Below are 57,671 nucleotides of genomic sequence, written 5' to 3' on the forward strand. Positions count from 1 at the left end.
TATAATAACTATATTTCATAGTTTATATGATTAGCTTACCCAAAAAAGCATAATAGATAAGTAAGTTGCAAATATTTTAATTTGTGCTGTAAATATATATGTAAGATCAAATGAAAAAAAGAATTGAGCTATCATATAATGATCTCAATTCTTTTCATAAAAATTTACATTTTTAAAAATCCAAAAAACATTAGTATACCAAATACTATACCAGCGCCAATTCTATAAACTGCAAATACTCTCATTGGTCTTTTCTTTAAATATGCTACGAATTTATCCATTACAATTATTGATACTATAAAAGCCACAATAAATCCTACTATTAAAGAAATCCATAATGTTGCATTCATGATAGAATAATCAAATTCCAAGAGATCCTTTGCTGATGATCCTACCATTGCAGGAATCGCTAAGAAAAATGAAAATTCTGCCGCTATTGGTGTTGAGAATCCTGCGATCCAACCACCCATGATAGTTGATGCACTTCTTGACATTCCAGGCCATACTGCAAGTACTTGAAATACACCTACTTTTAAAGCTTGAATTGGCGTTATATTATCTAAATTTTTTGTAGCATGCTTTTTATTTTTTCTAAACCTGTTTTCAATTATTATTAATAAAATACCACCTACAATGAATCCAACTACTACAGCCTCAGGTGCAAATAAACTTTTTATCTTTTTATAAAACAACAAACCAACTATTAACATTGGAATACATCCTATTATAACATTTATTCCAAAATTAAAACCGGTCCTTCCTTCTTTGCCTTTTGAAAATATATACGTAACAAATTCAATAACACTGTCTTTTATCTTTTTCCAATATAATACTACAACCGCAAGTATTGCTCCAAGTTGAATTACAACCTCAAACATATCCACAAACGGACCTTTAAAATTCATAATGCTTGATGCTAATATCATGTGCCCTGTAGATGAAACTGGAATAAATTCTGTTAATCCTTCAACTATTGCTATAATAATAGCTTTAATTATAAATATAATATCTACTAATCCCACTTAAATATCACTCTCTTTCTATTATTTAATTGCTTAAAATATAAGCAATTTTATATTAACTCTATTAATATATTGTAACCCCTATTTACTCTTTATCATACAGAAATTTCCTTGAACTTCATTATACTTTCGGAAAACATATCTATATAATTTTATTTTCCTAGTTCATAATCTATTTTATTTAAAACTATGCTACAAAAGCAGCTTGTCTATTGTATAATGTTCATTACCAAAATTAAGGAGTAACTGTATAGTCCTCCTTTAATTTTTTACTTTTATTTTTCTATTATATCTAAGAGTTTCTTTTCCTCAGCTTTTACGTTTGGCACATAGCTCTTCAGTAGCGTAAAATCACCTACTAATTCATACTCTCCAAGAGTTGCAGGAATGAAAATACTGTCTCCCATAAGTATTTTCTCTTCGCCACCACTATATTTTATAGCGCCATCACCATCAACGCATGTAAATAGGAAAAATCTTTCCTCATCACTTTTTTCTTTTACAGATGTATTAATTTCATATTTTTGTATTGTGAAATACTCATCTAAACAAAGGTACGTCTTATCATATCCCTCTTTTGGTATTGTAATTCCCTTTGAATTTTCCCCCTTAAGCGAAAAATCAATTACTTCTAATGCTTTCTCTACATGAATTTCTCTTCCTCTATTATAGTCATAAACTCTATATGTAGTATCACTATTTTGTTGAATTTCAGCAATTAATACACCTTCACATATAGCATGAACCAATCCACTTTGAACAAAGAAAAAATCGCCCTTTTTAACAGGAATTTTATTTAAATACTTATCTAAATCTCCATCTTCAATTGCCTTTTTAAATTTCTCTTTATCGCAATCTTTTGTTCCAACTATTAATGAAGCATTTTCTTCTGCATCAACTACATACCATGCTTCTGTTTTTCCTGAATCTTTTTCAACTCTATTAGCATATTCATCATCTGGATGAACTTGAACTGATAATTTATCTTCTGCAGTTATAAGCTTAATTAAAAGAGGAAATTCTTTAATATCAATTTCTGTTCCTAAAAGTTTTTCTCCATACACTTCTATTATTTCGTTAAAAGACTTACCTTTTAATTCTCCATTTTCAACTTTACCAGTACCATTTTTATGACAAGCAATATCCCAGCTTTCACCTATTACACCTTCTGGTATATTATTTCTAAATTTCTCAAGGTGCTTTCCACCCCATATTCTTTCATAATACAAATTTTCGAATTTAATTGGATACATCTAATTACTTCCCCCCTAGCACTATATATTACATTTCATGTAAATCAGATCTTTTTCAACCAAAAGTAATTTTAATTAATAAAATAATTTAAGGTCGGGAACCTTTAATGTTGCCCCATTTCTTTTATTATATGCGTCTGATAGATTTCTTATCCTATTATAATTTTCAGTTATTGTCTCTTTATCTTCTTCACTAGTTTTTTCATTTATTCCATCATATGCTGCTTTCAAATTAACCATACCTCTAGTTAGATCACCATCAACTGCGATATAATAACACCCTGCATTATTTAATGTTAAAATATCATTTTTATCAATAGCATAAGCGCTTCTTATTTCTTTAAGAGATTGTTCATTACTCTCTTTATTTAAATATACAGTTCCAAGAGCTCTATGGTACTTAGGCAATTTATCATTTATTGAAATACTCTTTTTTAGCAATGGTATTGCATCATCTTGTCTTTGGTTATTAATTTGTATTAATGCCATATTATAATATACTTCTGCATCATTTGGATTAATTTTTGAAGCCAGCTCATAGTAACGCATTGCCTTAGCAGTATCTTTGGTCGCATTTCCATAATATTCTGCTGTTTTAATTATAATATTGTAGTTTAAAGGTTCCTTATGTAAAGCAGTTCTAAAATAAGGCTCTATTCCATCAATTTTATCTTGCTTCTCCATTATCTCAGTTATCAAAAATCCATAATTATCTGGATAATCTCTGTTGGCTACTATACTTTTTTCGGAATCCTTAAATGCCTCATCATAATTTTCATTATTATAAGCCTGCCATGCTGACGCATGATAACCTATAAATGAATTTGGATACTTCTTTATCAATTCATCTAAAACCGTCTTAGCTTCTTCTGTTTCACCCAAGTTTTGATACATATTAGCTTTAATAAGCATCAAATTCTCGTTTCCAACATCTTCACTCTCTATTTTTCCAATTAATTCATCCGCTTTTTTTGCTGACTCCTTGCTCATTGAATAAATTTTCGCTGTCCACATTTTATACGCAAGTTCATCAGGGTCTTTTTTCTCTAATTTTGAAATTTTATCCAAAATATCATTTTCATTATAATCTGCAATTTGAGCGATAACGTCAAATACTTTTATTTCATCTTTATCTTTATACCAAGCATCTTTTAATAATGTAAAACCTTCGTCATAATTATCTATTAGCATGTTCATTCTAGCTAAAATAGCTAAATCTACTGCACCTTCATCAGTTCTAGGATAACTAGCTACTATATCTTTTGCTTTATTTTTATCTCCATTTACTAAATAAGCAGTAAACATTGTTTGTAATAGATTTTTATTGTCAGGATAATCATGTAGAAATACTTCCCCATATTCTACAGCTTTTTTATATTCGCCATTCATAACTGTCGTGAATACTATGTAATTTGCTAATTCTATGTCTTTATCTTTAAGCTTATCTTTCTTTTCTTTATTACTGTCTATGAACTTATTCCTTGCTTCATATGCTTTTCGCAAGATTTCATTTGATTTTATAAATTCACCTTTAACAGAATATATATCTGCAATTTTAACATCCCATATTGGCCATTCGTCCTTTTCTTGCAGCTTATTATATTCTGCGATAGCTTCATCATATTTCTTGTTATAAAAGTCTTCCTCTGCAACGTTAGTTGCAATAGATGTTTTATACTTGTTTGCTTCAGTTGTAGATTTTATTGTTACATACATTACTATAGCTACAACTAAACATATACTTACAGTTAAACTCGCAATAAAATACTTGCTTTTTCTGAACATATTCAGCTTTTCTTTGGTTAGAGTTACAACTTGAGCAAAATACTTATTTTCTTTTAAAGTACTTATGTACTCTTTAACTCGTTTTTCCATGAATAAATCACACCTTACTTTTGTAATTAGTCATACTTGTTCTCTATTTTAACAAACTTTAATACAAAAATCTACAATTTGCATTATATTCATTTGATTGTAAGTATTTATTAATAATTTATTCACTGTTTTCATCAGATAAACTTCTTTAACATTACATATTAATTGACTTCTATAATTCACTTTTAAGCATTAATTAATATTAAGAAAACAAAAAGAGTGAAATTTAACTCCCACTCTTCTTGAATATACTAAGATGTACTTTTATACATTAAATCTAAAGTTAACTACATCTCCATCTTCCATTACATATTCTTTTCCTTCAAGTCTGAACTTTCCTTTTTCTTTAGCTGCTGCTTCTGAACCACATTCAACTAAATCATTGTAAGAAACTACCTCAGCCCTAATAAATCCTCTTTCAATATCTGAGTGAATTTTTCCTGCTGCTTGAGGTGCTTTTGTTCCTCTTTTGATTGTCCAAGCTCTAACTTCTTGAACCCCTGCTGTTAAGTAACTCATAAGTCCAAGTAATCTGTAACTAGTTTCCACCATCTTATCTAATCCTGATTCATCTAGACCATATTCTGATAACATTTCAGCTTTCTCTTCATCTTCAAGTCCTGATAATTCTTCTTCAATTTTAGCACTTATTACCATTACTTCAGAATTTTCAGCTGATGCATATTCTTTTACTTTCTTAACATAATCATTATCAAAGTTACCTTCCATAACATCATCTTCTGAAATGTTACATGCATATAAAACTGGTTTTGAAGTAATTAAAAATAAACCTTTTATAAAATCATTCTCTTCTTCAGTAACTTCTAGAGTTCTAACAGGCTTATTTGCTTCTAACTGTTCCTTAACTCTTTCCATAACTCCATATTCAAATTTTGCAGTCTTATCTCCTGATCTTACAAGCTTTAATGATTTTTCCATTCTTCTTTCTAGAACTTCTAAATCTGAAAATATCAACTCTAAATTTATAGTTTCAATATCTCTTATTGGATCAACAGAACCTTCAACGTGAACTACATTTCCATCATCAAAACATCTAACAACATGAACTATTGCTGCAACTTCTCTAATATGTGATAGGAACTTATTTCCTAATCCTTCACCTTTTGAAGCTCCTTTAACTAATCCTGCTATATCATAAAACTCTATTGCTGTATATACTTTTTTCTTTGTGTTATACATTTTCTCTAAAACGTCTAATCTCTTATCTGGAACACTTACAACCCCAACGTTTGGCTCAATTGTACAGAATGGATAATTAGCTGATTCAGCTCCAGCCTTTGTTATCGCATTAAACAACGTACTTTTACCTACATTCGGTAAACCTACCATACCTAATTTCATCTATGTACATTCCTTTCTTATATCGAACTTTTACTTACGGATATTCAAAATATACCCTAACTTTTAATATACCTTTAAAAATTATACTCTAGAACACTTTTTATTTCAACTTTATATTCCTATAGATAAACAACATACCTAAACTTTATGTAATACCTTACCGAAATCAAATTTTTCAGAATTATTAGTAACCATTTTATAAAGTTTGTACTAAAAATTCCTTTAGGTTTAAATGCATATAGAAATTACCATGACTATTCTTTGAGTAAATTCGAATACTATGAATGATTAGACGCTATTATGCAATATATTTTTTTAATTTATTTTAATTTTGGAGGTGAAACTAATGAAAAAAAATATAAAAGTTATTATTGCACTTTCTTTGGTATTAAACTTAGTTGCAATGTCTCCTCCTAGGTGCGTAAAAGCTACGGAAGAAAATGTTGATGCAAATGAGTGCTTTGAAGAGGGTGGAGTTTTTGGAGATATTTCAGATCTTGACAATATAAGGGATATCTTTTCCTCATTTAGTGATGAGGATGAACTTAACTGGTACTATGTTGGTAAAGGAAAGGATCAGGTTGCCGAGGGTCCTAAAGAATCTGCTAGCTTCCTTAAAGAAAGTGGCGGCTATTTCTTAGGTGATACATCGAATAAAGTCTTGTATCTCACCTTTGATGAAGGCTATGAGAATGGTAATACTGGAAAGATTTTAGATATATTAAAAGCATGTAATGTTCCAGCTGCTTTTTTTGTAGTAAAACCTTACATAGCTACAGAACCTGAATTAGTTAAACGTATGGTTGACGAAGGACATTTAGTTTGTAATCATACAGTTCATCATCCATCCATTGCTCAAATACGTGATAAAGAAAAATTTACTGCAGAATTTACCGGAGTAGAAGACGCCTTTAAAGAACTTACTGGCCAAGATATGCCTAAGTTTTTCAGACCTCCAATGGGTAAGTATTCAAAAAAATCTTTAGAAATGACAAAGGATTTAGGTTATAAAACTATATTCTGGAGCTTTGCTTATAAAGATTGGTTAGTAAAGAGCCAGCCATCTGAATCATATGCAGTAGAAAAGATACGTAAAGGAGCTCATCCAGGATCTATAATGCTTCTACACGCAGTTTCAGATACAAACACTAAAGTACTAGAATCCATCATTAAAACCCTTCAAGCAGATGGATATGAATTTAAATCACTGAACGATTTGCCTGAACAATAATCATTTCAGGTATAAATAAATCTACTATAGATTATGTTCTGAATATCAGTAAAATTAATTTGAATGATTTAGAAATAATAGTAACTGAAGAGATAAGTTTTCTAAAAATTAAAGTATTTTAGTGTGTTTTCAAGTAAAACTTAGTTACATGCTAAAATGCTTTAACTTTTAATTTTAAAATTCATACAATTTTATCTAATTGGTTTATCATACTTATTGTTACAATATCATCTGGGTAAATTTGGCATGAGATAAACTTATACTTTAGAAGTATACCTCAACCAGAAATACGAATCATTCTTTTATGGAATGTTTCGTTAGGAATTTTTATGGTCGTGATTCTTAGGGTAGAGGTTGTTCCAAAATGCTAGTTCAAAGCGTAGTCTTTGAGGCTAGCATTTTGGATGCAACTTCTATCCTTAGAATTACCCATAAGAATTCCTTAGAAACTGGAATAAAAGAATGATTCGTATTTCGATGAGTTATTTCTAAAGTATTATTTTATGAATTTCTCTACATTTTCACCTATTTTTACTGTAGAATTTTTTGATGTAATAATATTTTTTATTGTATTAAAATCCTGTGAAGAATATCCCATTGGATTAATTAAGTATGTATCTTCTGCAGAATTTTTATTTTTTTTCTTATCATCTTTATAAAAACTAATTGCAACAAAATCTTTCTTCTTATTTTTAGGCTCATTTCCTTTACCGATAAAAATAGATTTTACATTACTATACTTAACCGATCTTATTAAATCATTGCCTTTATAAAATTCTATTTTATCTTCCTTAATTATTATATCCTGATTATATTCTACTAAAACTGAAAGTGCCGTAACAATTCCTGTAAAAAAGAGCACCCACATAGGAATACTTTTTACTCCTCCTCCTAATGATCCAAAGATTATCCCTACCGCTATCTCAGTTGCTACCACGCCTATCATCATACCGTTTTTCTTCTTTATAACGATAGGAAATTTTGTGTTTTCCAATACTAATTCCTCCTTAGAATTACTCGGTAATTAATCAAAAATATTTTACATACTTTTTATTTTTAAAATATATATCTTATTCTAAGAAATATTATACAGTATACATGCAATCTTTTTCAATACTTGTTAATATTATTACTTGAACCTTTTTTAATCCCTAAATCACCAAAAAATTAGATGTATCAAAACTTCATATAAACACAAAATAATAAAAAAGGAGGTGAAATGTATGCCACTTAAAGAAGGACCACATAAACCTGGATCATGTAATCCACTACAAAAGGGTATAAGAAGACAGAAACTTCATGATGGGCAAAATGATGTTGGGAATCCTAAAAACAAACCTCAATATAAGAATTTTGATGGAGCACCAGTAGAATAATAGCAATCCGAAAGAAATGATATTCTGTTGCTCGGTTGCTAAAGAAAATAGCTATGTATTTCTAACAGCAAAAGTTGTACCCATTCCTGCATGCTCCTAAGCTAAAGCTTATGACAAGCAAGAATGGAACAACTTTTGCTGAAGAAATACTATAGCTATTCTCTATATGCAACACTGCGCAAAAGAATATCATTTCTTTCTGGTGTTGTATAATATTCCAAATGACAAAGTAAAATTATTATTGGTGTATACCTATACTAAAAATAAGTAACATATTGTTTGCAGTGTTTCATTGGAATTTTGATGGTAATGACTCTTGACTAAAAGTTGTTCCACAACGCTTGTTCATCGCCTGTCGTTGAGGCAAGCATTGTGGGTACAACTTCTATTCGTAGAATCATCCATCAAAATTCCTAGAAACCGAAACACAATATGTTACTTATTTCGGTAAGTTATCACATAACTCTAAGTTACGAATTTGTATATATTACGTTATTTACAATTTCAGTTATAGAATTTTTTTCTTCTTGTGATTTTTTCGAGATGCAGTTTAATTCATTGTCGATCTTTTCGAAAAACTCTTCATTTCTAAGTCCATTTAAGTTTACTTTAACATTTACTATTGAGCTTTCTATTGCACTATGTAAAAGAATAGCTGATATAGCTAGGTCTGATAATAACATTTTATTTCCGTACTTAGCCATAATATTTAAATTATCATAAAACTCTAAGCACTCTCTTGCTAATACTAAAGGTACTTCCATGGATTTAATTGTATTTTCCTTTATTGCTAAATTTCTTTTTTCCTTTTCTTCATCATTATCTTTAGATAATTTATAAGAATCCATTAACTTTAAAAAGTTTTCTCTATCTTCTTCCATAAGCTCTAAACTTCTTGCAGTAAATTCTTTAGATTCTTTTTCAAAGTTAGCTATAAGTTCTTTTTCACTACCACTTAGACCCATGTAACTTTTTTTACCTATTGTTAGTGAATATACCATGGAGTTTAATGCAGCAGATACTGCTGCAATAAGTCCCGCTACACTACCGCCTCCTGGTGCAGGTAGATCTGATCCTAACTCTTCTAAAAATTGATTAATACTTTCATCACAAAATTTCATCATTATGCCCCTATCATATTAATTTTTCTTTCTCTTCACCTATAGATAAACAACGTGATAATTGATATTTAATATATTACTCACCGAAATGAGTAGCATACTTTTGTTCCAGTTTCTAAGGAATATTGGTGGGTGATTCTAAGACAAAAGTTGTGCCCAAAATGCTAGCCTCAAAGGCAAACTTTGAACTAGCATATTTGGAACAACTTTTCTCTAAGAATCACATCCACCACAATTCCTAACGAAACATTCCACAAAAGTATGCTACTCATTTCTAGTCAGAATATATATCTAAGTACAAATGTAATTTATAGCAGGTTTATCTATAGATGAGTAAACTATAAATTCATTTATCTCTTGAAATAAATACCACATAAGAAAGTAGAAATAACAATATTTCAACTCTCGGCTAGTTGCTATATATTATAACTCGGATAACTACTCAATGTTTTTGTTATCAAGAATTGAAACTAGATATCCTAAGTATATCCAAAATATCATGGAAATAAAGCTTACTGAGTAAATTAATGCGCTTTCAAATAAGTTAACTGCAAGAATACCTACTATTAATGAAGTTATTGTTGTCATTTGTAACTTCTCTTTCCTGTGTAACTTATCTAAATGTTCAATAATAAATGCTAAAATCATCAATATAAAGGTTAGGAAGAATACTAGTTGTACAAGTCCATTCACTGTCGCTGTCTGAACATACATATTATGCAGACCACCAGTTTCTAATCCTGGTAAATCATCAGTTTCACGAGCACTTTTAACGGCTTCTACAAGATTGCTATTCCCAACTCCAGTGAAAGGATGTTCATCAATTACTATAGATGCAGACGTCCAAAGACTACTTCTTCCACTTGTAAAATCTCTTATGTTACTTTTATCTAGTTCAAAAAATACTCCACATGCAATCACAGGTATTATTAAAAGTATTGCCCTAAAGTATTTATTTTTGTTAGATATAAATATGAAAGCATATATTACAGCTACAACTATTAGGTAAGCACTTCTACCATGAGATCCTACCATAGTTACTGCCTGCATGACTATATTAGCTAACCAAAACATCTTAAGTCTATGAATTTTAGCTATATTATTAAGATATATGCATATAACAATAGCCAATGCAGCTGCGATTGATAGGGCATTTTCATTTTCAAATACACCTTTTGTAGCTCCAAATACAACTTGCCCTACTTCTATGGTCTTTCCCAAAAATCTGAGAATTAATGAAAATATTGATGCTAAAAACATAAAACCAACATAAAAATAGCTAATACAATTTAATTCTTTAATTAATTGTTTTTTATCTCTAAATACATCAACTGAAAACACAACTGTAAATAAGATTAAATTTACAGCCCATAGTGTAAGATTATGTGAACTTCTATAAACAATAATGTTCAAAAATAACGTTACTATAATGAATATTGCAAGAGGAATATCAAATTTATAGACCTTTCTTCTCTTGTATCCATCGATTATCATAAATAGAATCAATAGTGCCCCCCATGCAAACGCTACATAATTTAGGATTGTAATTTTGGGGATACCTTTTAATATTGTAACAACAATTAAACTTACAAATAGATAAAACAGCTTAAAATATAGTTTGTTACCTAAAAAATCATAGATATTTTTAATTATTTCTTTCATATACTTTTTTATACACTCCTTTTAGCCTTTCCACTAATACATTTTCTGAATAGCTAAAAACTGCTTCTTGTCTTATTTTATTCTTGTCATAAAACTCATAATTTTCTTTTATTTTTATCAATGCTCTGGCTAAATCATCAACATCTTTCTTTTTAGCTATAATTCCATTATCTTCTCTTATTATATCTTCTGCTCCTCCGTTATCAGCACCAATAACTGGTTTACCACAGGCAAGTGCTTCAATATACACAACGCCAAAGGTTTCATGTTCAGATGGCAGTGCAAAAGCATCACACGCCCTCATTTCCTTGGATACCTCTTCTCTTGATAGAGCACCTAATAGTTTAATCTGCTTCTCCATTTTCAGCTGTTCAACTAATTTCTCTAATTCAGGCTTAATCGTACCATTTCCGCCTATTCTTAAACTTACCTCTTCATTTCTAAAGGTTTGTGCAAAAGCTTTTATTAAGCATTCCATACCTTTTCCTTCTTCAAGGAAAGCACAAGAAAAAAATTTAAAACCTTTGTCTTTACTTAAATCATTTATCACATTATTATCCACACTAAATAATTTCAAATCAACCATATTGTGGATAACATCCACTGACTTGTTAACATATCCCTGGATTTCCTTTTTTAACCCACTACCAACTGCAATTAAGTAATCTGCCTTCTCATACGCATTAAAAATATGTTTCTTATAATTTTCATTAACATATTTTGCATATTTAAGTGATGAATGTTCGGTAAGAACTAATGGGATATTATATTTTTTACTTATATAAGCAGCTGCTATTCCTCCCCAAAAGGCTGAATGGGCGTGAATTATATCAACCTTGCCTTCATTCCTAACTATTTCTTTATACAATCTATCCATTCTCTTATTGAAACTTTTAAACATTAATGGCGTTTTAGGTAAATAATTATAATCTTTATATCTATAAGTCCTAAGGTTATCTTCTATATTAAAATTTATGCCTCTTTTTTCATGTATCTTACCCAACATTGTTATTGGCCAAATTTCATTATAGGCAACAGTAACTTTCTGACCACTATCTGCAAGAGCTTTAAATTGTTCCTTAAAAAAACTACCATGAACTTTATTCCTAGCTGAAGAATACCAAGATGGAATAACCATTATATGCATTTAATCACTTCCCTCTAATATATTGTTCAGTCTCTCTACTATGGAATTCCACTCATAATTTTCGTCTGGTGCGCAGTGAATCGTATTGTTCTTATACATTTTTATTAGTTCATAAATTTTATTCTTTATTTTTTGAGTACTATTATCCGTCACAACACATTTCTTATTATTTTCCACTACTCTTTTAATAGGATCATTATCATCACCATAGATCACTAATATCCTGCCTTTTGCTCCAAAATAATCATAAATCTTTGCAGGTATCTGTTTGGAATTCTTATTTCCAAACAATAGCAATACATCTCCATTAAGCATATATTTAAGCGCTTCATCAAAAGGTATTCTTGGGGATACGTTAGCCACCTCTAAGCTTTGTAATTTCTTTCTTGCTTCTATATCATCTATATTTCCAAAAAATAAAACATTCAATAAATTATAAGATTCTAAATCTTCATTCATAATTTCTTCGATCGCCTTTATAAATGGATTTATATCTCTAAGCTTTGAAAATATTTCTCCAGTATAAATTATGTTAACCTTATCTTTTCTTATAAGCTTTGGTGCTTCTTCATGAGATAATCTTTCATATAATTTTGCATCAAAACCTCGGTTTAAGATAAAAGTTTTCTTATTATCATTTAATGTCTTATAATCTTTTAAATATTCATTTTTATTTGCTTCTGTAACAAAGATGAACTTATCAGCAAAATTAACAATATTCTTTTCCATATTCTTTTCAAGCATCTTCTTGACAATAAAAGATTTTTCTCTAGTAGAATCTTTAAGCCATGGGTCACTCCAATAAGTAATCCATGGAACATTTTTATATTGCTTCTTTATATAATAAGCGCATAAATGAGATGATGGAGGTTCATGCATTGAAAATATAACATCAAATCTTTCTTTTTCCATTAAATCAATCCCATATACAGCCGCTTTCCTGGCCCATCCATAATACATATCAGGTATAACCATGGCATTCTTTATTCTTCTAAGAACCTTAGTACTATTTCCATTCTTAGGCTTAACAGATGCATTATTAGAACTATTAGTTTTTCTAGGCATTAATTTTTTAAAGACAATTCCACCATCAACCACGTGGACTTTTATTTTACCATCCATCATAGTTCTTAATGCCTCATCATAATATATTGAATCTTTTGGAAAATTCACTGTCAAAAGATGTACTTCATTATTGTTGATTTCACTTAATTTATTTAAATATTGAAGCGTTTCAATAGCTGCTGAATTATTTATCAACGGGGAATAGCAGGCAATAAATAATATTTTCATACACCCTCCTATCTTTTAATCCTCTTTAAAATTAAACTTTTTATTTCGATGATTTCTTCGATCTTAAAAATATGGCATAAAGTAAAATATACTACAACTCCAATTATTCCTCCAAATAAAACTAGAGGTATTGATCCTAACGTATTTCTTAGATTAATTACCACGATAATAATTACCAATCCCATGATCAAAGAACTTATTGTTATTAATACTATTTTTTTTATGATATCATTTATAATAAAATCTTTTTCTAGTTTTATAACACTTCTAAATAACAGAATTGCAGTTACTGCCATAGCTATAACAGATGCTAAAGCTATGCCCATTATCCCAAAATATCTAGATAAAATTATGCAGAATGTTATATTAATGATAACTCCAACAACTCCATTTACAGTAGTAACCTTCGTTTTTCCCATGGAAAATAATGTTGAATTTAAAATATCCCTTAATCCAGTGAAAAATATTCCAAATCCATAGCCTAATAAAGCAAAACTTGTAATTTGAACTGCATTTTTATCAAACGCTCCTCTTGCATATACAATTTTTACTATGTCTTCACTAAATATTATAACTCCAAAAGTAATAGGAATTAATAATATTGCTAAATATAAAATTGATTTTTTTAGAATTTCTAAAAATCCATGAATATCTTCATTACTCCTCATATTTGCCATAAGTGGATATGCAACACTTGTTACTGAAGCTGCAATAATAGTATTTATAAAAATAATCAACTTTTGAGCATAATCTAATGCTGAAACTGATCCACTTGGAAACTTTAAAGCAATATATTTATCAACAACCATATTTAATGAATTTGCTCCTGCTCCAATAATTACTGGAATTATTAAAACAACAATTGCTTTTAGTCTTTCGTCCTTTATATCTATTATAAATTTATACTTATATTCATGATTTAATAAAGATGGTACTTGCACCGCAACTCTAAAGAAATTTCCTATAACATTTGCAATTGTTAACCCTAAAATATCATAGTTATTAAAGAATAATAAATATAATATCATAGGTAAATTAAAAAACAACCCCAATATGGATGGAATCACAAAATCTTCATTTACTTGTAATAATGCTGTAAAACATGCATTTATAGATAAAAATAACAGATTTAATAATGTTATCCTTAATAATTTTATTGCAATTAATGCTGTTTCTTCCGAAGGTCCAAATATATATACTATTTCTTTTGAAAAAATGCTTGTTACAACAAATAGAAATAAAGAGATAACAAATAATATATTTATCACATTATTTGCAAACTCGTACATTCGTTTTTGACCTTTTTGAGCTTTAATTTTACTAAGCATCGGTAAAAATGCTGTAGATATTGCAAGTCCTACCAAAGTAAATATTGTTTCCGGTACAGATACTGCAAGATTATATGCATCGGTATACATTCCTGCACCAAAATTATTTGCAATAAGCATATCACGGACAAATCCCAAAAATCTACTTATCAGTGACACAATCATTATTATAAATGTAGATTTAACCAAACTACTTCTTTGTTTCATTTTATCACCTATTTATTTCTATCTGTTATTTTGTAATTTACGCTAATGTTAATATTACTTTTTCTTATGTCTTAGTACAAGTAGTAAAAATTTAGGTATAGCAATTAATCTTTTTATTCTGAATGGCTCTTTTATAACTCTATATAGCCATTCAAGACCTAAAGATATCATCCATTTTGGTGCTCTTTTAAGCTCACCGGCAAGTATGTCAAATACTCCGCCTACCCCCATGAATATATGTATATTTGAACTCTTAATAATCTTTTCAATAAATATTTCCTGTCTCGGCGATCCCATTGCTACAAAGATTGCCCATGGATCAGATTTATTTATATCATCTACTATCTCATCACAATTATTTAAATCAAAAAATCCATTATGAAATCCTGAAATTATTAAATTAGGAAATTCAGTTTTTATATTATCCACACATTTATTAAGAACTTCTTCTTTTGCTCCTAATAAATAAATAGATCTTCTCTCTAAATTTGCTTTAATTAAAACTTCTCTAACAACATCTATTCCCGCGATTTTTTCTTTCACTGGATTTTTTAGTAATTTTGATGCGAGTACTGTTCCAACTCCATCTGGTATTATAATGGAATTTTTATCATTAAAATTCTCTTTAAGAATAGGATTGTGCAATCCATTAAATAATACCTCTGGATTTCCTGATATTATATTTACTTTTTCAAAATTATCTGCATAATTCATTAAAGCACTTTTGTCCTTATTAAAAACCTCAAAATCAAGTATCTTCGTAAACATATTATCTCCTAATTATTTTACTGTTCTATTTAACATTTGATCTATTTCAATTACTATTTCATCTTCAGGAGCTAGCTTTTTAGCAATCTCTAGGTGAAGCTTTGCTTGCTCTTTATCTCCTAAGTTTATATAACACATTACTATATTTGTACAGATTTCCACATCTTTAGATGCTTCAAAGGCTTTTCTAAAATATTTTATTGCTTCCTCATACTCTCCAATACAAGCATGACTCATTCCAAGCTCATTAACAGTCTCAAGGCTTCCAGATTCAATTGCAAGGCTTTTACCTAAATAATATATAGCCTTATTATAACTTTCAATTCTTCTATAACCTACGCCTAAGTAATAATAAACTAATGGATTTTCTTTAAATTCTTCACTTAAGGGCAATAACAAATCTATGGCTTTCTTAGGTTCATCTTTTAAACACTCAACTGCCTTTTCAAAATGACTTACATTAGTAATATCACTTACTATTTCCTCTATTTCAGGAGTTTTCTTTCCCCCCTTATTTATGTATTCATTTATTTCTACTTCCGCACCTTTGTGATCCCCTTGTTCTTTAAGAATTAAGGCATTATAAAGATAAGGTTCTGGAGATTTATCAAAGTTTTTCTTACACTCATCAATATCCTCTACTAGAATTTCTGCAAAACTTGAATCTTTTTCTCTTATTGTCTCACCTACAGCTAATAGCTTCGTTAGAATTTCCTCTTCCTTTGTATATCTATAATATCCTTTTAATAAAATATAGGCGTCTTCTAATTTATCTTTTTTTATTCTATTTGCTATAAGGCTTTTTACACATTCTTCAGCATCTGGAATGTAAGATAAAATCGTTCCATAATCATCAACATATCTAACATTTTTATCTGCACCAAAAGTAATAAACATACCCTCAACAAAATAATATATAGGTAAGTTGCTTAATTTTATTTCATCATTAACATTATTTACAACATAGTCAGCACTTATAGGCATATATAACTCATCATTTTTAAATTCAACATGCTCCGGTATATTAAGACTTCTTTTAAATCCTTCTTTATTCATTTCTAGAAATAATAATTTACTTAGTTTATCTTTATACATTGTCTTATAATTACTCATTCTACACCTCTTGCTTAATTGTCAATATCAATACTTAATCTAAATTCTTTATTAAGCATTCATTAATAACAACTGTTTATTTTTGGTTCCTTACTCAAGGAAACTCGACTCACATTCGTTCGCTGAGTAAGTGACTCACACCAAATCACAGATTTGGGTTCCCTACTTAATAAAATTGCTACCACCTAGTAAGATGATAGCAATTATGGTACATTCAAAAAAATAACAAGTTAATCTGGTAACCTATTTTCTTTCACGCACCTGTATAGAAATTAACTTAACTTAGCGTTAATTATTTCCATTACTTTTTCTTTAAATGTCGCAATATCTTTATCAGCATTTTCTAAACTGCTGCTCTTTACTGCTAAATAAACTTTCATCTTAGGCTCTGTTCCTGATGGTCTTACTACGAAATATGAACCATCCTCTAAGATGTACTTTAATACATTAGACTTAGGTAAGTCAATAGTTGTCTTAGTATTATTTACAGTATTTTCTTCAATGCTTAATTTATAATCTAATCTTGTAACTATTTTAACAGCATCTACACTGCTTATTGGATCATTTCTTAATGCCTCTATACAGTTAGCAATCTTTTCTTGACCTTCTTTTCCTTTTAACTCTAAAGATACAAGAGTTTCTTTGAAATATCCATATTTTTCATATAGATCAATTAATGCATCATAAAGGCTCTTTCCTTGTTCCTTATAGTAAAGACACATTTCACATACTAACATTGAAGCTATAACAGCATCTTTATCACGAACAAAGTTTCCTGCAAGGTATCCATAACTTTCTTCAAATCCAAAAAGATAAGTCTTATTTCCTGCATCTTCGAATTCTCTTATTTTTTCGCCTATATATTTAAATCCTGTTAATACATCCATAAGTTCGATATCAAAGTCTTCTGCAATACTTCTAGCACCTTCTGTTGTAACAATTGTCTTAATTACAACACCATTTTGAGGTAGTTTATTAGTTTCCTTTAATGAGCTTAATACATAATGAGTTAAAAGTAAACCAGTTTGGTTACCAGTTAATACTTTAAATTCACCAGTATTATCTTTAACAACAAGACCTATTCTATCACAATCTGGGTCTGTTCCAAAGATTATATCTGCTCCTTCTGTTTGCGCCATTTTCATAGCTAATTCAAATACATCTGGATTTTCTGGGTTAGGATAAGATGCTGTTGGGAAATTTCCATCTGGAGCTTCTTGTTCCTTAACTACTTTAACATTGCTATATCCTAATTGTTCTAATACTGCTCTTACTGGAACATTTCCTGATCCATGTATTGGAGTAAATATAACATTTAAATTGCTAGCTTTTTCTTTAACTAAATCAGTTCTTATTGTTAATCCCTTAACTTTTTCATAATAAAGCTTATCTATATCTTCTCCAATATAAACTAATAAACCTTTTTCTAAAGCAAGACTTTCATCTATATCTTTAATTTTTGAAAAATCATCTACAGAATTAACTCTGTCGATAATTATATTTGCTTTCTCATCTGTTACTTGCCCACCAAATTCATCATAAACCTTATAACCATTGTATATTTTAGGATTATGAGACGCAGTAACAACTATACCACCGCTGCATTTTAATTCTCTAACTGTGTAAGATAATACTGGCGTTGGTCTTAAACTTTCATATAAATATACTTTTACATTATTTGCACATAAGTTAAGTGCAGCTGCCTTTGCAAATTCCTTTGACATATTTCTAGAATCATATGCAATTGCAACTGAAGGATCTTTAAAATTCTCATTAAGATAGTTTGCAAAGCCTTGTGTAGCTTTTGCAACAGTATATATGTTCATTCTATTGCTTCCAGCACCTATTACCCCTCTTAATCCACCAGTACCAAAATCTAAGTCTTGGTAAAATCTATCTTCAATCTCCTTTTCGTCAGATATTGCTCTCAATTCGTTTTTTGTTTCCTCATTGATAATGTCGGAATTAATCCAAGTGTTATACTTTTCTTTGTAGTTCATTTTTTAATCCCCTTTCCAAACTTTTCTCTTTTCCATTATACAATATTTACCTGTAATTAAAAACATTTTTATATTATCATAATAGACGAATTTTAAATCTAAACTAAAATTTCTGCATCTTTATTTTATTATAATATTATCTATATATACATACCCAAAAATACTTTTATCTATTAATTGTCATATAATCCAAGATTATCGCTTTTTTACGACATAGTTTTTGGATGAAATTCCTATGAAATTTTTTTAGTTTCTTTCAATTTTCACTTTACTTCCACCCATTCCACATTCTGCCGGAGTAATCATAAGTTTTACTGGTACTCTGCTCTTTATGGATTCTACATGGCTGATAATTCCTACCTTCATCTTTTCATTATGAATTCTTTCTAAAGAACTCATAACTACTTCTAGAAGTTCATCATCTAAGGTTCCAAATCCTTCATCTAAGAAGAATAGTTCAAGCGGTGCTGTTCCTTTTAATTGAATCTGTGCTGATAGCGCTAAAGCTAATGACAATGAGGCTAGGAAAGTCTCTCCACCTGATAATGTTGTCGCATCTCTTCTAGCTCCACCATTTTTATAATCTCTTATTATAAATCTACCATCTTCATCTACTTCTAACCCATAATTTCCATGAGTAATTTCCTTTAGTCTTTTAGAAGCTTCAATGGATATATACTTTAATTTATTTACTGCAACAAACTCTACAAATTTCTTTCCTTTAAATAGTTTCTCTAAATCACTAAGTAAGGCCAATTTATGTTCTAGTTTGGCTTTCTTTTCTAATAGTTCCTTTTGTTCTTCTAACTTTGTCTTTATATTTCTTAATTCTTCTTCAATTTTAATTTTATTTTCATTAGCTTCGTTTACTTCTTTTTCTTTTTGCTCTTTTAGTAATTTTATTTGAAGGTATTCTTCTTCACTTAATTCTTTTCCATTAATTTTATTCTGTAGACTTTCAATTGCACCTTTAACCTTCGACATATTATCTCTGTAAGTTTCTATCCTTGATTTGTACTTACTTATTTCATCTCTTTCGATAAGGTTATTCTTAACATCTTCTAATGATTTAAACCCTTCGCTATCAATCGCCACTTCCAATTGTGCTTCTTCATCATTTTTTCGTTTACTTAATTCTTTATATTTGCTGATTGTACCTATAAGCTTTTCATTGCTTTCTGTAAATTCTTTTTCAATTCTATTCTTTCCATTTTCAAGCTTTTCGAATTCTTCATTTATAATGTGTATATTTTTTTGTACCTGATTAAGAAGCAACCTTAAATCAGCTTCATCATTAACTTTATTTCTTATTGATTGTAATTTTTCTTCTTTATTTTTCTCATTACTTTCTAAGTCTGCCTTATCTTTAGTAAGATTTTCTTTTGCCAAAGTAAGTTCATTACTTAGTATTTCTTTTTGCTTTTCTAAATTTTCTACTAGCTCTCTATTTACTTTAACTGCCCCAGCTAATCTTTCTCTTTCTTTTTCAACTTGCTTAATTTCTTCATTTTTTTGGCTAAAGCTATCAACTAAAGTTTCTGCTTTTAATGTATTTACTCTATTTTTTATATTATCAAACTCTATTGTATTATCATTAATGCTCTTTGTTAATTCTTCCAGCTGTCTTTGATTTGTTCTTACTACAGCTCTTAGTTCATTTATTTCACCATTTTTAATATTAATTTCATTTTTTAATTTATTGATGTATTTTTCTAGATTTTCTTTATCTTTCGCATAATTTTCTAAAACTTTTTCTAAATTTATAAATTCTTCTTGTAATTTATCTAAAGACTTTGCATTCTTATCTATTCCTAAAGTACGAATTTCTTCTTCATTAGCATTAATTTTATCTTTATAATTCTTTATCTTGGTTTCATTCTCAATTATTTTACTACTACTGAGCTTAATCAATTTTTCTTTAACCTTAATTTCATTTTCAACAGGTTTAATATCTATTATGCCTGAACCATCTATATTTTCTTTTGTATGATGGGTAGAACCGCATACTGGACATTCTTCTCCTTCTTTAAGTTCAATCCTAAGGGCATGAGCTAAATTTTCTCTCATAATTTCCTTATGCTTAATCTTAATATCTTCTAGCTCTTCTTCCAGATTCTTTTCCTCGTCTTTTTTACTAAGAAGCTCAGAATTTAATTTTTCTATTTCTTTATTAGATGAATCAATTTCTTTAGTTAATCTATCCAGTGTCTTAAATTTTTGTTCACTTTCAACAATTACTTGCTTTAAGTTAACTAAATCTTTTTGGTCACCTGGTGGATTTTTGATTAAAAGATCATATTGTGATTCTTTCTCTTCTAATTCCTTGGTTCCATTATCTAATACATCTCTTAATGCTTTTCCTTTTGATATAGTTTCAGCATTTTCTTTTTCTAGAAAAATCTTTTTTTCTTTTTCCCTGGAAATAATCGAGTCTAAATTAAGAAGCTTTTCTTCTAAAATAATTCCTTCTTGAACTTTTTCCTTAAGAGCTTCATCAATTTTTAACTCATTATATACTTTTTCATCTTCTTTAATTTGATTATTTCTAGACTTAATTTCTACATCTATTTTTAGAAGCTGACTTTGACTTTCCTCGCATTTCTTAAGTGCAATTTCAATTTGAGACTTTAATTTATCTATGTTGCTTTTAATAATATCTAACAGCTTTTCCTCTTCAATAGCATCTTTAACTTTTTGTTCTTGAAGAATTAACTGCGGAAGTTTGTTATCTTTATTACTCTTAGCTACACTCCATAATCTCTCGATATTTTCTTTTTGTTCTTTTATCTTTTCAATTGCAGCTTTTAGCTTTTCTAATTCAAGTTCATTTTCCCTAAACTCTTTTATAGTATTCTCAAAGGCATTTATATACGGTACGACTTTCGCCCCCGCTTCCCCTAAGTTTACTCTATCCATATATTTTTTTATTTCTTCTTCTTTTTCTTTTAAATCTTTTTCTTTATTTTTATACTCAATTAAATCAATTTGTAAATTCCATATTTCTTGGTTTTCTTTATAACTCTTTTCTACTATTTCCAAATCATTTTTTAAAGTCACTAAATCATTCTTTAAGGTTTCTAAGACTTCTTCTTTTTCTTTTAGCTTTTCTTCGCTTACGTCGTTATATCCACTTAACTGCCCAAGCAAAACACTATTATCAGTTTTTTCTTTATTTATCTTAGCATTAAGTCTTCTAGATAAATTATCCCCGAACTGCTGAAGATTAAATAATCTTTCAAGCATATCTCTTCTGTCTTTCCCCTCTAGTTTAAGAAATTCACTAAACTTACCTTGGGGCAAAACAACAGTTCTTGAAAAGTCATCTAAATTAAGCCCTAATATTTCTTCAACTTTTTTATTTATAGTCTTAACTCCATCAGCTAAAACTTCCTCTTGCATATCGGTTATCTCAACTATTTTGCACTTTCCAGAGCTTATTCCACCATCTTTTTTTCTTCGAAATTCTCTATCAATAGTATATCGTCTATTCTCAGTTCCTGATATTTGAAATTCAAAACTCACATTAAGTCTTTCACAATTAGTATTTATATAATTTGAACTCTTTCTAGCTACATTTCCATATAGTGCTAAGGTTATTCCATCTAATATAGTTGATTTACCACTTCCAGTTGGTCCAAATATACCAAAGAATCCTCTATCTGTTAACTTATCAAAGTCGATAGTCTGCTCATCTATAAAGCTGTTTAGCCCTTTAATCCTCAACTTGATTGGTCTCATCTTCTCCACCTTCTTCATCTATAATTGATAAAAGTAATTCAACAACCTCGTCCTCTGGAGATGTTCCTCTTTCTTTCATATAAAAGTCTTTAAAAATTTCCCCGAAAGATTTCTCAGTGAAATTATGATCAACCTCTTCATCTATGCCTTTAACCTTAGGCATTATTTCCAAGATATCTTTCTTTAAATCTTTCATTTGCTTTATTTCATCTTCTCTTATATATCTATCTGTGCTTATTTCAAGGTAAACCCAACAATCTTTATCTTTATTTTCTTCACATTTTGAAATAGCATCTTCAATACTTGAACACTTCCAAATTTCAATTGGCTTATATACTTTTAAGTCCACTTCTTCTATAATGCATTCTTCACTCGCTTTAACATCAACTATAAAACATTTCTTAGTAAAGCTTATTTCTTTCTTATTATAGTGAATTGGTGAACCGCAATATCTGGCTTTTCTTTCTGTACCCGGTACTATCTGTGGTTTATGTACATGTCCTAATGCCACATACTGTGCCTCTTTTGGAAAGCAGCTTCCATCTACTATGTAAGTTCCTCCAAGCTGAATACTTCTTTCAGAACCACTTTCTTCACTTCCCATAGCAAAGAGATGCGATACTGCTAAATTAATAGTATCTTCTCTATAATGCTCTTTTAGTGAATTGAACAAGGAAAATATTCTATCACTATAGGATTTAGCTTTTTCCTCCTCTTCATCCATTCCATTATAGATTACTTCATTTAGTCTTTTCTCACTTGGATAGGGTACAGTTAAAATAACCGCCTTTTCATTGTTCATTTCGATTTCAACAAAACCTTCTCCTGAAGCTAGTACCTTATGTCTCCCATATTCTCCACATTGAACCATGGTCTTTGGAGTACCCACCATAATAATTCCATGATCACGCGCTAAAGGTCCTGCTGCGACTAGTCTATCTGGATTATCATGGTTTCCTGATATAACTAGAGTAAGCCTTTCCCCGTTTTTTGATAATTTCTTCAAAGTATCATAAAACATTTTTTCAGCTCTTGCCGGAGGGTTTGAATTATCATAAACATCCCCTGCAATCATAACTAAATCTATATTATTATCTTCTACAATTCTAACAAAATCATCTAAGAATTCTTCCTGCTCATCCATTCTGCTTACGCCCTCTAAATTCTTACCTAAATGCCAATCTCCAGTATGTAATATCCTCAAAACCTAAACTCCTCCCCTTAAGTATATTTATATTCATAATCTATACTGCTTTTATTATAGCCTACTTAAACATATTTTTTCCAATACTATTTTGTGTTTCATTCAATTTCAAATTGTACCCGTACATTTGATAAATCAGAATAATATTAATATAATAATAACATTATTTGCAATAATTTTATTTATTTAAATCATGCTATGTTAAAAACAAAACATTCATCTATATTGGCTAATTAATAATAATCTAAAAAAGGTGGGAAATATTTTATGGAAAAAAGTAAAAATTTAAATACCAATGAAATGGTATTAATGGGGCTAATGATTGCTTTAACTTATTTAGCAGGTAGTATAATTAAGATTCCATCCGTTGGTGGCTTCGTTCAAATAGGTGACTGTATGGTATTCTTATCAGTGATTGTTCTGGGTAAGAAAAAAGGGGCAGTTTCAAGCGGCTTGGGGATGTTTCTTGTTGATGTATTAGGTGGGTATTATTTCTGGGCACCATTTACATTAGTAATTAAATGGGGAATGGCTTACATTGCCGGGTCAATTTTAGAAAGAATGCCAGAGAATAAGGCCGCAACCAAATACACAATTGCATTCTTAGCTAGCGGCATATTTATGGTAATTGCTTATTTTGGTGCTGGAATAATAATATCTGGTTTTCTAACAGAAAAGATAGGTCTAATACAAGGAATTGCATTTGCTGCTAAAGATATAGTTGGTAATATTATTCAAGTATCTACTGGAATAGTTATAGCATTACCATTAAGTGCCGTGATAATAAAGGCCAAACAAGCTGTATTTGCAAATTAGAGGTTTTGCGAATCATCCGAAATATAAAAATACTTGCAATATAATAATAATTTAAGTTTACTGCTAAACAACCGAACGGGAATATATGTGTTTACTCCGGTTCCCAGAAGATTTTGCTGGGTTATTCTAAGACTATAAGTTGTACCCAAAGTGCTTGCTTCAATGGCTACGCATTGAACAAGCACATTTGGAACAACTTATAATCTAGAATAACAGCCAGCAAAATCTTCTTATGAACACTCCGTAAAAACATATATTCTCGTTCTTTGTTTATTAGTAAGTTTAAAATATAAATATATTAATGCAAGTATTTTTATATTTCTGTGCTGGCAATACTTTTAAATATTTAGATTAATTTTCCACTTTACTCTTTAAATTGCCGTGTTTTAAACTTCTTTAATATGTTTAGGCATCAGCATTGATAAAATTAATGAAACAACTGATATCCCTACAAGTATTATAAACAATACATGAAAAGAACTATTTAAAGCTAACCTTATATGCTCACTTGTGACAGCTGCATTATATTCTGATGACTTATATAAATTGCTTGGGTCTACCCAATTGATTCCTATATTAGTAAAGTATTTCACTATGTATAAGTTGAATATATATCCAAATACACTTACGGCTATTGTTTGCCCTAACGTCCTAATCAAGGAATTAGTAGACATTGCTACACCTCTTTTATTATATTCAACAGACTCTTGGACAATTATGGTTAAAGTAGTAAAGGCTCCACCAAAACCAAGACCTATTATAAACACATAAATTAGTACTAATGATATCGAAGAGTTTACACCTAAAGTAATTAATAATAATGTACTGATAAGTAAAATACTATTAGATATCAAAATTACTACTTTACCACCGTATTTAACTATCTTTTTCCCTAAAACTACCGATGCTATAAGCCAAGAGATCGACATAGGAGCTAAGGCTAATCCTGATAATTTTGCACTATATCCTAATACATTCTGCATATATATTGTTAAATAAACATCTGCACAAATCAATATAGCTGAAGCCAAAAAACTTATTAAGTTTATAAGTATGCTCTCTTTTGTAAATATATCAAAAGGAATAATTGGTTCCAGTGCTTTTTTTTCTATTTTATAAAATACTATTAGTAATATAATTGTTACAGCTAATGAAATTCCTATGAATGCATTCTTATTAAAACTTATGCTATCAGCTGACATAAAAATATTTAAAAATATAACCATTGCAGCCGATAAAGTAATAGTACCTGCAAAATCTATGGTATGCTTTTTCTTCTCAAAGTTTTCGACTAGATTCCTTTGAATAAGTATGACTGACAATATCCCAAAAGGTAGGTTAATAAAAAATATCCAATGCCAAGATAGCACATCTATTAAAATTCCTCCTAAGAATGGACCTCCAAGGCTTGCAATTCCCCATATTGAGCTTATAATCCCTTGGATTTTAGGTCTTTCCTCAATAGTAAACACATCTCCAATTACTGTGTATGTAACAGTGAATATTGCACCTGCACCTATTCCTTGAATTGCACGTGCTCCAATCAACATGTACATACTCATTGATAATCCACATAAAAAACTTCCAATTAAGAATATAATTATTCCAATAGAAAGCATATTTTTTCTCCCATATAAATCAGACAGCTTACCATATATAGGCGTAGAAATTGCAGATGTTAATAAATACACTGAAAAAACCGAACTAATAATTTCAAATCCCTGCAAATCTTTTACTATTGTTGGAATAGCCGTAGTTACAACTGTTCCCTCAACAGCCCCTAAAAACATTGCTACCATTAATGCTATGAATATATTTCTCTTTTTCGAATTCATTATTTAAAATCACTTCCTTATAAAATTCCTATGTAACATTTATTAGTCGAACTTTATAATTATATCTATAGTATTCTATTTATACAACTTAATAATATCTTCAGAATTTCTTTAGGATAATTTAACTTGATGTAATTTTGATTTATGATATAGTATTATGGTGGTATATATAAACACAAATTTTACAGTTTCAAAAGGAGTAATTATATGAAAGAATCGTCCATATCACTTTCTTCATTTTTTAAAAATCGTTTTGTTCAAGTAATTATGGTTTCTTCTATTTTTCTACAAATAGGTATATGGGTTCGTAACTTTGCTATATTATTATTTGTAATGGATAAAACAAATAATGACCCAGTTGCAGTTTCTTTAATTTCAGTTGCTGAGTTTGCCCCAATATTTATATTCTCATTTATAGGAGGAACTTTTGCAGATAGATGGCGTCCAAAACGTACTATGGTTTGGTGTGACTTATTAAGTGCTATTTCAGTTTTTGTAGTTCTGCTTACGATAATATTTGCTACATGGGAAGCTGTATTTTTTGTAACCTTTATTTCATCTATTTTATCGCAGTTTTCTCAGCCTTCTGGAATGAAATTATTTAAGGTTCATGTTCCCGAGGAATTTATGCAAACAGGAATGGCTATTTTTCAAACACTTATGGCTATTTTTATGATTATAGGGCCAGCGTTAGGTACTATTGTTTTTCAAAAGTTTGGAATAGATATTTCTATATCGGTAATGGGAGTCGCTTTCTTACTTTCAGCTGCAGTATTAACTCTATTACCAGCTGACAAAATAGTTGAAAAGAAAGAAGTCACAACTCATTTCTTAGAAGAATTAAAAGAAGGTTTTATTTATGTTTGGGAGCAAAGAGCTCTTACAATACTAGGATCTGTTTTTGCAGCAGCAGGCCTTGCTGTTGGTATTATACAACCGCTTGGAGTTTTCTTAATAGTTGAAAGACTCGGACTTCCTAAAGAAAATCTTCAAATATTACTTATGGTAAATGGAGCAGCCATGTTTATTGGCGGAGGCTTAGTTATGACAATATCAAAGAAAGTAGCGCCTCAAAAACTCCTTGCACTAGGACTTATAGTTAATGCTATCTCAATGGTTGGAATGGGATTATCCTCAAGCTGGATTGTTATTCTTTTATTCCAATTCTTTAATGGATTTTTTATGCCTTGCATTCAGATTGGTATAAATACATTAATTCTACAGCTTACAAAAACAGAGTTTGTAGGAAGAGTAAATGGAGTATTAAATCCTATGTTTATGGGATTCATGGTCATTACTATGTCCATTACAGGTTGGCTTAAAAGTCAATTTTCATTGACTATTCTTTACATTTCAGCTGGATTGCTATTTCTGATAGGAGCTATGCTTACTTCATTGATATTTAATGCTTCGACGCAGCGTGAAGTAGATTCAGCACAATAATAAAATAGGAAAGTACCTCTAAATACTATATTTAGAGGTACTTTCCTATAAGTAATAAATCATGTAATTATTATGATTCCACTGGAGCTTTCGGCCCATCTAAATCTAATTGATAAAAAACTAAGTCAAGCCATTTCCCAAATTTATATCCTGCCTTTGTTATTGTACCGGAATACTTAAATCCAAACTTCTCATGAATTTTAATGCTTCCTTCATTTAAGCTATCAATACATGCCACCACAGTCATATACTCATCTTTATTAGCGATGTCTATTAATTCTTTTAATAATAATTTTCCTATTCCTAGATTTCTATAATCTTTATGAACATATATTGAGTGCTCTATTGAATATTTAAAAGCGGGATAAACTCTAAATGATCCATATGTAGCAAATCCAACAACTCTCTCATCTTTCTCAAATACTAACAACGGACTTCCATCTTGTTTCTTTTTCTCATACCACTGTTTTCTTTCCTCAAGAGAATGTTCAGTATAATCATATATTGCTGTTGTATTTAAAATAGCATCATTGTAAATTTCCAAAATATCAAGTAAATCTTTTTCTGTAGCTTGTCTTATCATCTTTTTTATTCCTTTCGTGTTAAACTTATCTTTCTATATTTTAACACCTTATATATAAGAGGTAAAATTTTTTTATGCATTTGACTGCCCCCTTAATATTCTCCTTTGCATTACTTTGCAGATCTATGCTTTCTGATATTAAATAAAAAATTAAGTTTGATATCTATATTTTGTCTGTTTTTAATTTTTTATAAAATGTTTCTCTTAATGGTAATTGAGTACGAAATTTACCATCTAATCGATAATAAGCAAGAGAACAAGCCGGAGCTGTTGGAATTAAACATAATTCTCCACATCCCTTTGCTCCATAAGTTTCAGGTATTTTCCCTTTTCCCTGCACAAGAATTATTTCAAGTTCTGGAACATCTTTTGCTCTCATAAGCCCTAGAGTGCCTAACTTAGTCTTAGGGTAACCTCCTTCAACTCTAAATTCTTCAGTTAAAGCATATCCTAATCCCATGACAATTCCACCTTCAATTTGACCCTCAACTGATTGAATATTAACAGGTGTACCAACATCATATGCTGCTACCACTTTTTCTACTTTTCCTTTTTCGTTAAGAATAACAACTTGAGCTCCATAACTATAACTTACATGGCTAATTGGATTTTCTTTTATTGCTCCCATTGGATCAGTCTTTGCAGAATATTCTCCATGAAATTCTCTTCCTTCTAAATCTTTAAGTGTTAATCCTTTTTCTAATTCTATTTTCAATTTTTCCGATACTCTTCTTACAGCTTCACCAGTTACAACAGTTTGTCTAGAAGCTGTACTTGTCCCTGAATTAGGAGTACGAACAGTATCTGCTTTTTCGTGTACTACTAAGGCTGGATTTAGACCAGTGGTCTCACATAGTACAGTCGCACACATTGTTCCAATGCCTTGTCCCATACATGCTGCTGAAGTTCGAATATGAACTTTACCATCCTCAATAGACAAAATGCATCGACCAATATCCTTCTTTCCTACACCTGTCCCACTATTTTTAAATGCTATGGCAATACCTGCATATGGATTTGATTCATATATATCCTTAACAGCTTCTAAACATTCTGCCATAGCAACGCTTTCATCTGCTATTTGACCATTTGGTAATACTTGACCTGGACGTATTGCATTACGATAGCGAATCTCCCAAGGTGATATCCCTACCATTTCTGCTAATAGATTTATATTATTTTCAGTAGCAAAACAACTTTGAGTTACACCAAATCCTCTAAATGCTCCAGAAACAACATTGTTTGTATAAACTGACATTCCAAAAATATCAATATTTTGATAGTTATATGGCCCTGCCGCATGTGTGCATGCTCTATGCAGAACGGGCCCTCCAAGAGATGCATATGCACCTGTATCTGCGATAATAACAGCCTTCATAGCAGTTAAATCGCCATTTTCATCACATGCCGTTGTAAATTCCATTTCCATTGGATGGCGTTTAGTATGATAATCTAAACTCTCCTGTCTAGAAAATTTCACTTTAACTGCTTTTTTAGTGTGCCATGCCATAAGTGCTGCATGATGCTGAACACTCATATCTTCTTTTCCACCAAATCCACCTCCAACAAGCTGTGTCCTACAATGTACTTTTTCTATTGGAATTTGAAGCATCATAGATATTTCTCGTTGTTCATCATATACTGATTGCCCTCCAGAATACAGTAAAATACCTTCTTCTCCTTCTGGCATGGCAATTGCACATTCTGGTTCCATAAATCCATGTTCCTGAAATGGTGTCTTATACTTTCTTGTTACCACATACTTAGAATTTTTAATTGCTTCATCTGCATTACCACGTTGCAAAGCCGCTCTACTCATAATATTCCCATCAGCATGAATTAAAGGTGCATCGGCCTTTAACGCATCTGTAGGAGAAGTAATTGGTTGTAGTTCTGTATAATCTACTTCGACTAATTTACATACTTCTTCAAGTTTATCTTTATGATAAGTTGCTACTAACGCTAAAGAATCTCCTACATATCTTGTTATATCTCCTTCAGAAATAAGTACATCCCAATCTTGCTTTGCATGTCCAATAATATTATTTGGAACATCTTTTGCTAGTAATACTTTAACACAATCTGGATGTGCTTCTGCCTTACTTATATCAATTTTATTTACAATAGCTCTTGGATATTTTGAGCGAACAGCTTTAGCATATATCATTCCTGATAATTCAATATCATCAACAAAAATACCTGTTCCATTTACTTTTTCTGTTACATCGATACGTTTAAATTTCTGCGCCATTTTAAGTTCCTCAGGAGAAGTTGGAATTTTAAGATTATCTCTAAAGTATTCTGCTGCCATTAAAATAGCTTCTTCAATTTTCTTATATCCAGTACAACGACATATATTTCCATGTATTGCTCTCTTAACATCTGCTGTTGTTGGATTTAAATTCACATCTAATAGTGCTTTTGCGCAAATTATCATTCCTGGAATACAAAAGCCACATTGAACCGCACCAGCTTCCCCAAAGCAATATTCATAGACTTCTTTTTCCCTTTCACTCAAGCCTTCAACAGTTAAAATGTGTTTCCCTACTAATTTTGCTGTTTTTTGTATGCAAGCTTTTACAGCTTTACCTTCTACTAAAACAGTACATGTCCCACAGGCTCCTTCACTACATCCATCTTTAGCTGAAGTGATCCCTAGATCATCCCTCAAGAAAGATAATAAATTTTTATCACTCTGTGCAACTACCTCTTTTCCATTTACATTAAGAATAAACATAAATAAGCCCCCTATCCTATAGTAATTTAACATTGTAATTATTATAGAATGGGGGCTATTTTTCATCAAATTCTTTGTCAAAAGAACTTGCTTTGCAAAAATCACAAAATCCTAAAATAACCTATTAAATTCTTCTTTTGCATACTTTCTCACATTCTCTTCAAACTGCTCATACTTATTTAAAAATTCCAATCCTTCTTTGGTTAATGAAGTTTTTCCTCCTCTGCTCCCTCCATGCTTTCTTTCAACTACTGCATATCCTAGTTCTTTTTCTAGTTTATTTAACATATCCCACGCTTTACTATAAGATAATGCAATGTGCCTACATGCACTTCGAACGGAATGTGTATCTTGAATCAAAAGTAAAAGTAACTTTGTCCTTGAATTAAAAAGTAGTGTTTCCTTTTCAATGCTAACTTTAACGAAAGGATGCAGCATATGCTCATTATGCTTTTTTAAAAGTTCATTCAATTGATTAATATTATCAGTATCATGAATGATACCTTTATCTTCTACATTTATCAATTTTCTTTCTATGCCAATACTCTTAATAGCACCTTCCATTCCCATATTTCCATCATACTCTAAAATTCGAGGAATTAATTCTGAGGCTATCAAAAGAGGATGACCAGCTTTTCCATGATAAGATGGTGAAATTATTTTTTCATCTATTTTTATCATCTCGCGAATAGTATCTGGTGTAAACATAGGAATATTCACAGGGGTAAATATTACCTGCTCGCATTTATTCATCAAAAATTCTAATCCAAGTTTTGCTGAATCAAACATCTGTGAGTTTTCATACTGATCATTTCTCAGAAAAATGACCCCATAGTGAGCTAGATGATGCTCTATTTCTTCTGATTCATGTCCAGTAATTATCACAATTGGTGAAATACCAACACTTTGAAAGGTTAAAATAATTCTTTTTATTACAGTTATAGAACCAATTTGAGAGAGTGGGTTTAATTCATTTCTTTTTGAAATCTTTCCCGCCGCAACTATTAATCCACCTGTTGTTTTTTTCTTATCTGTCTTCATATCTGTATTAGTTACTCTATGAGCACTACTGAATTTCACATCCTTTCATATTTTGTAAAATAATTAATTTTCAATATGCTTTTAATAATAAACATTATAAATTGAATTTTATATAATTTTATCATAAGGTCAATAGATTTCAATCTTCTTATTCGCTTCTTATGCCAATGAAATGCGCTCGTTGTAAATAAAAACAGACTTTCAAGTGAGAAAGTCTATCCCTATTAGAATCATAATTACGTATCCAGAAGTTGGATTCACCTTTAAGCTTTTTAATTATTAAAAATCTTTACATAAACCTTGAATATATTATTTTTGCACTCTGCCCAAATTTCACCGTCATGCAGTTCTATTATACTTTTTGAAATAGCCAAGCCAAGCCCTGAACCACTTGCCTTTGAATTCCTAGACTTATCTCCTCTATAGAATCTATCAAAAAGCATTAATGTATCTTCAGAAATTTCTTCTGTTATTTCATTTTCAAATGTAATAGTCACATATTCATCATTTTTTTTCAAATTTACATATACCTCTGTACCTTCTACTCCATATTTCACTGCATTGGATAATAGATTTTCAAAAACTCTTCCTAATTTGCTTGAATCAACACTTAGAATCACTTTATTATTCTCAAATTCTTTTTTAAAATTCATATTTCTTTTTTGAGCTTCTATAAATAATTCGCCTATACTCTGCTCTAATATCTCTATTACATTTGCCTCATTCTTTTCTAACGCAATTCCATCACATTCTAACTTTGAATATTCAAACAAATCATCTATAAGCTGTTTTAACTTATATGCTTTTTCAATAGATATACTAATGTATTTCTTTCTATTATCTTCCGTTGTTTTTTCGTTTTCTACAAGTTGTAGGTACGCTATTAATGAAGTCAGCGGAGTTCTTAAATCGTGAGAAACATTAGTTATAAGTTCTGTTCTAAATTTTTCTTGTGCTCTTTCCTTTTCAATATTCTCTTTAAGCTTTTCTGCCATATTATTCATGCTCTCAGCTAAAAACCCTAGCTCATCCATCCCCTTCTTGTTAATTCTATAATCTAAATTTCCACTTGAAAATTCAGTCGCACCTTTAGCTATTGTTTTAATGTATTTCACCTTTCTATTTGTTAAAAAGAACGTTAAAAGCATTGCAATAATGACTGGTATCATTAGAATACATAACATAGTATTTTCACTAAATCTAATTGGCTGCTTGTTCCATATTACAAGTTTTTCTGTTTGATTATCTATTGTTATATCATACCATTGATAGAAATTTCCATCCTCATATTCTCTATGAAAGTATTTAACTAAATTTTCAACATTAAGTTTATCTTCTTTTATATTCTTAGATTTTAGTAATATTTGTCCATTCCTATCTATGACTACAATATTTACATCATTTAATTCGGCGACTTTTTCTAAATATTCCTCACATGATTTATCACGCTTATTTACATAACTTTGTACTTTAACAAAGGAACTATTAAAATGATTAATCTTTCCAACAATAGTATTTTCGTTAAAGAAAGACATAATTCCATATATTCCAAGCACTATTATTAAAACACTTATCACATTCATTAATATAAACTTTATATTTAAACTACTTATGCTTCTTATTATTTTATTTTTCAACTATTCCACCTCTTACTTATCAATTTTATATCCAACACCCCACACTAATTTTATATATTGAGGCTCTTTAGGATTAATCTCTATCTTCTCTCTAATATTTCTTATGTGCACCGCTACAGTGTTATCTGAATTAAAGAAAGGTTCATCCCATACTCTTTCATATATCTGTTCAGTACTTAGTACTCTACCGATATTTGATGCTAAAACTTTTAATATATCAAATTCTCTAGGAGTTAATCTAACGAAGTTATCGTCAACAAATACTTCTCTAGTTGCTGTATTTATTACAAGTCCATCTATACATATCTCATCACTAATTTCTTTTCTTGGTTCATTAAAACTTGTAGTCCTTCTAATTTGAGATTTTACTCTGGCAACAAGTTCCAAAGGATTAAATGGTTTAACAACATAATCATCTGCACCTATATTTAGTCCTAAAATTTTATCACTATCTTCACTTTTAGCTGATAGCATTATTATAGGCATCTTTTTCTCTTCTCTTATTCTGAGGCATGTCCTGATCCCATCTAATTTGGGCATCATTATATCTAATATTATTAAATCTATAGCTTCATTTTTTAATTTTTCTAAAGCTTCTAAACCATCAGAAGCTGTGATAACATCAAACCCTTCATTCATCAAATAAATTTCAATAACTTCTCTTATGTCTTTTTCATCATCTACAACTAATATTGATTTTTTCTTTTCCATTTATTATCCCTGCCTTTTCCTTGTCATTGAATCTTTGTATTTGCATATTCTACAATAAACATAATCACTTGAAAAAATAATCATTAATGGCATAAGAGGATATGAATATCTACTGTATGTGTAATACGGCAAGTAAACCACATTCATGACTATTATTGCTAGTGCAATTATTTGCTTTTCTAAATTCCATTTTCCTTCTTTAGTAGTATTAATAATTCCCAAAATTGCTGTTACTAAAATAAGATAGTGTTCTACCAATGCCCAATCATAGTTTATACCTAAGATTTTATCCCAATAAAATGGTTCATACCAAAAATAAAAAGTCTTTCCTAGGGTATACCAATATGCAAATTTAAGAGGTTCTTCTTTTCCATATATCTTTAATCTTTCTATTCCTGCTTCTACCTCATATTCATTGCTTTGTATAGGATCTTCACTTGACCTATACTCAACTCCCCATCCTTTATCTTGGTTATAATTAATAAAAGTGCCTTGTAAAAATGGATTACCGCTAGACTTTGTAAATGGTATAAACATATTAAAATTATTGTAATTTCTTATCCACCAAAGTGACATTATAATACAAAATATACTTACTACTATACTAGCATATTTAACCACTTCTTTCAGCTTATACCTACTTTTAATCCAAGCTATAAGTATTACTAATGGGTATACTGCTATTGTAGGTTTAAATAAACAACCTAGACTCCAAACAATGCCTGCCAATACATAATACTTTGTTTTCTTAGTTTCTAACGCGTTAATACTTAAATGTATAAGAAGTAAAATCAGAAACTTAAATGTAACTTCCATGAGTATAAGATTTGCAGCATATATTTCAACAATATAAATTGAATCAACAATGCAAGCTATTAGAGCTGCCTTCTTATTAAAAACTTTTTTTCCTATTAGAAATATTAAATTTAAGCTGCATATCTGCAAAACAACTTGAAATATTCTAAATGCCATAATAGCTTGAAATTTCCCAAATATTATTACAAAGAACGAAAGTATAAAGGTTAGTCCTGGCATTATATAAACTGTCGGCTTGCTTATATCTTCATACGAAAATATTCCATTCTCCACTAAGTTCCAGGCACTTCTTATATATTTAACATCATCATTATCAAAATTCTCCAAGCTTCCAAGCAATGTAGAATTGCCATGCTTGAAAATTGAAATAATAGCCACTATTATAAATGATATCTTCAAAAGAATAAGCCCAAGCTTTATTCTTTTATCCTCCTCACAAACAATAACCATGATTTTCACCTCATCTTGTAATAATAAATGTTCCAATTATTATAAATACTGCTCCCAAACCTTTACTAAGTGTAAGGCACTCCTTGAATATTAAAACTCCAGCAAGTATTCCTAATACATAACATAAACTTTGCAATGGATATACTCTGCTCAACTCTTCTTTCGATAATAAATAAAACCAAATTATTGTAGCAAACACATATATAATTCCTCCGGCTAATATATAAGGATTAAAAAACATATTAACAATTCCTTGAATTGAGAAGTTGAAACTACTTTTTCCTATGCCAATCTTCCATAATACTTGACCTGACACTAGCATTATTATGTTTATAAATAATAATAAATACATCATTTATTCTCTTGCTCCTTTATAAGTTGCCAAATCACAGCGTTTTCTTGAATTAACCTAACTAATCTTCTCCTGATCTCATACATTTGTCTCACCCAATACACTATAATAAAAATTAATATTATAAACAAAATCAATATTCCATTCATTCTCTACTCTCCTTATTTATTAATAATTCTGTTTCTGAGCTACTATTAATGTTGATAATGTCACTTTAACCATGTAGTATATTGATTTCATCGGTGTTATAGATGACTTCCCTTCATGCCTCTGCCTCATATTTACACCAATCTCCCTAACCTTCAAACCACTTTTATATGCATATACTATGGTTTCTACTTCTGGGTAATCTTTTGGGTAGTATTTTGCAAAAAGTTCTATTGCTTTTTTATTTATTAATCTATAGCCCGAAGTAGTATCATAATAATTGCTTCCACATAGGAACGAAACTAATTTAGAAAAATATCTTATCCCCATTGCTCTAAATATACTTGGTATATAATTGGTCTTTTCCACAAACCTTGAACCTATAATCATATCAAAACTGCTTCTTTTCATTTGTTTAATTAAATTCTCCAAGTCCTTTGGATCATGCTGACCATCACCATCTATTTGAACTGCCACATCATATCCCTTATTTAATGCGTAAATGTAACCTGTCTGAACAGCTCCTCCTATCCCCAAGTTCTCACCTAAATTTATAACTTCTGCACCCGCTCTCTTAGCCTCAAAATACGTATTATCCTTAGAACCATCATTGATAACAATAACATCTGAAAATGTATTATTATCTTTTATTGAAGTTACAACATTGTATATATTTTTCTCCTCATTATAAGCTGGTACTATAATCAAGCATTTCATTAACCTCACTCCTTTTTCCTTCATTTGGTATATTTTAATTTTAGTTATCAAAATTAAAGAACTATTTACTAAATTTATGAAGAAATTATGAAGTTCACATTTTTATTAATCTTAGCCACACGAAAATAAAAAACACGACTGTCTACAAGAAGCTCTGCCAGCCTCATATATACAATCGCGTTTTTTAAACATCTTTTTTTATTTTTATTGTTAAACTATACTAGATTTCTCTTTAAAACTTCTCTACTTTTCGCTTTTGATTTAAGCATTTTATATATCACTGCAAGCATTATAAACCATATAGGTGTTACAAATAGAGCTACACGAGTTTCATTATTAAATGCTAATGTAATTATAACAAAAGCTAAAAATGCTAGAATTATATAGTTCATAATTGGGTAAAGCGGCATTTTAAATTTGTTCTTCGCAGCAAGTTCAGGATTAGTTTTGCGATATTTCAAATGGCAAATAACTATAATTGCCCAAATGAAGATAAAACAAAATGTTGATATACTTGTGATTAGAACAAATACTCCTTCTGGCATAATATAATTCAAAATGACTGAAATCAAGATAACAATCGCTGAGAACATTGTAGCATTAGCAGGTATTTGATTAGAAGTTAATTTATTCATTGACTCAGGTGCATTTCCTTCTTTTGCAAGAGAGTAAACCATACGACTTGTACTAAATATGCCACTGTTACATGCAGAAGCCGCTGATGTTAATACAACAAAATTTACAATACTTGCTGCTGCTGCAATTCCTACTGCCGAAAACACTTGTACAAATGGACTTTTATCTGGATTAATTGAAGTCCATGGGTATATGCTCATGATAATAAAAAGAGCTCCTACATAGAAAATAATGATTCTAATTGGAATATTATTAATAGCCTTTGGAATAACACGTTCTGGATCTTCAGTTTCACCAGCTGTAAGTCCTACTAATTCGATTCCAGTAAAAGCAAATACAACCATTTGGAATGAAAGAATAAATCCAGTTGCACCTTTTGGGAACATTCCACCATGACTCCAAAGATTTGTAAAGCTAGCTGCACCAGCATCTGTAGAAAATCCTTTAATAACCATAAATGTACCGATTATAATTAGTGCTAAAATTGCAACAACTTTAATTAAGGCAAACCAGAACTCCATTTCACCAAATAACTTTACTGCAGTAAGGTTCATAATCAATAAAATTACAAGGATTATAAGACTCGGAACCCAATTAGCTATATTCGGGAACCAGTATTGTATGTAAAGTCCCGCAGCCGTCACATCCGCCATCGCAAGTGAGATCCAGCAGAACCAGTAGGTCCATCCAGTAATAAACGCTGCTCTTTCTCCTAAATAATCATATACAAAGTCTACAAATGAGTGATAGTTTAAATTAGAAAGTAATAATTCCCCAAGGGCACGCATAATAAAAAAACAAATTATTCCTGTTATCATATACGCAAATAATATAGATGGTCCTGCCAAGTGAATAGATCTTCCCGAACCAAGGAATAATCCAGTACCGATTGCGCCTCCAATTGCGAGTAATTGGACATGACGATTTTTTAGTCCTCTTGATAAGTTTTGATTTTCTGATTTTAATTGATCCATTTTATCCCTCCATCTTAGTAAAAAGGCTTGTACTTAAAACTGCCTTTTCCTATATAAGTATTTTTTGATCGGAGATACAAATGGGAATAGATAAGATCTAAATGAAGTAATCGACACTGCATTACCAATAAAGTAATTTACAATGTATTACTTTTGTAAGATATGTTATCTGTCCCCTGTCCTTTTACCTGAGAGTTTCGCTATGCAACTTTCGCATAACTTTCTCCTTCGGTGCTCTATTTCGAGTCTCTCCAAGGGTTCATCCAATAACGGTCATCTCTAATTAAATAGGTACCTGAAAGATTTACTTCTTCGGTGAACGACCATAGTCGTTTCTCTCCCGCTATCTTCATCTGAACTTTTAAATTTTATATATAAATTATTAAATTTTACCGTTTTATCTTAATACATTTTTAATAAAATTGCAATATTTTTTTCATTCTAATCAAAAATAGATATTAATCTTATCATAATTTCCAAATTTTTATATAAGAAATGAACATTATGTTTTTCTAAAACTCCTAACAAAAACCCACGACACTTGTCGTGGGTTTCATAGTTAAATATACCAATTTGGATTAAATCATTTCTCTAAACTGTGATAAATGAGCAATTACAAATTCTGCTCCCCCCATGCCCATAGCAAAGAACACTAAAATGATAACTAATATTATCGCACTAAAATCATATTGTATTTTTTCTTCACTATTTATCATGTAGGCTACGATAATTTCTATTCCTACACTTACCAAAATAATAGGCCACAGAGATGCGATGAAAAGAATATTAATATTATTAGTAATCAGTCTAAGTAAAAACATTATCCCAAAAATAATCAAAACAATTCCTGATGTTAATGTGCCTACTCTACGTCCTTTACGCATCAATTTCACTCTCCATTTTCTTCCCTTTGATAAGCCTTATACCAAGTGCAATAATTGCTATTCCTATAATCAATTGAGGAGATTGCCTCATAATATTATGAATGATATTATAAAATTCATGTGGAATTAAAGGTCGTAAAAAATCCATTATGTTTTCTGATAACAAATATATTCCTAGAAACAATAGTACTACTCCTGATATTAGTCTGTGTTTTGCGAATATATCTTTATCTAGTATTACTAACTTATCAATAGAAAATAAATATTTATCTTCTAAAAGTAATAGCTTATCGTCATCTAGACCCATTCTATTTGTACAATCAAAAAACGAGTAAAACCAAATAAGTGGCGCTATAAACAATAATGGCCCTGTATCAAGCCAAGAAGAAAGAAATATCAGAAAGAAAAACACGGACATGAAAGATACACCTGTCTTCATAAATCCCATATACATATGTCCTGCGCCAGGCAGCATTGAAAGAACAAAGGTTAAAAATTTACTTTTTTTCTTTATCATTAATAAAAACCTCCAATTTGATTATTTTTTCTGAAAAGTTATTGAGATTTGCATTAACTGAATTCAAAACACTTAAATCTGGCGGTTTCACATAATTCGCTTTTGAATTAGCCAGAGAGTTTAATCCATTTGAAAATACCATCATTAATGCTATACTAGCTGCAACTGCAACTTTAACACAGTAAAAATTAAACTGAATATTACGTCGCTTCTTATCTTTTATTCTAATCTGTACTTTTTCTTGAAATCCTGAAGGAGCTTCTGTAAGTTCATTATCTTTAAAACTATCTGCAAATGCGCCAGCACACTCTTCACACGCACTAATATGCTCCAATATGAAAATCAATTCTTCATCCCTTAATCTATCAAACTTAAGTATCGTTAATGCTTCTTCTGTCAAATGGCCTTCTTTATTAAACAATGTATTATTCACATAAACTCCTCCTTCCATAAATCCTTTAATAATTTTTTGGATCTATAAAGCTGCGTTTCTAAAGTTTTAATATTCTGACCCGTTTCCTTTGCTAGATGTGAAAGTTTTATGTCTTTGCAAAAATAGCTTACTGCTACAGTCCTATAAGGTTCTTTTAACCTATTACATAAACTTAATATTCTTTCCATAGTATTTTTCTTCACTACTGTTTCCTCTGGTGATTCTCCCCTATCTTCTAAACCTTCATACTCCTCTTCTGATAGACTAATTGTTGTTCTTGCTTTACTCTTAACGTAGTCTCTGCATTTATTGGCAGCAATTGTAGTAAGCCAAGCCTTAATATTATTTCCATCAAAACTTTCCCATTTTTGATATGCAGATAAAAAGGTTTGTTGCGCCAAATCTTCAGCATCAAAGTAATTTTTTGTAAAGGATAGACAAATAGTGATAATTAATCGCTCGTATTCTTTTATGCAACTTACAAATTGTTCTTTTTCAATAGCTATCACCACCTTAATTAATCCTTACAATTAATATAACGATTAAGAAATAAAAAACACCTCAATATTTATCAATTTTTTCTAATAATAACCTAATTAATATTTAGATCATAAATAAGTCAAATCATAAATTAAATAATCCACGACATTTGCCGTGGATTCTATGGTTTAAATAAATCATAATCCTTGCCTATGCTAAATTCTAATGATCACGATTAACAATATAATTCAATAAATGTCTTAGAAAAATTATATTACGTGGCATGTCCTTCAGCTCTTCCACGGCAAGACAGTAATGTTCCCAAAGCTCTTTTCTCGCACCTTCCTCACCTAATATTAACACATAAGTGGAACTGCGATTTTCAACATCTCTGCCAATGGATTTTCCAAGCATTATAGGATTACCTTCAACATCAAGTAAGTCATCCTTAATCTGAAAAGCAATACCAGCATGATAAGCAAATCCTTTCAAAGCCTTAAGTTCTAACTCCTTTGCACGGCCGAGAATTGCAGGCATTATAAGAGAAGCTTCGAATGCCAGCCCAGTTTTATAAAAACACATTAAGTTCAATTGCTCAAGTGTCAATTTTTTCTCTTTTGAACCTAAATCCATTGCTTGTCCCCTGCACATTTTCTCTGTCGTTCCAGTTGAGTATCGTATTAATTCAAGGACAGTATCTGAATCAAATTGTTCAAGAGACGTCTGCTCCTCAATGGCCTTCTGTGTTAAGAAAAGGCCTGTTAATTCAGCTGTGGCAACATCATATACTTGATGTAGTGTTGGATAGCCCCTCCGTGTAGGTGCATTATCTTGGGATGGTAAGTCATCAAATATCAAAGATGCAGTGTGCATATATTCCAAAGATTTCAGAAGCGGCAGGATTGCTGACTCATTCAAATTATATTCTTTAGTGCCTATCATCCAGGCCACTATTGGTCTAAGTCTCTTTCCATCACCTTTTAGGCTATAATTTGCAGCATCAATTATATATTCATTTTCCAGAGAGATATTTCCTGTCTTTTTAATATTTAAGATATTGTTGATTTGATTACGTACAGTTTTGATAGTATCTAAGAATTCTTCCTGTTCTTTTCGTTCATTCTTTAAGATAGTAATCATATGATCCCGAAGCAGCTTATCAAAAAAATCCACATCATCTGCTTTTTGAACCATGCTCTGAACAAGATAATTAAATTCCGGATTTTTAGGAGCAAATATCCCCATAACTTCGTTATATTTTTCAATTCCCATTCGCGTCTTAAACCGTTTTAAACCATTTATTGCACGATCTAAAATAACCTCACAAGTCTTTCTATCTGAGTTATACACATTTTCAATTAAATTTGAGATAACAGTCCAATATAATTCAAATGGATTTATAAGATCCGCGCGTGTATCATGATATTTCATATAATATGTATATGGTGTTACCGCTCCATCTTCCATATCATCAAACATATCTACAAAATCATCTGCCAGTTGGTTATATATGCCATAAAAGAAAGTTCTATTGTCAAATCCATCATCCTCAGTTGTACTGATTACTGAACGGGCAATCAATCTAGACGAAGCTGATTTTAAAATGACTGGTATATAAAGCTCTTCATTAGTGTAATTTGCATTCGATAGAGTCTTTACACGATCTACTTCCTGTGAATAAAAAAACACATAGGCTTCCTCTAAAAATGATTTCATTTTCTCTGGTTTCTGATGAATCTTAATGTACTCAAAAGCCTCTTTAAGTTCAGAATGAATATACTTAATTAACTCTGCATTCTCTCCAGTCCATTCGCCTAATTCTGGTACAACTCCTGTGATAATCGTGGTACGTATTAAATTAGAATACCGTTCCGTCTCTTTTGCACTTAGAACTTTTGCATCCAAGATATCATCAATAAACGGATAAGTCAGCCCATATGAATAACCTAACCGAATAGCTCCATCAAGTTTTCGAGTACGCTCTTCAGTAGATAGCCCGTCATCCATCTCTTCAATTTGATGCATCATTACTCCTGCAATGATTTTAATGAGTTTTCTTAGCGCATTCTCAGCATCCATCCCCTTTGGAATATTAGCAGATACATTCTTTAGTTTGTTTATCAGCCATATCACTGTAGATTCAATGCCTTCCTTCTGAGCTTTCCTATATAGCACCGCCATACTAACCGTGTCAGTCTCTTTTCTTTTTGAGCTCATGTATGCCGCAAGATGTTCTTTTAAACTATCAATTGCACGCCGGATTTTCATCTGTGTATCAGGTGAGTCTAACGCTTTACCCAAATCTCTCATAAAAATATATGAAATACTTCGATCTAGATAATTATCAAGTTTACCTGTATAATTCAGCCATTGTATATAACCACGATAATCCTGCCTATCAGGTGCTTTCTTTATACGATAAAAAAGGGATAAAAAAGAGCTCTTTTGAATATGACTACGCTTCCACCAATGTATATTCTTTGTTAATATAGGAACATAAGCCCTTTCCGCGACCTGCATGTAAAGTGATTTAAAATAACCAGCAGCCTTCTGCTCAGCTAGCTGATAGGATGCATCAGCATTTTTTGTTAACTCGTCATTCATATAAATATTACCTCTACTTACATTATATAATTATAGAAACAATTTAACCTGCTACTTTAATCATTCTAATAACTTAATCCCTATCAAATAACTGAATTAAATCATCCTTTGACAGGCTGCTAAGTAAACTGCTATTTTGAAGTTCTCCAGTAAGAATATCGTTAATGAGTTCTTTTTTATCTTCTTGAAGTAAAATAATCTTTTCTTCAATGGTTCCTTTCGCAATTAACCTAACTACCTCCACTATATCCTCTTGACCAATTCTGTGAGCTCTATCTGTAGCTTGATCCTCAACTGCTGGATTCCACCATGGATCAAAGTGAATGACTAAATTTGCTGAAGTTAAATTAAGCCCAGTGCCTCCAGCTTTTAGTGAGATTAAAAATACTTTTACAGATTCACTGCTATTAAACTCCTTTACAAGTTTAATTCTATCCTTAGGTCTCGTCTTTCCTTGCAAGTGAAAGAAGTTAATTTCCTCTTTATTTAAGCGTTCTCCGATTTTATCTAAGGCTGAAGTAAATTGTGAAAACAAAAGAACTTTATTACCAGAATCAATATGCTCTTTAATAAGCTCCACTGCTACTTCTAGTTTACCGCTTCCACCATTGTAATCTTCAATTATAAGTGAAGGGTCTAAGCATATTTGTCTAAGCTTAGTTAAATATGAAAGTATCTCAATTTTTCCATCTTTGTTATTCTTCATTGTTGTTCGTACCTTTTTTATATAGTTACTGTATATAGCCTTTTGAGAAACTGTCATTTCAACTAATAACTTCTTTTCTACTTTATCTGGCAATTCCTTCATTACCTCTTTTTTAGTCCTTCTTAAAATAAAAGGCTTTATTAACATCTTAAGACTTTCTAAATTATCTTCTCCTCTTGAAATGAATTTCTCTTGGAATGTTTCTTTAGAGTATAAATACCCTGGCATTACAAAATCAAATATAGACCAAAGTTCTGTCAAATTGTTTTCAATAGGGGTTCCCGTTAAGGCAAACCTTCTCTTGGCTTTGATTTCTTTTATAACTTTAGTGTTTTGAGCTAAAGAATTCTTTATGTTTTGTCCTTCATCAATGATACAGTAATCAAAGATAATATCTTCATAGTAATCTATGTCAAGTCTCAAGGTCCCATAAGTAGTTATAGCTACATCACAATCACTAATACTATTTATTGACTCAAGTCTTTGTGGTCCATGTACAATTAATACTTTTAAACTTGGCGCGAACTTTTCAAATTCTTCTTTCCAGTTATAAATTAATGAAGTTGGACAGACAATAAAAGCCTTTTTATTATTTTCAGAAAGCAAAAATGCAATACTTTGAATTGTCTTACCCAGTCCCATTTCATCTGCCAATATTCCACCAAATCCTAATTCACTTAGTGTCTTAAACCACTTAAAGCCTTTCATTTGGTATTCTCTAAGCTCTCCATTAAACGTATCTGGCAGAGCTATTTCACTACTATTTATATTAGCTAACTTATTTTCTATTTCCTCTAATTCATCAGAGCCTTTAATAACTCCTAACCCTTTATTCATTATATTTTCATATAAATATAATGCTTTACCTTTTTCTACTTTAACTCTTCCGTCTACTAAATTCTCACTAATATTTAATACTTCAAAAAGATTAAAAAAATTCCTTAAATTATCATCTTCAAAATCTAAAAAGTCATTATTTTTAGTTTTGTAGAATCTGCTTTTGTTCCTGTAAGCTTCAAATGCACTATTTAGCTCATTTATTTCTATGTTCCCTATACTATAAGAAAAATCGTAATTTTCCCCCACATCATATAAGTCTGCATTTATAGATTCTGAATTATATATTTTTTTATTGTTAAGTCCCTTACCTAAAGTGATTTTTCCTAAGGCTTGAATGCTATCATCTATACCTTTTAATATATTAAATAACTCTTCATCTCCCCCTATAAACATGAATCTATTCTTCATCTTTGTAAAGTTTCTTTTTTCCATTTCCAAAAGAAGCTTTTCTTCTTTTCTATAATCTCTTATAAACTTATCTTCTCTACTATTATCATTAAGTATATTAACTTTTCTGCTTCCATAGATTAAGATTACATCACAATAAATTTTTCCATCTTCTTTAAACACTAGAAATTCAGGTTTCAAAAAGTTAGATGCAAAATTTCTTAAGCCCTCTGAAATATTAATATTCTCTGTTATGCTGCTTAGAATTGAAATTAATTTTGTATAAATATTTATTTCTTTTCTATAAACAATTTCTCTATGGATCTTTAATTTTTCATGAAAAGTCATGTAAGCATCACTCTGAATTTTTGAAGGAAGGTAAAGTTCATTTTTAAAATAATAAACATCATTATTTGAATTTAACCGCATCGGAAGCTGCTTGTGAGTTGATAAAATCATTTGATTATTATCTTCTTTTAAGTTAAAAGTTATAGGCATATCCTTATGTAAAATTGGTACTGTAAACTCTATATGCTCAAACTTAAATTTGATTTTTCTATTCTCAACTACTTCTAAAAATACTCTTAAGTCATTTGGCTGAAGTATTAGCTTTTCACTTCTTGAAGCTGTCATCACTTCATAATATTCAGAGTCTTTTTCTGTTTTTCGAATAAGCCGAGTAGTTTCAGTATTTCCCCATATTTTATATTTCTCTATAGTGTTTTTTTCTGAATCTTCTCTTGCCTCATCCTTATCCTTTGATAGTAAACTAAAGAATTTATATGCAGTGGCAGTTATGTGACTGCACATTAGGGTGTATCCACTTGCAGCGAATTCTTTAAACTCATCACAAGAACAATTTGCTCCCTCAAGTTTTTTCTTCTGAATATCAATTTTAATGTGGGTATTAAACTCTTTGAGTTTGCTTTTATCCTTTACTCTCCCGTAAACATGATATATATTTTCAATTTTTTTACCTTTAAAATAGGTGACCAATCCCTTATTAAAAGAATCTTCCCCTTCTCTCTTCATGTGATTAGATACAGATTTAAATACTATTGATTTTAATTCATTTAGTTTCAAGAAATCACCCCTTTCAATTGTGTACCTCTGGTTAATCATTTTAAATTCATTTAGCAATTTAAGCCTTCTTATATTAATAACGTTTCTTTCATAGATTATATTATAGCATAGTGATTTCTATAACTTTGGTTAAATAAATAAACTACGAAGACCGCTCACCAACTACTCCTTCTCTCTTGCCTAAAGTTCTTTCACCACCTTCAATTAATTCAATAGTATAAAATCTACTTTAAGTTAAATAATAACCTTATATTATTAAGATGAGGAGGTAAAAAAATTGAATGAAGGCTTAGTCGTTTTAGTGCGTTCTATTATTGCATTCTTTTCTTTACTTATTTTCGCTAAGATACTAGGAAAACAACAAATTAGTCAATTAACATTCTTTGATTATGCTCTTGGAATAACAATTGGATCAATTGCCGCGACTCTTACTACGGACTTATCCAGCAGAGCATGGCCCCATTTTGTTGGACTTCTCACTTGGTGTTTACTTGGGTATTTAATGGAATATGTTACTGAAAAATGGAGATATGCCGCAAAATATATTGAAGGCGAACCTACAATTGTGATTATGAATGGCAAAATAATGGAAAATGCATTAAAAAAAATGAAATATACAGCCGCAGATCTTATGGGATTATTGAGAGTTAAGGATGTTTTTGATCTGTCCCAAGTAGATTTTGCGATTATTGAACCAAATGGCCAATTATCAGTTCTAAAGAAACCAGAATATGAACCTTTAACCCCTAAGGATATGAGTATTCTAAAAGCACCAAGCGGTATAAGTACTGAACTTATTTATGATGGAATTCTTATAAATGAAAATCTGAAACAACTTAATAAAACTGAAAAATGGCTAATGGCTCAACTGAAAATGCATGAGATTAAGGATGTTTCAGAAGTATTTATTGCAACCTTGACTCCTTCTGGCTCCTTATATATAGACAAGTATGATGATCATATGCTAAAAGCGACCGATATTGGTGATTATAAAGGACCATATTAAAGGAGGAAAATAATCGTGAGAAAATTATTAATAATATCTATACCTATAGTTGCACTAATTTCTTTTGTATTAATTATGCTCAGTGGCAGCTTTTTAAAAAAGTTCTCCGTAAAAAATGACAGCATCCCTGAATCGATACAATTAATTACTCAAGATATAGAATTAGAAAATTGGGAGAACGCTAATGAAAAAATAGAGAACTTATCAACTACATGGAAGACCTTCATTAAAAGAATTCAATTTAGTTCAGAGAGAGACGAAATAAATTCTTTAGATACAAGTATAGCTCGTCTTCGTGGCGCTATAGCTGCAAAGGATAAATCTGCCTCATTGATAGAATTAAGTGAGGCTTATGAGCATTGGGAAGGATTAGGCAAATAGATATTACACATAACTACATAATAAGAATTCAAGTAAATAAATATACTCTCATACCTATAAAATATAAATTTAATTAGGAATGGAAGTATATTTATTTATTTTTTGTTATCTATTATTTATTATACTGTGGTTCTTCTTGTTTTACAAAGTCAAGTCTTGATTGTATTGTTTGTGCTACATTATCCATTGTACTTGAAAGTTGATTAAACATTTGCTTTGCCTCTTGGTTATCTGTATCTAAAGAAAATGTCTTCATATCTGCAGCTAATCCTTTTGCACTAGCTAGTGCTGTTTCAAGTTTTGTTCCTGTTGGCATATAAAATTCCTCCTTTATATTTTTTAATCGACCACTATATTTTGTTCATAATCAATCTAAATATTCGATTTATTTATATTAAAATTATTCCTAAACTTCTTAATTTTTTATAATCTAAGAATTAAAATCAAGCTTATTGGATAAAGTAAATTAGTAAAATTTCAATAAATATTAAAGGAGACTTTTATATGACAGCGATATCTAAAGTAAAACAAACGTTAGCTACCTTAAAAGGGGCTGAAGCTACTTTAAGAATGTATTCATTGCAAGAACGTGATAAAGAAGCTAAGGATGCATTTAATACAGCATTTGAAGAAATAAGTAAAATTAAAACAGATTTAGAAAAAAGAGTAGGAACCATGGAGTTTGAGGAACCCCAATATAAGGGTAATTAAGTGAGGTGGAATATGAATACTTGGTCTATACTATTATTTAATTCAATAGTTTTATTTTTTTTAACGTTAGTTATATCAAAATATATGAAGAAAAAGACCTTAGCTAGAGCAACGCCCTTTGACCTAATTTCTTATGCTGTCATAGCTATTATTATTACTTTAATTTCTTTAAATCTTATCAATAATATTTATTTTGGATTAACTACACTGGCAGTTTGGTTTCTGATGCCTCTTATCCTAGATTATGCTTCCATGAGAAGCAAGTGGGTATATAATGCGTTACATGGCAAGGAAAGAGTATTAATTAAAAACGGTAAAGTAATGGAAGATAACTTATCTAAAGAAAGAATTACAGGACAAGAATTTTTGCAGGAACTGCGTTCTAAAAAAGCATTTAATTTAGCTGATGTTGAATTTGCTGTAATGGAAACTACCGGAGATATAAACGTAAACTTAAAAGCTGATAAGAAACCTGTTACTGCTTCTGATTTAGGAAAGCAGGTTGGATCAAAGACTGAACCACAAACAGTTATTTTGGATGGTAATATATTAAATGAAGGCCTTACTAATGCTGGGTTAAATCAAGGGTGGCTTACAACTCAATTAGAAATCAAAGGGGTCACCCTTGAGAATGTTTTTCTTGGTCAAGTGGATTCTTCTGGCGACTTATATATCGATCTTTTTGATGATTTAATACAAGTTCCTAAAACAGAAGTTAAAGAAATGTTATATGCCAGCATCGAAAAAACCCAAGCAGATCTTATGTCATTTTCTTTAGATAGTGACAATGAAGCTGCAAAAACTATGTATTCACAAAATGCTGAAAAACTAGAAAAAATCATAAAAAAATTAGAACCACATTTATTACGTTAGAAGGTGAAACCAATGTCAAACATGAAAAAGAAAAAAATGACCACTGCTCAGCAACAATATGATGCTTTGATAAGCAGTATTGAACCAAAAAGACCAATACTTAAGAATTGTATTAGGGCTTTTCTCGTAGGCGGAGCAATATGTTCAATTGGTCAAATATTACAGTGGTTTTTTATTAACTATTATAATTTTGACGAAAAGACATCAGTAGGTCCTACTTCCCTAATTTTAATCTTTTTTGCCGCCTTATTTACCGGCCTCGGAATTTATGATCATCTCAGCCAGTGGGCTGGTTCGGGAACTGCTGTCCCTATTACAGGATTTGCAAACTCCATAGCTTCTGCTTCAATCGAACATAAAAGTGAAGGTTTTGTGCTTGGAGTAGCGGGAAATATGTTCCAACTTGCTGGAGCAATTATTGTTTATGGAGTTTTTGCTGCTGTTGTAGTTGCTGCCATAAAAATGTCAATAATTTGGTTGGGGGCGATGTAAATGCTTAAGGGGCATCAATCCTGGATTTTTAATTCTAAACCTACAATATTAGCTTCAGCTGCCGTTGGTGGTCCTTTTGAGGGTAATGGAGCTTTAGCAAATGACTTTGATATAATTTGTGAAGATTTATGGTTAGGGCAAGATAGCTATGAAAAAGCAGAAAAAGCTCTACTTGAGCATGCTTGTGAGAGGGCTATACAAAAATCAAATATACAAAAAGAAGATATTAATTTTTTCTTTAGTGGAGACTTAATGAATCAAATCATTTCCAGCAGCTTTGCTGCAAGAACTTTAGGAATACCTTATTTAGGAATCTTTGGTGCTTGTTCTAGCTCCATGGAAAGTCTATCCTTAGCCGCTCAATTAATTGACAGCAAAGCTGCTAAATACGTTGTAGCAGCTGCCTGCAGTCATAATGCAGCTGCTGAAAAAACCTTTAGATATCCTACTGATTATGGGGTACAAAGACCTCCTACTGCACAGTGGACAGTAACTGGATCTGGAGCTGCAGTTCTCGCACAAAATGGAGATGGACCAAAAGTAACTTCTGCTACTATAGGAAGAGTAATAGACATGGGAGTTTCAGATCCCTATAATGTTGGAGCCGCTATGGCACCAGCAGCTGTAGATACCATTGAAGCTCATTTTAGAGATTTAAATATTGATGCAACTCATTATGATCTTATCGCTACTGGTGATTTAGGCAAAGTTGGTCACGAGCTTGCTAATGCTTTATTGGAAAAACACAGAATAAACATGCCAAGAGATATATTTACAGACTGCGGACTCTTAATCTACAAAGATGATCAACCAGCATTTTCTGGCGGCAGTGGTTGTGGTTGCTCTGCCAGTGTAACTTATGGACATCTACTTAATCGTATGCGAAGAGGAGAATTAAAGAAAATATTAATTGTTGCAACAGGTGCTTTAATGTCTCCTATATCCTTTCAACAAAAGGAAAGCATACCTTGTATTGCTCATGCTGTTTCTATAGAAATGTAAAAAGGAAGGTGAAAATCAAATTATGGAAAAATTAATTTTTGCATTTATCATAGGTGGTTTAATTTGCGTTATCGGTCAACTTATAACTGATATTTTAAAGGTTACGCCTGCCCACACAACTTGCACACTAGTTGTAATTGGTGCAATACTAGGTGGATTAGGTCTATATGATCCTTTAGTAAAATTCGCAGGTGCAGGCGCATTTGTACCTATAAGCAGCTTTGGAAATACCCTAGTTACAGCTGCTATAACTGATGCTGAACAAACCGGTTTTATAGGAATATTTACTGGTGTATTAAAGACCGTAAGTGTAGGAGTTTCTGCCGCAATAGTCTTTGGTTTTATTTCTGCCCTTGTGTTCAAACCAAAAGGTTGAGGTGCAGAATTCTAAAAAATAAGTTTCTAGGAATCATCAACAAGAAAAGCTTAGTGCGGGAACACTAAGCTTTTCCTATAACGTTTTAGTTGTTAGAGTTAATTATATTCCAATAAAATCTCTTCCTTAGCGTTCATACTCATACCAGTTCTAAAACTCACAATCTTATGATTGTTAGGTTCTGAAATTACCAGCATAGTAATATCATCTAGGCCTTTTTCTTTAATAAAGTTTCTGTCAAAGCTTAAAAGAAGATCACCTTTTTTTACTGCTTTTCCTTCTTCACAATGCAATTCAAAACCTTCTCCGTTTAAAGCTACAGTATCGATTCCTACATGAATTAAAAATTCCACTCCATCTTTCGTTCTAATACCAACAGCATGCTTACTTTCTTTCATAACTGCTGCTATAGTTCCATCACAAGGTGAATATATTTTTCCTTCACTTGGTTTAATAGCGATTCCTTCCCCCATCATTTTTTGTGAGAACATTTCATCATTAACCTTACTTAAGTCAATACTTACACCATCAGCAAAAGCATAAAATACTTTATTCTTATTTTTATTAAATAAATTTTTAAACATACATACCTCTACTTTAATTCCGGCCAATAGCCTTTATTAGCTTCAATAAGATCATCTAGTAATAATTTAGCGACTTTAGCACTTGGTATAGTCTTAGATAAAGTAAGTGCCTGCCATAATTTCAAATAACTATTTTCAATCCATGCTTCAACAACTAATTTTTCTACTGATACTTGTTGCTCCATTAATCCCTTTTGGAATTGTGGAATTTCTCCTTGTGCTAAAGGTTCTGGTCCATCACTTCCAACAATACATGGAACTTCTACCATAGCTGTAGGATCAAAATTAGATATTGCACCTTTATTTTCTACTATACATAACATTCTTTCGTGAGTATTATAAGCAATTGCTCTAGCTAAATCTACTATGAAAGTTGCATGAGCATCAATGTGGAATTCTCCACCTTTTGCTGTTCCTGCCTTTGTAATAGCACGTGCTGCATTAAATACATCTTTTTCTCTTCCATCCATTACTTCATTTGCTCTAGAGTATTCTGCATTAGAATGTTCTACAACATAATCAGGATATAAATAGTATTTTAAATAAGTATTAGGTAAAAATCTTGGATCTACTGCTAATAAATCTTTTGCTTTTTTATGAGTTTCCTGCCAGCTTGGATCTGTGTGTTGTGTCTCTACTTCTTTTACCGTTAAGTAGCCATTTTCTGCAACATAGGCTTTAATCCTATCCGTTAAATCATTACCTTGTTTATCCTTAACGCTAGTCCACCATCCAAAATGGTTTAATCCAAAGTATTTAACTTCTAAATCACTTGGTTCTAAATCTACAATACCAGCCATACGACGAAGAGTTCCAACCGGCATATCACAAATATTTAATACCTTTGAATTTGGTTTTAATCTGCGGCAAGCTTCAGCTACAATTGATGCCGGGTTAGAGTAATTTAACATCCAACAGTCTGGCGAATATTTTTCCATTAAATCTATTAATTCTAACATGCCTCCTATACTTCTCATTCCATAGGCAATTCCTCCTGGTCCACAGGTTTCTTGACCAAGTACTCCATATTTTAAAGGAATCTTTTCATCCTTCTCGCGCATTTCATATTTTCCAACACGTATATGAGCCATACAGAAGTCAACATCTGTAAATGCTTCTTTGGGATCTGTAGTATAAGAAAATTCAATATCTGGTGCATTTTCTTTTAATACAATATCTAAAGCTTCACCAATAACACTTTGACGATCACCGTCATTATCATATAATTTTAATTTTCTAATTGGAAAACGGTGTAGATTATCTAATAGCATCATAACTATTCCTGGAGTGAATGTGCTTCCGCCCCCTGCAATAACAATAGAATGTTTTTTCATATATATTACCTCTTTCCTTTAATTTATATTATTCTTCAAATATTTCTACGATTTATATTATTATTCTTCTACAATTCCTAGTGCTTCATCTACTATAGATCTTATTCTAGTTACATGTAATCCATAAATTACTTGAACATTTTCTCCTTTTTTAACTACTCCTGTGGCCCCTGTTCCCTTTAATGTGGCTTCATCAACTTTTGATGTATCATCAAGGATTAATCTTAATCTTGTAAAACAATTATCTACTTTTTTAATATTTTCTCTTCCGCCTAGGGCTTCTATTATTACAAGTGCTTCATTTCCTGCTCCAGCTTTGTTTGAATCACCTTGTTCCCCTGATACCTTTTCCTTGTAGTCCTGTTTAGTATAAAGTTTAACTTCCTCACTGCTGTCTTCTCTTCCAGTAGTCTTTAAGTTAAGTTTAACTATTAGGAATCTGAATACTACATAGTAAACTACAAATTGTGCAATACCTACTAAAATAAACATTGGCCAGCCTGTTTTTTCTATGCCCAATGGTAAGTTATAAAGTAAGAAATCTATAAATCCGTTAGGGCCTATCGCTCTTACATTTAATATATTTAAAGCCACCATTCCAAGTCCGCTTAATACTGCGTGCACTCCAAATAATATTGGTGCTGTGAATAAGAATGAAAATTCAATTGGTTCTGTAACACCTGCAATTAATGATGTTACTGCTGCTGGTATAAGTATTGCTTTAGCTTTCTTTTTCTTATCAGCATCAGCTGTATGATAAAGTGCTAAGCATGCTCCTATTAAACCAAACATTTTTGATAATCCTCTAGCATCCCATATAACTGTGCTTGATAAAACTTTAACTGAAGGGTCTGCTATTTGTGCAAAATAAATATTTCTTGATCCTTCTAAAACTTTACCTGCTACAGTTTCTACTCCTCCAAGTGGACTATATAAGAATGGAGTATAAACTAAGTGATGTAATCCTGTTGGAATTAGAAGTCTTTCTAACATTCCATACATAAATATTCCGAAGTTACCTGACTTTTGTATATAATATCCTAAACTTGATATTGCCCATTGTACCGATGGCCAAACATAAGAAAGTATTACTGCGAGTATAACTACTACTGGGATAAGTATTAAAAATACTAATCTTGAACCACCATATATTTGGAAAGCTCCATTAAATTCCGTTTTGCAATATTTGTTATGAAAATAAGCCACAACTATACCTAATATTATTCCTAGAAAAACTCCCATGTCTAAAACTTGAGTTCCAAGTACAACTGCTTGCCCCGAACCTCTTAACTGATCCGCTGGAACTAATCTCCCTGATAAGTTAAGGAAAATGTTCATAGCATTATTGAATATGAAATAAACTAAAACTGATGTAAAACCTGATTCTGCTTTTTTCTCTTTTGCAAGCCCTACAGCCAATCCTACACAGAATATAATTCCAAGATTTGATAAGATAGGGACTAAAGAACCTGAAAGTATTTTACCAAATCCAAATATTACGGCATTTTTTAGAAACGGTGCATATTCTGCCAATTTGGCATTTGTTAAGATATTTCCAAAGGCTATTAATATACCTACAATTGGAAGTATTAATACTGGAATGAACATAGCCTTAGAAAATCTCTGCATGCCATTCATAATTTTATCCTTCATAATTTCCACCTCTTATTAATAATTTATTATGTCTTTGTCATAGGCTCATTATATATACGTTTTCATTTAATTGAAATAGATTTCAAGCATTAAGAAACCTGTTAGCATAAAAGATAACAGGTTTCTCAAATTAACTATTTATTCTCTTTTTTTGTTTCTTCATAATATCTATAAATTAAGTATTCCATAAACATAAGCATATTTGCAAAAAACGAATTAGGCAATACATTGCTGTCGTCCAATTTATGCATATCAACTATCTTAAAGGAAATGTTTGAAAGAGCTGAAATACTGTTTTCCACTTCCTTCGTAAATGAAACTATCACTGTATTTTTCTTCTTTGCTACTTGAACCTTATCTAATACTTCTTTAGTCTCTCCAGATTTTGATATTACTATTAGTGTTTCCATATCTTCTAGATTATTTTCAAAACTGCCCTTAGAATCTATCAATATGCTCTTTACCCCTATACCCAGCAGTTTTTTATTAAAGTATTCTCCAGCAATTTCAGAATAGCCTCTTGCATAAATAAAAATATACTTACGTGTCCCACTTGCTAGTATCTCTATAAATCTTTTAACATGTTCCTCCTCTATATATTTACATAAAAAATTAATATCCGTGCCTATTAATGCTTCTGATTTTTCTATAATTCCTGTATTACCAGCATCAATTAGAGGCGTTATATTATATATCATATCAATGAATCCTGTGAAACCTAATTTCTTCGAAAGTCTCATAATTGTTGATGTAGATGTATAGTTTGCTGCAGCAACTCCTCTGACTCCAATATCCATAACAATATTAATATTATTAATTATATATTCCAGTACCTGTTCTTCTATAGGTGTAATTTTCTTATTATTGACTATCTTACTTAAATCAACTTTCATCCTCTAATCATCCTCTAATCATATATGGATTTCTATAAATAATTTACTAATAGTATTGTAATATATAACTATAGTATTAATCAACTTGCCCATTAAATGCTCCAAAGTCAATTTTACGGACACAATGTCCTCTCCTAGCTTAATATTGGTATATTATATCTTCTATTGATTCCTTACATATTGAGACCGCTTTATCTATTTCTTCTTCGTTAATAATTAGTGGAGGATTAAAATATAGCACATTACCTAAAGGTCTTAGGATCAAGCCTTTATTTAATGCCCTTTTATATACTTCGTATCCTATCCTAAGCTCGGAATCATAACCTTCTTTTGTCTTCTTATCTTTTACAAGTTCCATTGCATTAATGAGTCCAATGCTTCTGATTTCACCTATGTTTTGATGTTCTAGCAATGCATCTTTTAACTTATTATTTAAATAATCTGCTCGTACATTTGCTTTTTCCAATATAGCTTCTTCCCTTAATATCTTTTGAACTGCTAAAGCTGCAGAACAACCGAGGGGATTTCCGCTATAGGTATGACTATGCATAAAAGCTTTTCCTTTATTGTAATCATCATAAAATGCATTATAGATTTCATCTGTTGTAATTGTTATTGCCATAGGCATATAGCCCCCTGTTAATCCTTTTGATACACACATAATATCTGGGCTGACATTTGCATGATCAAAAGCAAACATTTTTCCTGTCCTTCCAAAACCGGTGGCAATTTCATCTGCAATAAGAATCACCTTATATTCATCACATATTTTCCTCAATTTTTTTAAATATATAGGTGGATATATTCTCATTCCAGCACTTCCCTGTAATAGTGGTTCAATAATTATTGCACAAGTCTCCTCACCGTATTTATTAAAGGATTTTTCTGCATGCTCAAAACATTCAGCATTACAACACTCTCTTGTTTTACCATAAGGACATCTATAGCAGTCTGGAGCCTCCACATGAATTGTATCCATTAACATAAGCTTATAAATTTTCGCATACAAATCCATACTTCCAACAGATAATGCTCCAATAGTCTCTCCATGATATCCTTCACTTAAGCACATAAATTTTGTTTTCTTTTTATTTCCCATCTGATATTGATATTGAAAGCTCATTTTTAAAGCAGATTCAACAGAAGCAGAACCATTATCCGAGAAGTTAAATTTCGTAAGACCTTCAGGAATTATTTTACTTAGCTCTTCACAAAGTTTTATTGCTGGTTCATGAGAAAAGTTAGCAAAAATAACGTGTTCTAAATTATCAAGCTGATTTTTAATATATTCATTTATTGTAGGATTGCAGTGTCCAAGTAGATTACACCACCATGAACTTACAATATCAATATATTCCTTGCCGTCTTTATCATATAAATAAATCCCTTTTCCATGATCAATTATAATTGATTTCAGTTTTTCATAATCTTTCATCTGTGAACATGGGTGCCATATATATTTTAAATCTTTTTCTACTAAGTTCATTTTCATTCTCTTTTCTATTTTAAAATTTACTCAAAGACTCCTAATAGTTTTTTAATACTAATGTTTAAATCTTTTTCATTCTCTTTTACCGTTGCTATTACTGGAATTTTAGTAATTGCCTCTATCATTTTTTTATTATCTTTATGAAGCATATTATTTTCATTATAGTTATTTAATATAATTCCTTTTATTGATATATTTCTAATCTTTAAATATTCCACAGTGATAGCCACATGATTAATTGTTCCAATTCCTGCATCTGCAATAATTAAAGTTGAAAGACCTAGCTCTTTTATTATATCTTCAAGCATGATCTTTTTATGGTCATATCTTATAGGACACACTATTCCT

Annotated in this window: 49 protein-coding genes and 1 riboswitch (1 of these 50 running past the window's edge); of the genes, 11 read left to right on the top strand and 38 right to left on the bottom strand. The window is 30.7% G+C overall.

From position 1 onward, the window contains the following. Positions 1 to 164: 164 nt before the first annotated feature. From CLCHR_RS02735 to ychF, 4 genes are all read right to left on the bottom strand, one after another. Entirely contained in the window at positions 165 to 1,022 is an 858-nt protein-coding gene (locus tag CLCHR_RS02735) for an undecaprenyl-diphosphate phosphatase (protein WP_079438151.1), read from the bottom strand. Positions 1,023 to 1,297: 275 nt separating this feature from the next. Continuing rightward, positions 1,298 to 2,275 carry a type I phosphomannose isomerase catalytic subunit gene (locus tag CLCHR_RS02740; protein WP_079438152.1) on the bottom strand — a complete coding sequence of 326 codons (978 nt, stop codon included), beginning with the start codon at positions 2,273 to 2,275 and terminating at the stop codon, positions 1,298 to 1,300. 75 nt (positions 2,276 to 2,350) lie between these two features. Beyond that, entirely contained in the window at positions 2,351 to 4,150 is a 1,800-nt protein-coding gene (locus CLCHR_RS02745) for a tetratricopeptide repeat protein (protein WP_079438153.1), read from the bottom strand. A 264-nt stretch (positions 4,151 to 4,414) separates the two neighbouring features. Then, positions 4,415 to 5,512: a redox-regulated ATPase YchF gene (gene ychF, locus CLCHR_RS02750; protein ID WP_079438154.1), complete on the bottom strand. Its 1,098-nt coding sequence runs from the start codon at positions 5,510 to 5,512 to the stop codon at positions 4,415 to 4,417. A 346-nt stretch (positions 5,513 to 5,858) separates the two neighbouring features. Between ychF and pdaA the strand changes: the two genes are divergently transcribed. Next, a complete protein-coding gene (pdaA, locus tag CLCHR_RS02755; protein ID WP_079438155.1) occupies positions 5,859 to 6,743 on the top strand; it encodes a delta-lactam-biosynthetic de-N-acetylase in 885 nt (294 codons plus the stop codon). A 496-nt stretch (positions 6,744 to 7,239) separates the two neighbouring features. Here pdaA and CLCHR_RS02760 read toward each other — a convergent pair whose 3' ends face one another. Then, positions 7,240 to 7,737: a hypothetical protein gene (locus CLCHR_RS02760; protein ID WP_079438156.1), complete on the bottom strand. Its 498-nt coding sequence runs from the start codon at positions 7,735 to 7,737 to the stop codon at positions 7,240 to 7,242. Positions 7,738 to 7,966: 229 nt separating this feature from the next. Here CLCHR_RS02760 and CLCHR_RS24665 point away from each other — a divergent pair, with 229 nt between their 5' ends. Further along, positions 7,967 to 8,119 (top strand): clostri-philic family protein, encoded by a 153-nt coding sequence (locus CLCHR_RS24665; protein ID WP_169896751.1) that lies wholly within the window; start codon positions 7,967 to 7,969, stop codon positions 8,117 to 8,119. Between the two features lie 470 nt (positions 8,120 to 8,589). Here the strand turns inward: CLCHR_RS24665 and CLCHR_RS02765 are convergent, their stop codons facing one another. The 10 genes from CLCHR_RS02765 to CLCHR_RS02810 all read right to left on the bottom strand — a co-directional run bounded on the left by CLCHR_RS02765 (position 8,590) and on the right by CLCHR_RS02810 (position 23,700). Next, complete coding sequence (locus CLCHR_RS02765) at positions 8,590 to 9,240, bottom strand: cyclodeaminase/cyclohydrolase family protein (protein ID WP_079438157.1); 651 nt, start codon at positions 9,238 to 9,240, stop codon at positions 8,590 to 8,592. A gap of 438 nt (positions 9,241 to 9,678) precedes the next feature. After that, a complete protein-coding gene (locus CLCHR_RS02770; RefSeq protein WP_079438158.1) occupies positions 9,679 to 10,902 on the bottom strand; it encodes an O-antigen ligase family protein in 1,224 nt (407 codons plus the stop codon). Further along, positions 10,886 to 12,049, bottom strand: coding sequence for a glycosyltransferase (locus CLCHR_RS02775; protein ID WP_079438159.1), 1,164 nt, complete (start codon positions 12,047 to 12,049; stop codon positions 10,886 to 10,888). Before CLCHR_RS02775 ends, CLCHR_RS02770 begins: the two co-directional genes overlap by 17 nt. Beyond that, on the bottom strand, positions 12,050 to 13,342 hold the full coding sequence (locus tag CLCHR_RS02780) for a glycosyltransferase family protein (RefSeq protein WP_079438160.1): 1,293 nt from the start codon (positions 13,340 to 13,342) through the stop codon (positions 12,050 to 12,052). An 8-nt stretch (positions 13,343 to 13,350) separates the two neighbouring features. Then, on the bottom strand, positions 13,351 to 14,877 hold the full coding sequence (gene murJ / locus CLCHR_RS02785; RefSeq protein ID WP_079438161.1) for a murein biosynthesis integral membrane protein MurJ: 1,527 nt from the start codon (positions 14,875 to 14,877) through the stop codon (positions 13,351 to 13,353). 54 nt (positions 14,878 to 14,931) lie between these two features. Further along, positions 14,932 to 15,645, bottom strand: a complete 714-nt coding sequence (locus CLCHR_RS02790; RefSeq protein ID WP_079438162.1) for a WecB/TagA/CpsF family glycosyltransferase — start codon at positions 15,643 to 15,645, stop codon at positions 14,932 to 14,934. 12 nt (positions 15,646 to 15,657) lie between these two features. Beyond that, positions 15,658 to 16,758 (bottom strand): tetratricopeptide repeat protein, encoded by a 1,101-nt coding sequence (locus CLCHR_RS02795; RefSeq protein ID WP_079438163.1) that lies wholly within the window; start codon positions 16,756 to 16,758, stop codon positions 15,658 to 15,660. A 272-nt stretch (positions 16,759 to 17,030) separates the two neighbouring features. Further along, on the bottom strand, positions 17,031 to 18,758 hold the full coding sequence (locus tag CLCHR_RS02800; protein WP_079438164.1) for a phospho-sugar mutase: 1,728 nt from the start codon (positions 18,756 to 18,758) through the stop codon (positions 17,031 to 17,033). 246 nt (positions 18,759 to 19,004) lie between these two features. Then, positions 19,005 to 22,496: an AAA family ATPase gene (locus tag CLCHR_RS02805; protein ID WP_079438165.1), complete on the bottom strand. Its 3,492-nt coding sequence runs from the start codon at positions 22,494 to 22,496 to the stop codon at positions 19,005 to 19,007. Beyond that, the gene (locus CLCHR_RS02810) at positions 22,471 to 23,700 is read right to left on the bottom strand and encodes an exonuclease SbcCD subunit D (RefSeq protein WP_079438166.1); all 1,230 of its coding nucleotides are present in this window, start codon (positions 23,698 to 23,700) and stop codon (positions 22,471 to 22,473) included. Before CLCHR_RS02810 ends, CLCHR_RS02805 begins: the two co-directional genes overlap by 26 nt. 267 nt (positions 23,701 to 23,967) lie before the next feature. On the opposite strand from CLCHR_RS02810, the gene CLCHR_RS02815 reads away from it, so the two are divergent. Next, positions 23,968 to 24,516, top strand: a complete 549-nt coding sequence (locus CLCHR_RS02815) for an ECF transporter S component (protein WP_079438167.1) — start codon at positions 23,968 to 23,970, stop codon at positions 24,514 to 24,516. A gap of 386 nt (positions 24,517 to 24,902) precedes the next feature. Here the strand turns inward: CLCHR_RS02815 and CLCHR_RS02820 are convergent, their stop codons facing one another. Then, positions 24,903 to 26,351, bottom strand: coding sequence for an MDR family MFS transporter (locus CLCHR_RS02820; protein ID WP_079438168.1), 1,449 nt, complete (start codon positions 26,349 to 26,351; stop codon positions 24,903 to 24,905). Positions 26,352 to 26,558: 207 nt separating this feature from the next. Between CLCHR_RS02820 and CLCHR_RS02825 the strand changes: the two genes are divergently transcribed. After that, on the top strand, positions 26,559 to 27,794 hold the full coding sequence (locus CLCHR_RS02825; RefSeq protein ID WP_079438169.1) for an MFS transporter: 1,236 nt from the start codon (positions 26,559 to 26,561) through the stop codon (positions 27,792 to 27,794). Between the two features lie 70 nt (positions 27,795 to 27,864). Here the strand turns inward: CLCHR_RS02825 and CLCHR_RS02830 are convergent, their stop codons facing one another. From CLCHR_RS02830 to CLCHR_RS02900, 15 genes are all read right to left on the bottom strand, one after another. After that, positions 27,865 to 28,377: a GNAT family N-acetyltransferase gene (locus tag CLCHR_RS02830; protein ID WP_079438170.1), complete on the bottom strand. Its 513-nt coding sequence runs from the start codon at positions 28,375 to 28,377 to the stop codon at positions 27,865 to 27,867. Between the two features lie 163 nt (positions 28,378 to 28,540). Further along, the gene (gene xdh, locus CLCHR_RS02835; RefSeq protein ID WP_079438171.1) at positions 28,541 to 31,114 is read right to left on the bottom strand and encodes a selenium-dependent xanthine dehydrogenase; all 2,574 of its coding nucleotides are present in this window, start codon (positions 31,112 to 31,114) and stop codon (positions 28,541 to 28,543) included. Between the two features lie 111 nt (positions 31,115 to 31,225). Then, positions 31,226 to 32,155 (bottom strand): NTP transferase domain-containing protein, encoded by a 930-nt coding sequence (locus CLCHR_RS02840; RefSeq protein ID WP_079438172.1) that lies wholly within the window; start codon positions 32,153 to 32,155, stop codon positions 31,226 to 31,228. A gap of 272 nt (positions 32,156 to 32,427) precedes the next feature. Continuing rightward, positions 32,428 to 33,792 carry a HAMP domain-containing sensor histidine kinase gene (locus CLCHR_RS02845; RefSeq protein WP_079438173.1) on the bottom strand — a complete coding sequence of 455 codons (1,365 nt, stop codon included), beginning with the start codon at positions 33,790 to 33,792 and terminating at the stop codon, positions 32,428 to 32,430. 12 nt (positions 33,793 to 33,804) lie between these two features. Continuing rightward, positions 33,805 to 34,503 carry a response regulator transcription factor gene (locus CLCHR_RS02850; protein ID WP_079438174.1) on the bottom strand — a complete coding sequence of 233 codons (699 nt, stop codon included), beginning with the start codon at positions 34,501 to 34,503 and terminating at the stop codon, positions 33,805 to 33,807. A gap of 3 nt (positions 34,504 to 34,506) precedes the next feature. Continuing rightward, complete coding sequence (locus CLCHR_RS02855) at positions 34,507 to 35,805, bottom strand: glycosyltransferase family 39 protein (protein WP_242965983.1); 1,299 nt, start codon at positions 35,803 to 35,805, stop codon at positions 34,507 to 34,509. Then, positions 35,780 to 36,124 carry an EamA family transporter gene (locus CLCHR_RS02860; protein WP_079438176.1) on the bottom strand — a complete coding sequence of 115 codons (345 nt, stop codon included), beginning with the start codon at positions 36,122 to 36,124 and terminating at the stop codon, positions 35,780 to 35,782. The genes CLCHR_RS02855 and CLCHR_RS02860 overlap by 26 nt, the downstream gene beginning before the upstream one ends. Positions 36,125 to 36,289: 165 nt before the next feature. Further along, positions 36,290 to 36,985, bottom strand: coding sequence for a glycosyltransferase family 2 protein (locus CLCHR_RS02865; protein WP_079438177.1), 696 nt, complete (start codon positions 36,983 to 36,985; stop codon positions 36,290 to 36,292). Between the two features lie 215 nt (positions 36,986 to 37,200). Further along, positions 37,201 to 38,595: an amino acid permease gene (locus tag CLCHR_RS02870; RefSeq protein ID WP_079438178.1), complete on the bottom strand. Its 1,395-nt coding sequence runs from the start codon at positions 38,593 to 38,595 to the stop codon at positions 37,201 to 37,203. A gap of 166 nt (positions 38,596 to 38,761) precedes the next feature. Next, positions 38,762 to 38,860: riboswitch (glycine riboswitch) on the bottom strand. 313 nt (positions 38,861 to 39,173) lie between these two features. Further along, a complete protein-coding gene (locus tag CLCHR_RS02875) occupies positions 39,174 to 39,479 on the bottom strand; it encodes a hypothetical protein (RefSeq protein ID WP_079438179.1) in 306 nt (101 codons plus the stop codon). Beyond that, on the bottom strand, positions 39,472 to 39,996 hold the full coding sequence (locus CLCHR_RS02880; protein ID WP_079438180.1) for a hypothetical protein: 525 nt from the start codon (positions 39,994 to 39,996) through the stop codon (positions 39,472 to 39,474). The genes CLCHR_RS02875 and CLCHR_RS02880 overlap by 8 nt, the downstream gene beginning before the upstream one ends. Continuing rightward, positions 39,977 to 40,429, bottom strand: a complete 453-nt coding sequence (locus CLCHR_RS02885) for a hypothetical protein (RefSeq protein ID WP_079438181.1) — start codon at positions 40,427 to 40,429, stop codon at positions 39,977 to 39,979. Before CLCHR_RS02885 ends, CLCHR_RS02880 begins: the two co-directional genes overlap by 20 nt. After that, positions 40,426 to 40,938 (bottom strand): RNA polymerase sigma factor, encoded by a 513-nt coding sequence (locus tag CLCHR_RS02890; protein ID WP_119366652.1) that lies wholly within the window; start codon positions 40,936 to 40,938, stop codon positions 40,426 to 40,428. The genes CLCHR_RS02885 and CLCHR_RS02890 overlap by 4 nt, the downstream gene beginning before the upstream one ends. Before the next feature lie 193 nt (positions 40,939 to 41,131). Continuing rightward, positions 41,132 to 43,429: a polyprenyl synthetase family protein gene (locus tag CLCHR_RS02895; protein WP_242965984.1), complete on the bottom strand. Its 2,298-nt coding sequence runs from the start codon at positions 43,427 to 43,429 to the stop codon at positions 41,132 to 41,134. A 157-nt stretch (positions 43,430 to 43,586) separates the two neighbouring features. Next, positions 43,587 to 46,529 carry a DEAD/DEAH box helicase gene (locus tag CLCHR_RS02900; protein ID WP_079438184.1) on the bottom strand — a complete coding sequence of 981 codons (2,943 nt, stop codon included), beginning with the start codon at positions 46,527 to 46,529 and terminating at the stop codon, positions 43,587 to 43,589. A gap of 277 nt (positions 46,530 to 46,806) precedes the next feature. On the opposite strand from CLCHR_RS02900, the gene CLCHR_RS02905 reads away from it, so the two are divergent. Both CLCHR_RS02905 and CLCHR_RS02910 read left to right on the top strand, forming a co-directional pair. Continuing rightward, positions 46,807 to 47,535, top strand: coding sequence for a DUF421 domain-containing protein (locus tag CLCHR_RS02905; RefSeq protein WP_079438185.1), 729 nt, complete (start codon positions 46,807 to 46,809; stop codon positions 47,533 to 47,535). A gap of 15 nt (positions 47,536 to 47,550) precedes the next feature. Continuing rightward, positions 47,551 to 47,916, top strand: a complete 366-nt coding sequence (locus CLCHR_RS02910; RefSeq protein WP_079438186.1) for a DUF4363 family protein — start codon at positions 47,551 to 47,553, stop codon at positions 47,914 to 47,916. Positions 47,917 to 48,028: 112 nt separating this feature from the next. Here CLCHR_RS02910 and CLCHR_RS02915 read toward each other — a convergent pair whose 3' ends face one another. Then, positions 48,029 to 48,232 (bottom strand): DUF1657 domain-containing protein, encoded by a 204-nt coding sequence (locus CLCHR_RS02915; RefSeq protein ID WP_079438187.1) that lies wholly within the window; start codon positions 48,230 to 48,232, stop codon positions 48,029 to 48,031. A gap of 188 nt (positions 48,233 to 48,420) precedes the next feature. Here CLCHR_RS02915 and CLCHR_RS02920 point away from each other — a divergent pair, with 188 nt between their 5' ends. Genes CLCHR_RS02920 through spoVAE form a run of 5 tightly spaced genes read left to right on the top strand, consistent with a single transcriptional unit; the run spans position 48,421 to position 51,370 of the window. Next, positions 48,421 to 48,627 carry a DUF1657 domain-containing protein gene (locus CLCHR_RS02920; protein ID WP_079438188.1) on the top strand — a complete coding sequence of 69 codons (207 nt, stop codon included), beginning with the start codon at positions 48,421 to 48,423 and terminating at the stop codon, positions 48,625 to 48,627. Positions 48,628 to 48,639: 12 nt separating this feature from the next. Further along, complete coding sequence (locus CLCHR_RS02925; protein ID WP_079438189.1) at positions 48,640 to 49,500, top strand: DUF421 domain-containing protein; 861 nt, start codon at positions 48,640 to 48,642, stop codon at positions 49,498 to 49,500. Between the two features lie 12 nt (positions 49,501 to 49,512). Next, positions 49,513 to 49,992 carry a stage V sporulation protein AC gene (gene spoVAC, locus CLCHR_RS02930; protein WP_079438190.1) on the top strand — a complete coding sequence of 160 codons (480 nt, stop codon included), beginning with the start codon at positions 49,513 to 49,515 and terminating at the stop codon, positions 49,990 to 49,992. Continuing rightward, a complete protein-coding gene (gene spoVAD, locus CLCHR_RS02935; RefSeq protein ID WP_079438191.1) occupies positions 49,993 to 50,994 on the top strand; it encodes a stage V sporulation protein AD in 1,002 nt (333 codons plus the stop codon). A 22-nt stretch (positions 50,995 to 51,016) separates the two neighbouring features. Beyond that, positions 51,017 to 51,370 carry a stage V sporulation protein AE gene (spoVAE, locus tag CLCHR_RS02940; RefSeq protein WP_079438192.1) on the top strand — a complete coding sequence of 118 codons (354 nt, stop codon included), beginning with the start codon at positions 51,017 to 51,019 and terminating at the stop codon, positions 51,368 to 51,370. A 98-nt stretch (positions 51,371 to 51,468) separates the two neighbouring features. On the opposite strand, the gene CLCHR_RS02945 is transcribed toward spoVAE, so the two are convergent. The 6 genes from CLCHR_RS02945 to bioD all read right to left on the bottom strand — a co-directional run. Further along, complete coding sequence (locus CLCHR_RS02945) at positions 51,469 to 51,954, bottom strand: PTS sugar transporter subunit IIA (RefSeq protein WP_079438193.1); 486 nt, start codon at positions 51,952 to 51,954, stop codon at positions 51,469 to 51,471. 8 nt (positions 51,955 to 51,962) lie between these two features. Continuing rightward, entirely contained in the window at positions 51,963 to 53,288 is a 1,326-nt protein-coding gene (locus CLCHR_RS02950) for a 6-phospho-alpha-glucosidase (RefSeq protein WP_079438194.1), read from the bottom strand. Between the two features lie 60 nt (positions 53,289 to 53,348). Further along, entirely contained in the window at positions 53,349 to 54,941 is a 1,593-nt protein-coding gene (locus CLCHR_RS02955) for a PTS transporter subunit EIIC (protein ID WP_079438195.1), read from the bottom strand. A 134-nt stretch (positions 54,942 to 55,075) separates the two neighbouring features. After that, positions 55,076 to 55,834, bottom strand: coding sequence for a MurR/RpiR family transcriptional regulator (locus CLCHR_RS02960; protein ID WP_079438196.1), 759 nt, complete (start codon positions 55,832 to 55,834; stop codon positions 55,076 to 55,078). A gap of 139 nt (positions 55,835 to 55,973) precedes the next feature. Continuing rightward, positions 55,974 to 57,320, bottom strand: coding sequence for an adenosylmethionine--8-amino-7-oxononanoate transaminase (gene bioA / locus CLCHR_RS02965; protein WP_079438197.1), 1,347 nt, complete (start codon positions 57,318 to 57,320; stop codon positions 55,974 to 55,976). Positions 57,321 to 57,346: 26 nt separating this feature from the next. Then, positions 57,347 to 57,671 carry the 3' end of a dethiobiotin synthase gene (bioD, locus tag CLCHR_RS02970; RefSeq protein ID WP_079438198.1) on the bottom strand. The gene runs 356 nt beyond the window's last position, so only the last 325 of its 681 coding nucleotides appear in the window; its start codon lies off the right edge, out of view; its stop codon occupies positions 57,347 to 57,349.

It is taken from the genome of Clostridium chromiireducens (genome assembly GCF_002029255.1).
Lineage (GTDB): Bacteria > Bacillota > Clostridia > Clostridiales > Clostridiaceae > Clostridium > Clostridium chromiireducens.

What these genes read in the sequence shown, in the direction of transcription:
- CLCHR_RS02820 (WP_079438168.1), bottom strand. Translation starts at nt 26,351, where the DNA reads ATGAATTCGAAAAAGAGAAATATATTCATAGCATTAATGGTAGCAATG.
- CLCHR_RS02790 (WP_079438162.1), bottom strand. Translation starts at nt 15,645, where the DNA reads ATGTTTACGAAGATACTTGATTTTGAGGTTTTTAATAAGGACAAAAGT.
- CLCHR_RS02840 (WP_079438172.1), bottom strand. Translation starts at nt 32,155, where the DNA reads ATGAAGACAGATAAGAAAAAAACAACAGGTGGATTAATAGTTGCGGCG.
- CLCHR_RS02800 (WP_079438164.1), bottom strand. Translation starts at nt 18,758, where the DNA reads ATGAACTACAAAGAAAAGTATAACACTTGGATTAATTCCGACATTATC.
- pdaA (WP_079438155.1), top strand. Translation starts at nt 5,859, where the DNA reads ATGAAAAAAAATATAAAAGTTATTATTGCACTTTCTTTGGTATTAAAC.
- CLCHR_RS02920 (WP_079438188.1), top strand. Translation starts at nt 48,421, where the DNA reads ATGACAGCGATATCTAAAGTAAAACAAACGTTAGCTACCTTAAAAGGG.
- CLCHR_RS02915 (WP_079438187.1), bottom strand. Translation starts at nt 48,232, where the DNA reads ATGCCAACAGGAACAAAACTTGAAACAGCACTAGCTAGTGCAAAAGGA.
- CLCHR_RS02880 (WP_079438180.1), bottom strand. Translation starts at nt 39,996, where the DNA reads ATGATAAAGAAAAAAAGTAAATTTTTAACCTTTGTTCTTTCAATGCTG.
- CLCHR_RS02895 (WP_242965984.1), bottom strand. Translation starts at nt 43,429, where the DNA reads ATGCAGGTCGCGGAAAGGGCTTATGTTCCTATATTAACAAAGAATATA.
- CLCHR_RS02955 (WP_079438195.1), bottom strand. Translation starts at nt 54,941, where the DNA reads ATGAAGGATAAAATTATGAATGGCATGCAGAGATTTTCTAAGGCTATG.
- CLCHR_RS02950 (WP_079438194.1), bottom strand. Translation starts at nt 53,288, where the DNA reads ATGAAAAAACATTCTATTGTTATTGCAGGGGGCGGAAGCACATTCACT.
- CLCHR_RS02745 (WP_079438153.1), bottom strand. Translation starts at nt 4,150, where the DNA reads ATGGAAAAACGAGTTAAAGAGTACATAAGTACTTTAAAAGAAAATAAG.
- CLCHR_RS02865 (WP_079438177.1), bottom strand. Translation starts at nt 36,985, where the DNA reads ATGAAATGCTTGATTATAGTACCAGCTTATAATGAGGAGAAAAATATA.
- CLCHR_RS02765 (WP_079438157.1), bottom strand. Translation starts at nt 9,240, where the DNA reads ATGAAATTTTGTGATGAAAGTATTAATCAATTTTTAGAAGAGTTAGGA.
- CLCHR_RS02960 (WP_079438196.1), bottom strand. Translation starts at nt 55,834, where the DNA reads ATGAAAGTTGATTTAAGTAAGATAGTCAATAATAAGAAAATTACACCT.
- CLCHR_RS02875 (WP_079438179.1), bottom strand. Translation starts at nt 39,479, where the DNA reads ATGCGTAAAGGACGTAGAGTAGGCACATTAACATCAGGAATTGTTTTG.
- CLCHR_RS02805 (WP_079438165.1), bottom strand. Translation starts at nt 22,496, where the DNA reads ATGAGACCAATCAAGTTGAGGATTAAAGGGCTAAACAGCTTTATAGAT.
- CLCHR_RS02815 (WP_079438167.1), top strand. Translation starts at nt 23,968, where the DNA reads ATGGAAAAAAGTAAAAATTTAAATACCAATGAAATGGTATTAATGGGG.
- CLCHR_RS02830 (WP_079438170.1), bottom strand. Translation starts at nt 28,377, where the DNA reads ATGATAAGACAAGCTACAGAAAAAGATTTACTTGATATTTTGGAAATT.
- CLCHR_RS02925 (WP_079438189.1), top strand. Translation starts at nt 48,640, where the DNA reads ATGAATACTTGGTCTATACTATTATTTAATTCAATAGTTTTATTTTTT.
- murJ (WP_079438161.1), bottom strand. Translation starts at nt 14,877, where the DNA reads ATGAAACAAAGAAGTAGTTTGGTTAAATCTACATTTATAATAATGATT.
- CLCHR_RS02945 (WP_079438193.1), bottom strand. Translation starts at nt 51,954, where the DNA reads ATGTTTAAAAATTTATTTAATAAAAATAAGAATAAAGTATTTTATGCT.
- spoVAC (WP_079438190.1), top strand. Translation starts at nt 49,513, where the DNA reads ATGTCAAACATGAAAAAGAAAAAAATGACCACTGCTCAGCAACAATAT.
- bioA (WP_079438197.1), bottom strand. Translation starts at nt 57,320, where the DNA reads ATGAACTTAGTAGAAAAAGATTTAAAATATATATGGCACCCATGTTCA.
- CLCHR_RS02850 (WP_079438174.1), bottom strand. Translation starts at nt 34,503, where the DNA reads ATGGAAAAGAAAAAATCAATATTAGTTGTAGATGATGAAAAAGACATA.
- spoVAD (WP_079438191.1), top strand. Translation starts at nt 49,993, where the DNA reads ATGCTTAAGGGGCATCAATCCTGGATTTTTAATTCTAAACCTACAATA.
- CLCHR_RS02870 (WP_079438178.1), bottom strand. Translation starts at nt 38,595, where the DNA reads ATGGATCAATTAAAATCAGAAAATCAAAACTTATCAAGAGGACTAAAA.
- CLCHR_RS02770 (WP_079438158.1), bottom strand. Translation starts at nt 10,902, where the DNA reads ATGAAAGAAATAATTAAAAATATCTATGATTTTTTAGGTAACAAACTA.
- CLCHR_RS02795 (WP_079438163.1), bottom strand. Translation starts at nt 16,758, where the DNA reads ATGAGTAATTATAAGACAATGTATAAAGATAAACTAAGTAAATTATTA.
- CLCHR_RS24665 (WP_169896751.1), top strand. Translation starts at nt 7,967, where the DNA reads ATGCCACTTAAAGAAGGACCACATAAACCTGGATCATGTAATCCACTA.
- spoVAE (WP_079438192.1), top strand. Translation starts at nt 51,017, where the DNA reads ATGGAAAAATTAATTTTTGCATTTATCATAGGTGGTTTAATTTGCGTT.
- CLCHR_RS02740 (WP_079438152.1), bottom strand. Translation starts at nt 2,275, where the DNA reads ATGTATCCAATTAAATTCGAAAATTTGTATTATGAAAGAATATGGGGT.
- CLCHR_RS02775 (WP_079438159.1), bottom strand. Translation starts at nt 12,049, where the DNA reads ATGCATATAATGGTTATTCCATCTTGGTATTCTTCAGCTAGGAATAAA.
- xdh (WP_079438171.1), bottom strand. Translation starts at nt 31,114, where the DNA reads ATGTTTATTCTTAATGTAAATGGAAAAGAGGTAGTTGCACAGAGTGAT.
- ychF (WP_079438154.1), bottom strand. Translation starts at nt 5,512, where the DNA reads ATGAAATTAGGTATGGTAGGTTTACCGAATGTAGGTAAAAGTACGTTG.
- CLCHR_RS02860 (WP_079438176.1), bottom strand. Translation starts at nt 36,124, where the DNA reads ATGATGTATTTATTATTATTTATAAACATAATAATGCTAGTGTCAGGT.
- CLCHR_RS02825 (WP_079438169.1), top strand. Translation starts at nt 26,559, where the DNA reads ATGAAAGAATCGTCCATATCACTTTCTTCATTTTTTAAAAATCGTTTT.
- CLCHR_RS02780 (WP_079438160.1), bottom strand. Translation starts at nt 13,342, where the DNA reads ATGAAAATATTATTTATTGCCTGCTATTCCCCGTTGATAAATAATTCA.